Origin of the sequence: Comamonas terrigena NBRC 13299 (genome assembly GCF_006740045.1) — a bacterium.
In the GTDB taxonomy this organism is placed as follows: Bacteria; Pseudomonadota; Gammaproteobacteria; order Burkholderiales; family Burkholderiaceae_C; genus Comamonas; species Comamonas terrigena.
The window spans coordinates 3408771-3465583 of sequence record NZ_AP019749.1; the positions used below are offsets into that span (position 1 = coordinate 3408771).

Consider the following 56813-nt stretch of genomic DNA (forward strand, 5'->3'; position numbering starts at 1 on the left):
CCGGAATTACCTGCGGTGCACCGCTGCAGGTACCGTTATCGACAAGTACCGCTACAGCGTGCGTGGGCAGGAGGCAGGCGTTGCGTGGGGAACGCGGCGCCCGCTGCCAGGCCAAGATGCCTGTGCAGAAACCGGAGCCCCCATGGGATTCGCGCGCGTTGCTATGTTTTTTTTGTCTATTTTGTTCGCTGTGCGAATACGCCGACTGGCATCCTAGCGGCGGGCGCCGCCGTGCAGCGGTTTCACCTGCTTTTTGTACGGTCATCCACACCCCAAACAGGCTTTGCTGGCCGCCCAGCAGGTTGGGGGGACAGCTAGGCACGCACACCTCGGGCAGGTTGGCCTGACGAACCGGGTTGCACCGTCCAGCCCCGGCGAATGGCCCAGTCATCGGTTGCCCAATCGCCTGAGAACTGCTCGGTCAATTCATCGAAGCACTACCCGCGGTTTTCGTGCGCGAAACACCAGGCGTGGGCATGTATCAAGGGTGCCAATGGCTTGCTCTGACTGCAGGCGCCGTCGCACCGGTATGGCCTGCCAATGCATAAGAGAGCTGATTGGCGGCAGCAATGACTGTGGGGGCCATCTCTTCCAACCTTTGCTGTGGCAAACGGGAGGCTGGACCAGACACGCACACCGAACCGAGAAGGCGCCAGTGCTTTCCAAAAACAGGAGCTGAAATGGTTGCAACTCCTTGCTCGCGCTCCCCGATGGACCAGTGAAAGCCCCGCTGGCGGATTTCTTCATACAGCGCGCCAGGCTCCCCCGAGAACGCCAGGATCACGCGCCCTGGCGAGCCCCGGTCCAGAGGCAGGCCTTCACCCATGCGCGCGTGGTGCCGCAGCGCCTGAGGTCCTTCGACACGCACGAGGCAGGTTCTCACGCTTCCTTCTCTGACATAGAACGCAGCGCTCTCTCCGCTGGCGGATGTCAATGCACGCAACGCCGGCTCCAGCACGTTCTGCACATCAAAGCCCGCTTGGTACCGTGCACCGAGCCAGCCCGCCGCAGGGCCAAGACGCCAATCCCCATCCTCGCGTTGGACCAGATAGCCAGACAGGGCCAGCGTGCGCGCGATGCGCAGCACCGTGGTTTTGTGCAACTGGCAGCGGCGACTCAGTTCGGCCAACGGCAGATGCGACTCTCCCAAAGCAAAGGCATCCAGCACCTGCATCGCTCGCACGACGGCCGTCACGCTGCCGGTGGATGGTTCCGCGACGATTTGGCTTGCCGAGACATCGCTCGACGGTGAGCTTGCGTGGCTGGCGGATGGGTTGCTCATGGTGCAATCTGTTTCGTTGTACGAAACTCCATTGTACCCGTTGAAACTTTTTTTTAGAGTCAGGCACCCCTCGGCGCATGACCAAGTGGGAGCACAAATAAACGATACGGAGACAACGTATGACCATCACGACACGAGCCATTTCCATGTCTGCGCGCCTTTGCACGTGGATGTTCGGCGCTTCCGTACTGGCTGTTGCCGCGGTGAGCGCACACGCCCAGGCCGGCTACCCCACCAAGCCCATTCGCCTGATCGTGCCGTTTCCTCCCGGCGGAGGCACGGACATGATTGCCCGTTCCGTGGCCCAAAAAGTCACGGAAAAGACCAGCTGGAATATCGTTGTCGATAACCGGCCCGGAGCAGGCGGGAATCTGGGGGTGGATGCCGCGGCAAAGTCCTCGCCAGACGGATACACCCTGGTCATGGGACAGACCAGCAACCTGGCGATCAATCCGGCGTTGTATAAAAAGCTGCCCTACGATCCGCTGAAGGATCTGGCCCCTGTGGCACTGGTGTCGTCTTCACCCATCCTGATGGTCAGCGGCAAATCCTTCACGTCGATGGCCGAAGTGCTGAAGGCCGCCAAAGCAAAGCCCGACATGATTACCGTGGGCTATGCGGGCAACGGCACCGTGGCCCATCTGGCAGTGACACAGATCGAACAGGCCAGCGGGGTCAAGCTGCGCCACATCCCCTACAAGGGCATTGCACAGGCGATCACCGATTTGTCTGGCGGACAGATTGATCTTTTTGTGGGCTCCATTCCATCGCTGATCGGCCAGGTGCGCAACGAAAAACTGCACCCTCTGCTGGTCACGTCCAAGCAGCGTTCCGGCCAATTGCCCGCGACACCGACCATGGCGGAAGCCAGCGGCAAGAACTTTGAAGCGATCACCTGGTTCGGCATCCTGGCGCCAGCGGGAACACCGGATGCCATTGTGCAGAAGCTGAACACCGCTATCAATTCGGCACTGGCTGAAGCAGATGTCGCGGAGAAATTGCGCTCAGAGGGCGGTGATGTCCTTGGAGGGAGCAGCAAAGACTTCCGCCTGCTGCTGCAGTCGGAAGTTCCTCGTTGGGCCAAGGTGGTCAAGGACTCTGGAGCCAGCCTGAACTGACGCTGCATTGCGTTCTCCCCTCCAGTGGATACCACCATGCATCGCGACAGCCTTGCTGCGCCCGTGCGCTTCTCAACGGGCATCGCGCGCCCCAGAACGCCGCTCCCGGCGGGGGCCTGTGACTGCCATGTACATGTCTACGACAGCAGCTTTCCGGCAGCCGCGGGGGCCAGGCTGCTGCCGCCCGATGCCTCGGTACATGACTACCGCGCTTTGCAAAAGCGCATTGGCACCACGCGCACCGTGCTGGTCACACCGTCCACCTACGGCACCGACAACCGCTGCATGCTGGAAGCACTGGCCTCCCTGGGTTCCGATGCCCGGGGCGTGGCCGTGATCGACGGCAGCGAGAGCGATGCCGAACTACAGCGCCTGCACGCCGTCGGTGTGCGCGGCGTGCGGTTGAACCTGTCACTCGGCGTGTCAGGTTCGGTGGACTTGTTGCGACCGCTGGCGCACCGCATCGCCCCGCTGGGCTGGCACCTGCAGTTGCTGATGGCGCCGGACATGCTGGCCATGCAGGGGGAAGTGTTGCGCCATCTACCGGTACCCGTGGTGTTTGACCATTTCGGGCGCATCGCACCCGCGCTGGCGGGCCGGCACCCCGCCCATGCCCTGCTGCTCGATTTGCTGCAGGCCGACCGGGCGTGGATCAAGTTGTCCGGAGGCTACATCGTGAGCGAACACCACGCCATGGACGACCCCGCGCTGGATGCGCTGGCCGCAGGCTACCTGTGCGCCGCACCACAGCGCGTGCTATGGGGCAGCGACTGGCCCCACGCCACCGCCTCGTCCGGCATGCAGCCCATGCCGGACGACGCTCGGCAGATCGACCGCCTGGCCGACTGGGCGCACCAGAACGGGGGACCCTCCGCGCTGCAGCGCGTGCTGGTGGACAACCCGGCGGCGCTGTACGGCTTCGCACCCCTTGCCTCTTCATAACAACCATACGGAGACAACCATGAACGCATCGACAGCCATCTCTTCTTCACCGGGTCGCACACGCCGCGCACTGATCGCCGCCGCAGGCGCTGCGCTGCTGGGACCGCTGTGTGTGGCGCCCCTGCAGGCGCAAGGCGACTGGCCCGCCGGCAAGGTCATCACCTGGGTGGTGCCGTACCCGCCGGGCGGCAGCACCGACGTGCTGGGTCGCAACGTGGCGCAGCGCATTGGCGCGTCACTGGGAACGAACGTCATCGTGGACAACAAGGCCGGCGCCACCGGCACCATCGGTGCGGCCTTCGTCGCCAAGGTGCAGCCGGACGGCTACACGCTGCTGGGCACCTCCATCGGCCCGCAGGCGATCGCACCGCACCTGATGAAGCTGTCCTATGACCATATCGCCGCGTTCGAGCCGGTGGCCATCATCGGCACCATTCCACACATGCTGGTGGTCGGCGCACACCAACCGTTCAAGACCGTGTCCGACCTCGTGGCCGCAGCCAAGGCGCAGCCTGGCAAGCTGGCCTTCGCCTCGGGCGGTAACGGCACCATCCTGCAGATGCAGGGTGAGCTGCTTCAGCAGCAAACGGGCGCGCGCTTCATCCATGTCCCCTACAAGGGCGACACGCCGGCGCTGCAGGACACGCTGGCCGAGCAGGTGCAGTTCATGTTCGCCCCCGTTGCCGCAGCGCTGCCGCACGTGCAGTCGGGCAAGTTGCGCGCGCTGGCCGTCACCTCGGCCCAACGCCTGAAGGCGCTGCCGGAGGTGCCCACCATGGGCGAAGTTGGAATGCGCGACTTTGTGGTGGAGCAGTGGCAGGCCGTGTTCGCGCCAGCCAGGACGCCTGCAGCCGTCGTACAGCGGCTGAACAAGGACATCAACCAGGCGCTGAAAGACCCCGCACTCATTGCACTGGCAGACCGCCTCGGTGTGACGCTGGTGGGCGGCACTTCCAAACAGCTCGGCGACCTGCAGAAGGCCGACTCGGCCAAGTGGGCCAAGGTCATCAAGGACGGAAACATCAAGGCCGAGTGAGGCCCATGTTGTTGCCATTGACCGTACTGCATCTTTCCCCCAACCCTATTGGAACCACACCATGAGCCAACTTCCCGAAATGATCCGTGACATCGAGCGCGTCAGCGCCGATGTGGTCGCCAAGGCCGGCACCTTCCAGGCCGCCATCCTGGCCGACGTGGCCGGCCGCCGCGGTACCATGCACGCCCGCATTGCCCCCGTGCACCAGGACATGAAACTGGCCGGCCCCGCATTCACCGTCGAAGTGCGTCCCGGCGACAACCTCATGATCCACGCCGCCATCGCGCTGGCCAAGCCCGGCGATGTGCTGGTGATCGACGGCAAGGGAGACCAGACCGCGGCACTGATGGGCACACTGATGCTCAGCGCCTGCAAGAAGATCGGCCTGGCCGGTGTGATCGTGGACGGTGCCATCCGCGACAAGCTGGAGATCCTGGACCTGGGCTTTCCCGTATTCAGCGCCGGCTTCAACCCTGCCGGCCCCACCAAGTTTGTGCCTGGTCGCATCAACCATCCCATCTCCGCCGGTGGAACCATGGTGAACCCGGGTGACCTGGTGGTGGGCGATGCCGATGGTGTGGTCGTGATCGAACGCGCCAAGGCACCTGCCATGCTGGCCCTGGCCGACAAGAAAGTGGCCGACGAGGCCGCGCGCATCGAGGCCATCGCTCGCGGTGACACAGCCTCCAAATGGCTGCCTGCCGCGCTGCACGCCGCCGGCGTGCTCAAGGAAGGAGAATCGCTGTGAGCGCCCCCACCATCATCATCACAGGCGCCGACCTGGCGCAGCAGGCGCTGGACCTGCTCAGCGGCTACGAAATCGTCTACGCCGGCAAGACCCCTACCGAAGAAGACATGGTGGCGCTGAGTCGGCAGCACGACCCGGTGGCCATCATCGTGCGTTACGGCAAGGTGGGTGCGTCTGTGATGGACGCGGCGCCTTCGCTGAAGGTCATCTCCAAGCATGGCAGCGGCACAGACACCATCGACAAGGAGGCTGCCAAGGCACGCGGCATCGAAGTGGTGGCGGCCGTGGGTGCCAATGCCGCCGCGGTGGCCGAGCAGGCACTGGCGCTGCTGCTGGCATGCGCCAAGTCCGTGGTGGCACTGGACGCGCGCATGCACGCCGGGCACTGGGACAAGGCCACGCACAAGAGCCTGGAGTTGGGTGGTCGCACCGTGGGCCTCGTGGGCCTGGGCGCCATCGGCCTGCGCTTTGCCAAGATGGCCGATGCCCTGGGCATGCGCGTGATCGGCTTCGATCCTTTCGCCAAGAACCTGCCTGACTACGTGCAGAGCGTAGACCTGGAAACCATCTGGCGAGAGGCCGATGCCATCTCGCTGCACTGCCCTCTGACCGACGAAAACCGCGGCATGCTGAACGCCACCACATTGGCCCAGTGCAAGCGCGGCGTGATCGTGGTGAACACGGCACGCGGAGGCCTTGTCAATGAGGCAGACCTTTTGACCGCCGTGCGTTCCGGCCAGGTGATGGCCGCCGGTCTCGACAGCTTTGCGGTGGAGCCGATGACCACAGGTCACCCGTTCCAGGGCGAGAAGAACTTCGTTCTCAGTCCGCATATCGGTGGCGTCACCAGCGATGCCTACGTGAACATGGGCGTGGGCGCTGCCAAGAACTTGCTGGCCGTGCTGGCCCAGACAACCGTGGCCTGAGGCCCGCTGCGAAGCTTGGAGCCTGCTCTAAGCTTCCTCCCATAAAAGAGACCCCGCTCGACGGGGTCCACTACAGGAGACAAGACATGTACACACGCTCAGGCCAGCGGGGCTCCGCTGCGCCCTGCCAGGTCGCCCGGGCCGCTCCACCGATAACAAAATCGCATGCGATGCGGGCTTGTCGATCGCTGGCAGTGGCACTTCTCATCGCCTCTGCAACCTGCCACGCACAGACAGCCGCCTACCCGTCCAAGCCCGTCAAGTTGGTGGTGGGCTTTGCCGCAGGCGGCCCCACCGACGTGGTGGCGCGGGCATTCGCCGACCATGCAAGCCGCGCGCTGGGACAGGCCTTCATCATTGACAACAAGCCAGGCGCCAACACGATCCTGGCTGCACAAGCCGTGGCCAGCGCACCGGCCGACGGCTACACGCTGCTGTTCGGCGCCACCAACCACACGATGATCCCGGGGCTATACAGCGGCCGGGTGAAGTTCGACGCAGTGAAGTCCTTCAAGCCGCTGTGCACGGTGGCCACCAGCCCGACGGTGCTCGTGGTGGGGCCGAGCCTGCCAGTGGCATCGCTGGCCGATTACATGGCCCACGTGCGCAAGGCGCCGGGCCGCACCACGGCCGGCACGGCGGGCATGGGTAGTTCGGGCCATTTCGCCACAGAGATGTTCGCGCGTGCCAACAGCCTGCAGCTCAACCACGTGCCCTACAAGGGTGCAGCGCCCGTGGTCACCGACCTGATGGGCGGCCAGCTCGACAGCTCGTTCGCCACCCTGGGCTCGGTGCTGGCGCAGATCCAGAGCGGCAAGCTCAAGGCACTGGCCGTGGCTTCACCCAAGCGCTCGCCGCTGCTGCCGCAAGTGGCCACGTTCGCCGAGGCCGGTGGAGGCAACTATTCGGCCGACGCCTGGTACGGCGTGCTGGCCCCGGCCGGTTTGCCGGACCCCATCGCGCAGCAGCTGGAAAAGGTCGCGCGCGAATTCTCCGGCAGTGCTGCCGCAGCCGAAAAGCTGCGCGGCCTGGGACTGGACGCCAACGCCACCTGCGGTACAGCCTTTTCCAGGCAGGTGGAGCGCGAAGTCGCTACCTACACGCAGATCGCACGCGACCTGAACCTCAAGGCCGAATGACGCTTTCGCAAGGAGACACATCCATGAAACGCATGTATTTTCCCCTGTGCGCGGCCCTGGCGCTGGCAAGCAGTGCCGCCAGCGCACAGCCGCCATCGCCCTATCCGAACAAGGCCGTCAAGATTGTGGTGCCCTATCCCCCGGGCGGGGCCGTGGACCAGGTCACACGCCGGATCGCGCAAAAGCTCACCGAGCAGACCGGCCAGAGCTTCTTCGTCGAGAACAAGGCCGGTGCCACTGGCACGATCGGAGCCCAGCAGGTGGCACGTTCAGCAGGCGATGGCTACACGCTGATGGCCAACGACACCACCTACTCCATCCTGCCGCAGGTCTTCAAGAAACTGCCCTGGGACTACACGCAGGACCTGGTGCCGGTAGCAGGCTTCAACTTCGCACCCACCGCTGTGGTGGTGGCGGCGGGATCGCCTTTCAGGACGCTGGGCGATCTGGTGGCCTATTCGCAGGCCAACCCCGGCAAGCTGAACTATGGCACCGGTGGTGCCGGAACCATGCCGCACTTTGCGACGGAGGCCTTGCAAGGCAGCAGCGGCTTGAAAGCCACCCACGTGCCATTCAAAGGCGCAGGAGAGGCCACCCTGGCGCTGCTGGGCGGCACCATCGACTTCCAGATTGCCTCGACCCCGGGGGTGATGGGACAGGTGCGTGGCGGCAAGGTGCGCCTGCTGGCTGTGAGCGGCGACCAGCGCCTGCAGGCGCTGCCCGAGGTTCCGACCTTTGCACAAGCCGGAGTTCCCGGCTACAAGGTGGTCAATTTCACGGGTTTGTGGGCTCCCAAGGGCACACCGGATGCGGTACTGGAGCGGCTGCGCACGGAAATCGCCAGGGCCATGGCCAGCCCTGACGTGCAGGCTTTTGCCAACGACCTGGGCGCAGTGCCGCGGGTGGTCAGCGGCCCGGCATTCGCCGACAAACTGAAGACCGATGCCCTGCTGTGGGAGGCCGTGGCCGCCAAGGTCGGCATCGACAAGCAATGACGGTATGGCCGCGCTGCGCCCTGCACCCAGAGCAGCAGATTTTTCTTCTAATCAGCCTGCAATCACCATGAAATCCCTCAAGCAATACCTGTTGGCGGCCTGTGCCTGTGCCGCCGTGGCTGCACATGCAGCCTTTCCCGAGCGCACCATCACCATGGTCGTGCCATATGCCCCCGGCGGTGCGGCAGATGCCGTGGCGCGCGTGGTGGCCACGCGTCTGGGCGCCAAGCTGGGAGTCAGCGTGATCGTGGACAACAAGGCTGGAGCCAGCGGCACCATCGGCGCAGGCTTCGTCGCCAAGGCACCCGCGGATGGCTACACGATGCTGTACGACGCCACACCGCAATCCATCAACCCGCACCTGTTCCCCAAGATGCCGTACGCAGCGAACGCGCTGCAGCCGCTGTCGCTGGTGCTGCTGGCGCCCAATGCGCTGGTCGTGAAGGCCGATTCGCCGCTCAAGAGCGTGAGCGACCTGATTGCCAGGGCCAAGGCCGAGCCAGGCAAGCTGAATTTCGCCTCCGGTGGCAGCGGCACCGTGCAGCGCCTTGCGGCAGAACTGTTCCGCCAGAAACTGAATCTGGACATGGTGCACGTGCCCTACAAGAGCGGTGGCCCGGCAATTGCCGATGTCATGGGCGGGCAGGTGGATTTCATGTTCGGTACCGTCGCTGCCACCTACCCCTTGATTTCGGGTGGCAAGCTGCGTGCCTTGGCTGTATCGGCTCCCGAGCGCTCCAAGCGCCTGCCCGATGTGCCGACCGTGGCCGAGACGGTAATCCCCGGTTATGAGGCGTATGAATGGAACGGGGTGTTCCTGCCGGCCGGCACGCCCGAGCCTGTGGCGGCCAAGCTGCAGCAGACCCTGGCCGAAGTGCTGAAGGAGGATGCCGTGAAGCAGCGCCTTTCCGACCTGGGTGCCCAGGCTATTGGATCGACACCCGCCGATTTCGCTGTGTTCCTGAAGCAGGAGGATGCGAAATGGGGCGAGGTGGTGCGCAAGGGCCACATCAAGCTGGACTGAAGCGATGGAGCTGCCGCCGCTATCCACACCCGTGCCGCATTCCGCAGGCGTGAACCGCCCTTCATGCACATTGCCTGCGCTTGCGTGCGACAGCCATATGCACATTTTTGACGCGCGTTTCGCTCCATCGCCGCATTGGCATCGCACACCGCCCTCGGCTCCCGTGGCAGCTTACAGGATGCTGCAGCAGCGCCTGGGGACATCGCGCACGGTGGTCGTGACGCCATCGACCTATGGCACCGACAACACCTGTACCCTCGATGCGTTGGCGCAATTGGGCGACAGCGCACGCGGTGTGGCTGTGGTGGATGCCACGGTGAATGCCTCTGAACTGACCCATCTTGCATCCCGCGGTGTGTGCGGGCTGCGGGTGAACTTTGTCTCGCCCCAGTCCTGGGGACGCACCACAGCCGAGATGCTGACCACCCTGGCCGATAAGGTGGTTCGCCACAGGGATTGCGCAGGCTGGCACCTGCAGGTGTTTGCCCACCCTGAGCAAATAGTGGCCTTGGCACCCTGGCTGCACAAGCTGCCGGTGCCGCTGGTCATCGACCACCTGGGGCACATAGATCCATCCGAAGGTCCGGCAGCCGAGGCCTATGGGGTGCTGCGCCGGTTGCTCGATGGTGGCCGGACCTGGGTCAAGCTCTCAGGGGCCTACATGCGCTCGTCGGTGCACGGCCCCAGTTATGCCGACACCCTGCCCCTGGGTCATGCCTTGGTCAGAGATGCTCCGCAGAGGCTGGTATGGGGCAGCGACTGGCCGCACACCACCGAGGCTCCGGGTAGCGTGAATGACGCCGACCTGGTCGATCTGCTCCAAGCCTGGTGCGGCTCCGCATCGGCCATGCACCGCGTCCTGTCGGACAACCCGGGCCAGCTCTATGGGTTCGATCACTGTTGAAAATCCCATTGGATGTCCCTGCCCAGCCAACTGGTCGGATCCGGCGGGCCGGGATTTGATGTTTCACAAATAGGAAAGCTGTTCTTATGTTTCTGCTGCAGCCCCCTGAAGTCCGCGAACTGGAAACGTTCAGCGTCATGCCGGACGTTTTCCGCCGCCCCGCGCCCAGCGTTTGGGCCGATGCCAACCGGGGAGGCACCATCACCGACTCGTTCCTGGAAGGCCCGGTGTTTGACGGAGCCGGCAATCTGTACGTGACCGACATTCCCTGGGGCCGCATCTTCCGCATTGACCCGCAGGGCATGTGGAGCTTGGTGGCCGAGTACGACGGCGAACCGAATGGCATGAAATTTTTGGATGCCAACACCTTGCTGATCACGGATTACAAGAACGGGCTGGTGCGCCTGGATGTGGCCAGCGGCGCTGTCACCCCGTTCCTGGAGCGTCGCAACAGCGAGAGCTTCAAAGGTGTGAACGATCTGATCTTTGACGCCGAAGGCAATCTGTACTTCACGGACCAGGGGCAGAGCGGCCTGCATGACCCCAGCGGACGCTTGTACCGCCTGCGGCCCAACGGCCAGCTTGATCTGCTGCTGCACAACGTGCCCAGCCCCAACGGAGTGGCCTTGTCGCCCGATGGACGCGTTCTGTACCTGGCGGTCACACGGGGCAACTGCGTGTGGCGGGTGCCGCTGTTGCCCGATGGCAGTGTGGCCAAGGTCAGCCAGTTCTTTACGTCGTATGGGCCGAGCGGCCCTGACGGTTTGGCTGTCGATGCTCAAGGCCATGTGCTGGTGGCGAACCCCGGACTGGGCCATGTGTGGGTGCTCAACCACCGGGCTGAACCGGTGCAGGTGCTGCGTGGTGTGCCAGGCAGCTCCACCACCAACCTGGCTTTTGGCGGCGTGCAGCGCAAGCAGCTGTTTGTCACAGATTCCACCCACGGCCGCATTTTGACTACGACGTTGGATACCCCTGGGCAACCCATACACCCGCGCAAGAACTAACAGTCGACAGGATGTGAATCCAACATCCTTGCATCGCAGATGCTCCGAAGCTGAAGCTAAAACGTGACGATCCCGGTCCGCGCTGCTTTCGAGGATCTCCACCACTGCGGCGCACAACCCCGCCAGGGATCCCAGCTCAGGTGAAACGGTAGGCCGGAACCTTGATGCAGACAGGGGCTTGTTCAGTTGCGGTCCCGTCAGGCCTGGAGCTGGTGTGGCCAGTACCGCTTTACCGACGACAAAATCGCATGCGATGCGGGCTTGCCCATCGCTGGCAGTTGCACTTTTCATAGCCTCTGCGACGCCCATCAAGCTGGTAGTGTGCTTTGCCGCAGGCAGCCCCACCGACGTGGTGACTCAGGCATTCGCCGACCATGCAAGCCGCGCGCTGGGACAGGTCTTCATCATCGACAACATGCCTGGCGCCAACACGATCCCGGCTGCACAGGCCGTGGCCAGCGCACCGCTGTGGCGACGGCCGCAGCGTGCGAGGCAGGAGGTATGCATGGTGTGTGGGGCGCATGTGGGGGGTGAGCCGCGCCAGCCGCTGGGCCGCAGTGCCTGTACAGGGGCCGATGTCCCCATGGGATTCGCGCGCTGTTGTCTATTTTTTTGTCTGTTTTGTTCGTTGTGCGAATACACCGGCTGCAGCCTAGCGGCGGGCGCCGCCGCACAGCGGTTTCACCTTTTTCTTGTACGGTCATCCGTACTCAAAACAGGCTTTGCTGGCCACCCAGCAGGCTGGGGTGGTACTGGCTGCAGTCCAGCTGCACGCGCTCGCGGTTCAGGCCCAGCTTGCGGCAAGCCAGGGAAAAGCGCTGGGCCAGCATGTCGGCCCAGGCGCCGGTGCCTTTCATGCGCTGGCCGAACTGGCTCTGGTAGACCTTGCCTTCGGCACGGCCCTCCTCGCTGATGCCATGCAGATCGCGCACCCGCTCCAGCACGCGCTGGGCGCGGTCCGGGTAGTGCAGGCGCAGCCATTCCTCGAACAGCGGCGCCAGCTCCCACGGCAGGCGCAGCACGGCATAGAAGGCCTGGCGTGCGCCGGCGGCCTGCGCGGCGGCCAGCACCTGTTCCAGGTCGTCGTTCAGGAACGGGATCTGCGGCGCCAGGCTTACCCCCACGGGCACGCCGGCTTCCGCCAGGGCGCGCACCGTGCGCAGGCGCCGGTGCGGTGCGGCGGCGCGGGGCTCCAGCCTGCGCGCCAGATCGGGCTGCAGCGTGGTCAGGGTGACATAGACCGCCACCAGGTTCTGCCGGGCCAGCGGCACCAGCAGGTCCAGGTCGCGTTCGATGCCGCTGCCCTTGGTGACGATGGAAAACGGGTGGCGCGCGGCGGCCAGCACTTCGATGGTGCGGCGGGTCAGGCCCACATCGCGCTCAATGGGCTGGTAGCAGTCGGTGACCGAACCCAGCATCACCGGTGCGGCCACATGGCGGGGGCGGGACAGCTCGGCCCCCAGCACCTCGGGCAGATTGGCTTTGGCGACAAGCCGGGTTTCAAAGTCCAGCCCTGGCGAGTAGCCCAGGTAGCTGTGCGTGGGCCGGGCGTAGCAGTAGATACAACCGTGCTCGCAGCCCCGGTAGGGATTCAGGCCCAGGTGAAACGGCAGGTCGGGAGAGTCATGCCGGCTGAGGGCGGATTTGCACTGCTCCCATTCCAGCTGCGTGCGCAAGGCAGTTGCCGCTTCGCCGTCGTCCCCTTCTGCGCCGGCCGCATTGACCGCCGGATCCGCCCAGCCATCGTCAAACGCTTCCCGGGCATCGCGTGCAAAGCGGTGGGCGATCCAGCTGGCCGCACCCCGGCCCTTGTGCAGCGGCACGGGCTGGGCGGGCAGATCGGAATGCTGGTCGCGATAGGAAGACATGAGATAACTGTATATAAATACAGTTATTCAAGCAATACAGGTGCCGGAACCTTGATGCAAGCAGGGGCTTGTTCAGTGGCGGTTTCGTCAGGCCCGGAGACGGTGTGGCCGGTGCCGCAGCGCTTCCCAGCAAATACCGGCGCCCACAGCTAGCTCCTTTTTTGAAAGCTGCACGCCGCCGAAGCAATTCGCACTGGCAGCGTGCGAGATGGCTTGGCAGGAGCGCGGCAAAGCGCCACAATACGGACAGCGCACCAAATTGGTGCTTTTCATTGCCTTGGCCCGGACAACCCCGTTGCCCGGGCTTTTGTCCGTGTGGGCTTTTGTTTTTTTGAGCCTGGCGGACCGACTTTCACCCCATCCCGCAAGGAGCACCGCCATGGAGCGCAAGCCCACCATCACTCTGTCGACCTTGGACCTGGAGCGCATCGAAGCCCTGCTGGAGAAAATGCCGGGCGAGTTTCCGGGCCGCGCCGTGCTGGAAGCCGAACTCGACCGTGCCGATGTGCTGGAGCCGGCCCAGATGCCCGCCACCGTGGTGACCATGAATTCCACCGTGCGCTTCACCCTGCTGGAAAGCGGCAAGAGCAACACCCTGACCCTGGTCTACCCCAAGGACATGGATGGCAGCGCGGACAAGGTGTCGGTGTTCGCCCCGGTGGGCATTGCCCTGCTGGGCCTGAGCGTGGGCGACGAATTCCAGATGCCCAGCCCCACGGGCCAGAAGGTGACGGTGCGGGTGGACGGCATCGACTTCCAGCCCGAGAACGCGGGCGAACTGCACCGCTGAGCCCGCCCGCGCCGGGCCGGTGACCCCGATGCAAGCCACCGTTCGGCGCGGCCGCCCTCCGGCCCAGCCTGCATTGCGGACAATTTCAGGAAGTGCTGAAATTCTTAAATTCACAGGCACAATTCCTTTATGAGTCAGCTTCAACCCCTTCCTTCCCTGAACCGGCAGTTCGTCTCCCACTTTGGCGAGATGGGCAGCCGCTGGGGCATCAACCGCACGGTGGGTCAGATCTACGCGCTGCTGTTTCTGTCGCCGCGCGCGCTGAATGCGGAAGAGATTGCGGAGACGCTGGAGTTTTCGCGCTCCAACGTCAGCATGGGCTTGAAGGAACTGCAGTCGTGGCGCCTGGTGAACCTGCGCCACCAGCCCGGTGACCGCCGCGAATATTTTGAGGCGCCGCAGGATGTGTGGGACATCTTCCGCCGCCTGGCCGAGGAGCGCCGCCGCCGCGAGATCGAGCCCACGCAGTCCATGCTGCGTTCGGCCCTGCTGGAAGAGGCCCAGTCCGACGACGAACGCCATGCGCAAAAGCGCATGCAGGAGATGTACGAGCTGATCGAAAAGCTGATGACCTGGTTTGACGATGTGCAGCGCCTGCAACCCGAAACCGCCATGCAGCTGATGGGCATGGGCGCCGCCGTGACGCGGGTGCTGGAGATCAAGGACAAGCTCACCGGCCGTGCCAAGCCCAAGGACCCCAAGGGCGGCAAGGACCCGCAGGATTGAGTACCTGCAGGGGTACGGCGCTGCCCTGGTGCTTGCGCTGTCAGCCCCTGCGCCGACCACAAAAAAATGGCCTGCAACTGCAGGCCATTTTTGCGTGCGCAGCCCTCGAAGTGCGAAGGGCTGCACCCGTGCATTCCGCAGGGCGCGGGCCTTTTGCTCAGCGCCGGGTGATCTGCGCCCGCAGTGCCCGCAGCTGGGCCTTGATGCGCTGGGTGTGTTCCACGCCCATGCGCAGCAGGATCTTCTGCCCTGCCGACAGGGACTGCAGATCCGCATCGGCAAACTCGTAGCGCAGCCACGGCTGCTGGGGCGCCAGCTGGCCTTGCACCTGTACCAGTTTCAGCGCCAGCGGCCCGGGAGGTTCGGGGGTCTGCAGCAGGTGGTCGATCACCGCCACCAGCCGGTCATTGAAGCGCTGGCCGGGATAGCCCAGCTCTTCATAGGCCTGCTGCAGCACCGGGTAGACACGGCGGTACAGGACACCGGCCTGCTCCACATCCAGGCCCACGACAAAGCGCACCACGGCTTCGTAGCGCGCGGCGTTGGCTGGCGCGATCTCCATGCGTCCGTCGTCGGTCTGCGTGACGGCCATGCGCCCGCCCACCGGGTGCAACGGCCACAAGCGCGAGGCCGCCTGGCTGCGCGCCAGGTTGTCCACCGTGGCCGCAATGCGGCGTGCCAGAGCGTCGGTGGCGACAAAGCGCAGCGTGCGTTCACGCCCCAGCCATTCCGTGACAGCCTGGGCCAGGCCGTCGCCATCGCCACCGGCCAGCGGCGGGCGGCCCTGGGCGTCGGCCGCTGGTTCCAGCGGATGGGAGGTGTCAGCGGCCGGCTCCGCCGCAGGCGCTGCCGGTGCGGGTTCCGTGATGGTGGGCGCCGGGGCCGCAGGGGCGGGCGCTGCGACAGGCGGTGTCTCCAGGGCTGCCGGCGCCCTGCCCCAGTAGTGCCAACCGGCATAGCCCGCTCCCAGCAACACCACGGCCACCAGCGCCCATCGGCCGGTGGTGCCCAGGCCCTCTTTGCGGTGGTGTTGGCGGGAAATCGGTTCGCTGCGCGCTTCCATCACGGCTCCTCCTTGCTGTGCGATAGAGATGGGAATCTTGACCGGACTACCCTAGCAGCAATCGGTGGCTGTGCACCGCATGCACACGCTTTGTTGCATGACCAGATGTCAACGGCGGTACAAAACGGGCCTGCATCCTCTGCTATGCGCCGCCCCCAAAAACACAAGGCCTGGTGCCATCACAGCACCAGGCCTTGCCTGGGCACCCGAACGGGCGACCGAATCCGGAGCGGCTGACTGCACCTTCGGTCACCGCGGCTCTGCAAAGTCTCTGCGACTCCGCCGCCATGCAGCGACGAAAGGCACTGTGCCTGCGGCCTTTACTCGGGCAGCTTGCTGGTGCGCTCCAGGATGCGGCGGCGGGTGGCCTCGTCATCCATCAGCTCGTACCACATGGCATTGAGCACAGCAAAAGCGGCGGCCAGTGGCAGGCCCAGAATCCACGCGAAATACCACATATCGAATTCCTTTCTACCGGTTAGTAAGAGTGGCCTTTGCCGGTGGCAATCGCAGCGATATCAACCTTGCCGCGCAGCACCGCGTACACCCAGCTGGTGTAGGCCAGGATCAAGGGCAGGAAGATCAGCACGCACACCAGCATGATGAACAGCACCACATGGCTGGAGGAGGAATCCCACACCGTCAGGCTGAAGCGCGGATCGACGGTGGACGGCAGGATCATGGGGAACATGGCAGCGCCCACGGTCAGGATGATGCCGGCAATCGCCAGGCCGCTGCCCAGCAGGCTCAGCCATTCGCGGCGGCTGCGCAGGCCCAGGGCCACGATCAGCGGCATGACCAGACCGATACCGGGCACGACCCACAGCGCGGGGTAGGACTGGAAGTTGTGCATCCAGGCGCCAGCGACTGCGGCAGCGGTCTTGTTCATCGGATTGGAGGGGCCGATGTGGCTGATCTCGCTGGTGATGACATAGCCGTTGATGCTGCCCAGCCACACGCCGGCGGCGGCAAACAGCAAGGTGGTCAGCAGCGCAAACAGCACGCCGTACCTGGCTGCGCGCCGGGCGACTTCGCCCTCGGTCTTGAACACCAGCCAGGACGCACCGTGCATCAGCAGCATGGACAGCGACACCAGGCCGCACAGCAGCGCGAACGGTGTCAGCAGGCCGAAGAAGCTGCCGTCGTAGTAGATGCGCATATCGTCACCCAGGCGGAAAGGCACGCCCAGGATCACATTGCCCACGGCCAGGCCGAACAGCAGCGCTGGCACCAGGCCGGTGATGCACAGTACCCAGTCCCAGCCGTTGCGCCAGGCAGCGCTCTCGCGCTTGCTGCGGAACTTGAAGGCCACGGGGCGCAGGATCAGCGGCACCAGCACGGCGAACATGGCCAGGTAAAAGCCGGAGAAGGAGACCGCGTACAGCTGCGGCCAGGCGGCAAAGATAGCACCGCCGCCCAGAATCAGCCACACTTGGTTGCCTTCCCACACGGGGCCGACCGCGTTGATGGCGGTGCGGCGTTCCACATCGGTTTTGGCCGTGGCGCGCAGCAGCCCCATGCTGCCCAGATCGAACCCGTCGGTCACGGCAAAGCCCACCAGCAGCACGCCCAGCAGCAGCCACCAGATGACGCGCAGCACGTCATACGAAATCAGTTCATGCAAGATCATTTTTGTGTACTCCTTGCTTGCATTCAGCGGGCGCGGGCCAGCTTTTGGATCATGGGTTCGTAGAAGCTCAGGTGCGGCTCGCTCTCATGCTCCGGCCCCTTCTGGATGGCGCGCACCATGAGTTTGAGTTCGATCACCAGCAGCACGGTGTAGATCAGCACAAAGCCTGCAATCGTCAGCAGCAGCGTGCCGGCGCCCAGGTGGGAGACGGCCATGGCCGTGGGCAGCACGCCTTCGATGATCCAGGGCTGGCGGCCCAGCTCGGCCACGACCCAGCCGCATTCGGCCGCAATCCACGGCAGCGGGATGGACAGCACGGCCACCTTGAGCAGCCAGGGGTAGGCATCCAGCCTGTGGCGCACGGACAGCCAGAAGAAAGTGCCGGTCAGCACGATGAAGAACATGCCCAGGGCCACCATGACGCGGAAGCTCCAGAACAACGGGCCCACCGGGGGAATGGTGTCGGTCGCCGCCTTCTGGATCTGTTCGGCGGTGGCTTGGCGCGGGTCGTCTACATAGCGCTTGAGTAGCAGCGCGTAGCCCAGGTAGACACCTTTTTCCTCAAAGCGCGTGCGCGCCTCGGCAGGGACTTCGGCGTCCGACCTGGCGCTGCGGATGGTCTGCAGCGCGTCATAGGCGTCGATGCCGCTGCGGATATAGCCTTCGGCGTTGCTCACCAACTGGTTGATGCCGGGGATCTCGGTGTTGAGCGAGCGCGTGCCGATCAGGCCCATCACCCAGGGGATGTGCACGGCGAAATGGGTTTCGCGCGCTTCGCGGTCCGGGAAGCCGATGGCGGTGAAGGCCGCCGGTGCGGGCTCGGTCTCCCACATGGCTTCGATCGAGGCCAGCTTCATCTTCTGGTGTTCGGACGACAGGTAGCCGGACTCGTCGCCCAGCACCACCACCGACAGCGAGGCGGCCAGACCGAACGAGGCGGCCACCGTCATCGAGCGCTTGGCCAGGTGCAGGTGGCGGCCCTTGAGCACGTACCAGGCCGACACGCCCAGCACGAATAGCGAGGCCATCACATAGCCGGCCGAGACCGTGTGCACGAACTTGGCCTGTGCCACCGGGTTGGTCAGCACCGCAAAGAAGTCGGTCACTTCCATGCGCATGGTCTGCGGGTTGAAGGCGGCGCCCACGGGGTTCTGCATCCAGCCGTTGGCCACCAGGATCCACAGCGCCGAGAAGTTGGTGCCGATGGCCATCAGGCAGGTCACGATCAGGTGCTTGACTTTGCTCAGCCGGTCCCAGCCGAAGAAGAACAGGCCCACGAAGGTGGCTTCCAGGAAGAAGGCCATCAGCCCTTCAATGGCCAGCGGAGCACCGAAGATGTCGCCCACGTAGTGGCTGTAGTAGCTCCAGTTCATGCCGAACTGGAACTCCATCACCACGCCCGTGGCTACGCCCATGGCGAAGTTGATGCCGAACAGCACGCCCCAGAACTTGGTCATGTCGCGCCAGATTGTGCGGCCGGTCATCACAAACACCGTCTCCATGATGGCGATGAGAATCGACAGGCCCAGGGTCAGCGGCACGAACAGAAAGTGGTAGAGCGCCGTTATCGCGAACTGCAGCCGCGATAAGTCGACGATGTCGAGGTCCATGGGGAATTCCTTTCTCTCTTAAAAACCCTTGGCCATTGCATGCGCTGCCGGGGTGGCGGCGTCATCGCGCAGCCGTGCCAGCAGCTTGTCAAAATCCGCTGTGCCGCGCCGGGCGTCGCCCAGCAAGCGACCACCTTCCACCCAGAGCAGACGATCGGCGCTTTCCGCCTCTCTGCGCAAGTGGGTAGCCACAATCACGGTGTGCCCTTTCATCTGCCGCTGCAGGCAGGCCAGCACATCCCGCGCGGTGGCGGCATCCAGTCCTTCGGAGGGCTCGTCCAGCAGCCAGCACGGCGCCGGGTGCAGCAGCAGCCGCGCCAGCGCCAGGCGGCGCGCCTGCCCGCCGGACAGGCCCAGACCGCCCTCGCCCAGCCGGCTCTCCAGCCCCTGGGGCATGGCGCGCACATCGCTGGCCAGGCCCGCGTCTTCCAGCGCCTGCCACAGCCGTTCGTCGCTGGCACCGGGGCAGGCCAGCAGCAGGTTGTCCCGCAGGCTGTCCTGGAACAACTCGGTGCGCTGGGTCAGCCAGGTGCCGGGCTGCGCGGCCACATGGCCTTGCGTGGCGGGCAGCTCGCCCGCGATCACGGACAGCAGCGTGCTTTTGCCAGCGCCGCTGGCCCCCACCACCGCCACCTGGGTGCCGGCCGGGATCTGCAGGCTCACCGCTTCCAAGGCCCAGCGGGGACTGCCCTGGTGCCTGGCGCTGACCTGCTCCAGCACGGCCGCCACACCGGGCGGCGGCAGATGGACGGCAGTATCGGCCACCGGTGCCTGCACCACCTGGGGTGCCAGCCGTTGGATGGACAGCCAGGTGCGTCCTGCCTCGACGGCACCCCGGCGCAGCGCCGCAAACGGCTCCATCGCGGCCAGGGCCACCAGCAAGGCCAGTGCGGCCCCCGGGGCGCCGATCACGCCCTGCTCGGCCAGCCAGCCCACGGCCAGCAGCACGCCCACCAAAGTCAATGTGCTGACCACTCCATAGGCGGCGGTGGCATGCGCCTCCAGCCGGTTGAGCTGGCGGTCCGCCTGGGCCACGCAGGCCTCGGTCGCCGCCAGGCGCGCGCACTGTGCCGGCAGGCGCCCCGCCATCAGCAGATCGGTCTGCCCGGCCACCAGGTCCACAGCCTGGGAGCGCAGCCGTTCCAGCGCCGCCGCGCGGCGCAATGCGGGCCGGCGGGCGCGCCGCGCCAGCACCACGGCAATGGCGGTGCCGACCAGCAGCAGCCACAGCCCCAGCAGCAGGCCCAGCTGCCAGTGCATGGCGCCCAGCACCACGGCCGCCAGCAGCGCCGCACCACAGGCGGACACCAGGGGCACGGCCAGGCGCAGGTACAGGCTGTCCAGCGCATCCACATCGCCGGTCAGGCGCTGCAGCCAGCGTGCCGGACGCAGGCGCAGCTGCGAGGCAGCACCAGCGGGTGCCCAGCTGCGGAACAGGCGCTCGCGCAGCGCGGCAAGCACGGCCAGCGTGGCATCGTGGGTGACCAGGCGCTCGCCATAGCGGGCGGCGGTGCGCCCCAGGGCCAGCAGCCGGATGCCGGCGCTGGGCATGAATACATCAAACACCAGGGCCGTGGCCGGCACCAGCCCGGCCAGCCCCGTGGCGGCAATGAACCAGCCGGACAGGCCCAGCAGGGCCATGCCCATCAGCACCGTCAGGCAGGCCAGTGCCATGCCGCCCAGCCACAGGCGGCGCGGTGCCATGGCAGCCAGCGCTGCCAGCATGGCGCCCAGCGATGGACGTGTGCGCTTCATGCCGCGCCCTCCTGCACCTGAGCGGATGCTGGCGCTGGGCCTTGTTCCGGGGTTTGGGCTTGGGTTGGGATTGGGGTTTGCGTTTGCAGCTGCACCACCCGGTCCATGCGGGCAGCCAGCAGCGGATCGTGGGTGGCCACCACCAGGGTGCGGCCCTGGGCCAGCTGCAGCAGCGCCTGCGTGACCTGCGCGGCCGTGGCGGGGTCGAGGTGTGCCGTGGGTTCGTCCACCAGCAGCACGCCAGCATGGGGGGCGGCCACGGCCAGGCGTGCCAGAGCCAGGCGCACGGCTTCGCCGCCTGACAGGCCTTGCCCGCCTTCGCCCAGGCTGCTGCTGGGCCGTGCCTGCAGCACCGTGCCCAGGCCGGCCTGCTGCAAGGCCGGGGCAATGTCTGCCCCTGCCACATCGGGGCGGTCCAGGCTGATATTGCGCGCCACCGAACCGGCGAACACATGTGGGTGCTGGCCCATCCAGGCCATGCGACGGCGCAGCGCCGGGGCCGAGGCATCGGCCATGGGCACGCCATCGACCAGCACCTGCCCTTGGTCTGTGGGCAACAGGCCGGCGATCTGGGCCAGCAGCAGCGATTTGCCGCTGCCGCTGGCACCCCACAGGGCCACATGCTCACCCGGCTGGATGTCCACATCCACCGGCACCAGCGGCGTGGCGGCCGCCGACCCGGGCAGTTGCAGCGCCTGCAGGGTCACGCGGGCGGGGGCAGCTTGCGCAGTGGAAGCGACCTCCGCCAGCGCACCCGGCAGAGGCTGGGCACCACAGGCCATGTGCTGCAAGGTCTGCAGCGCGGCGGTGCCGGCGGCGCGGTCGTGCCAGACGGCGGAGAGTTCGCGCAGCGGGTCAAAGAAGGCCGGGGCCAACAGCAGCACAAACAGGGCTTCGCCCAGGCTCAGCCGGCCCTGCCAGGTGCCGAACTCCAGATAGCCCAGCAGGTGAAAGCCCACATACACGGCCACCATGGCCACGCCCAGCGCGGCAAACAGCTCCAGCACAGCAGAGGACAGAAAGGCGATGCGCAGCACGCGCATGGTGCGCTGGCGCAGCGATTCGGCATGGGCCCGCAGGCGCTGCGCTGTGGAATCCACCGCACCCAGGGCGCGCAAGGTGGTCAGGCCCCGCAGGCGATCCAGCAAAAAGGCATTCATCTGGCCCAGCTGCACCATGTGCGCCTCGCTGGCGGCCTGTGCACGCCAGCCCACGATGGCCATGAACAAGGGGATCAGCGGCGCGGCCACCAGCAGGATCAGGGCCGCCACCCAGGACTGCCAGGCCACGGCCAGCAGCAGCACCAGCGGCACCACGGTCGTGCGCCACATGGCCGTCTGGTAGCGCGACAGCCAGGGCACGATGGCTTCGGCCTGTTCGGCCACCGCACTGGCGGCCTGCCCAGACGGCGCGCGCTGCGTGTCCAGCGGCGAGCTGCTGGCCAGCTGCTGCACCACCTGGGCGCGCAGCGCCTGCAGCTGGGTGCGGGCAGCATCAAAGCTCAGCCGCATGCCACGGCCCTCGCAGACCGCCTTGGCCACCCCCAGCACCAGCAGGCCCAGTGCCAGACGCCCGACTTCGGCGGCCCGCCCTTCGGCAATCCACTGCACGGCGACCGCCAGCAATGCCGCCTGAGGCAGCCACAGCAGCGACGCCAGCACCGACCACGCAGTGCCGTGGTCGGCACGCAGGCGTGAAGCCTGGGGTGTGCCTGCCGGTGCGCCTGCCGTTTGATCGAAGTCAGTCGATTTCATGTGTTTCTGAATTTTCAGTATTTACTGAAATTTATGCAGATGCTAGGGTTTCTGCAAAACAACTTCCACGCTGGCTCAGGTAGTCGAGTGAAACACTGCGGCGTTGATTTCCATCAATTCACCCGGACGGCAACAGGGTTAAAGCCGGTTTCATGTGGCTGTCACCCTGCGCTGCGCAGGCAAAGAAAAAGCGCCCCGAGGGGCGCTTGTGTGCAGGTGCCGCAGGCACCGGCGGAGGGCGGGAGATGGCACACCGCCACCCCACCGGGGTCCAGGGTCACGATGGCGGTCTGCACCGCATCGGTGGCGGAGCCACCAGCAGGGGTGCAGGTCCGCCGAATGCCGATCAGTACTGCAGCGGCGTGACGTCGATGGTTTCACGCGGGAAGTTGTTCTGCCACACCAGCGGCTTTTTCTTCTTCTCGGTGGCCAGCGGGAACTCGGCTTCCCAGACCTGGGTCAGCGGAGCGGCTTCGAAGCCCTTGGCCAGGGTCTGCACGTTTTCACGGTACTGGGCCAGGTCCCACTTGGCACCGCCTGCGCGCTGCAGGAAGGCCACGACCTTTTCCGGCGGATTGGGCGCCAGGCACTTGAACGGCACGTTGACGGCCAACATCTCGGCATGCACGCCTTCGGTGACCTTCTGGGGCTGGCCCATGGTGCAGGTGATGCGCTTTTGCGAATCGCGCACGTTGGCGAACAGCTGCACGGCAGCCGGCTCCAGCGCCTTCTTGTCGGCGTCGCTCAGCTTCACGTTTTCCAGGAAGGTGGCCGCCATTTCCTTGGCGTAGTCGCGGTCGACTTCCAGCATTTCCTTCACATTGATGAAATCGCCTTGACCAGGAAAGGTCCGCGCCGGGCGCAGGTAGGCGTTGAGGGCTTCCATGGACTTGGCATCGATGTGCACGATGGACTTCAGGAACATGTCGGTCACGGCCTGGGGCGTGGGTTCAGCGGCCTGTACGGAAGTGGCCAACGCCAGCGATGCCAGCGCCACGGCGCCGAGGGATTTCAATTGCATAGAGAAAAAAACAAGAAACCGCGCTCCACGGAGCGCGCAAAAAAAGACAAACCCCTGCGGTACACCACCCTCTTGGCAGAGGGCAATGGCACACAGGGGCTTGGCGGCTGCGCACGGCAGACCTGGGCCTACCGGGGCAGATCAATTGTAACAATCACCGGCAATGCGTCCAGTCTCGCACCGGACTGGTGCACTGGAACACGGGCTCAGGCAGCGGCCAGTTGCAGGCGCTGGCGGGCGGCGGCGTATTCGCGCTTGAGGCGGGCCACCAGTTCGGCCGTGGGCACCACCTGCTCGATGGCGCCGATGCCCTGGCCGCAGCCCCAGATGTCTTTCCAGGCCTTGGTACGGCCCGAGCCGAAGTTCATGGCGCTGGGGTCGGACACCGGCAGGTTGTCGGGGTCCAGGCCGGCCGCGCGGATGGACGGGGCCAGGTAGTTGCCGTGCACGCCGGTGAACAGGTTGCTGTAGACCACGTCGTCCGAATTGCCGGCCACGATGGCCTGCTTGTACTCGTCGGCGGCGCGGGCTTCCTCGGTCGCGATGAAGGCCGAGCCCATGTAGGCAAAGTCTGCACCCATGGCCTGGGCGGCCAGCACGGCGTCGCCCGTGGCGATGGAGCCGGACAGCGCCACCGGGCCGTCGAACCACTGGCGGATTTCCTGGATCAGGGCAAACGGGCTTTTCACCCCGGCGTGGCCGCCGGCACCGGCTGCCACGGCGATCAGGCCGTCAGCGCCCTTTTCGATGGCCTTGCGGGCGAACTTGTTGTTGATGATGTCGTGCAGCACCACACCACCCCAGCCGTGCACGGCCTGGTTCACGTCCTCACGCGCGCCCAGGCTGGTGATGATGATGGGCACCTTGTACTTGGCGCAGACCTGCATGTCGTGTTCCAGGCGGTCATTGCTCTTGTGCACGATCTGGTTGATGGCGAACGGGGCCGAAGGCTGTTCGGGATGGGCCTTGTCCCAGGCGGCCAGGGTTTCGGTGATTTCCGCCAGCCAGTCTTCCAGCTGTTCCGCAGGGCGCGCGTTGAGGGCCGGCATGGAGCCGACGATGCCGGCCTTGCACTGCTCGATCACCAGCTTGGGGTTGCTGATGATGAACAGCGGCGATCCGATGACGGGCAGCGCCAGTTTTTGCAGCGCCGCAGGAATCTTGGACATGACGATGTCTCCTCTAAAAGTTCTAATATGACAAAAAAAGGCTGGAGTGCCTGCCACACAAGCGACTCCAGCTCACTTTTTTGATAGCCTGACTTAGAAAGCTTCGTGCGGCAGCGCCATCACGGCATCGGCGCCGTGCAGCACGGACTCGGCCTGGCCGGGCACCTTGGTCAGGATGTGGTCGCCATAGAAGCGCGCCGTGGCCACCTTGGCCTGCATGAACTGCACATCCTCGCCCTGGGCGGCCTTGTCCTGGGCCACCAGCAGCGCACGGCCCATCTGCCAGCCGGCCACCAGGTTGCCGGTCAGCATCAGGTAGGGGACGCTGCCGGCGAACACGGCGTTGGGGCTGGCCTTGGTCTGGCCGGCCACGAAATCCACCACCTGCACATAGGCTTCGCGTGCGGTCTGCAGGCGCTGGGCCAGGGCCAGGGCGTCGGCCGTGCCGCTGGCGCGCAGCGCGGCTTCGGTCTTGGCGATCTGGTCGGCAATGGCCTTGGCCGAGGTGCCGCCATCGCGTGCGGTCTTGCGGCCCACCAGGTCATTGGCCTGGATGGCGGTCGTGCCTTCGTAGATGGTCAGGATCTTGGCGTCGCGGTAGTACTGCGCGGCGCCGGTTTCTTCGATGAAGCCCATGCCGCCATGCACCTGCACGCCCAGGCTGGTCACTTCCAGGCTCATCTCCGTGCTGTAGCCCTTGACCAGCGGCACCATGAATTCATAGAAGGTGGCGTTGGCCTGGCGCACTTCGGCGTCCGGGTGGTGGTGGGCGGCATCGTAGGCCGCCGCCGCTGCCGAGGCCATGGCGCGGCAGCCTTCGGTGTAGGCGCGCATGGTCATCAGCATGCGACGCACATCGGGATGGTGGATGATGGTGGCGCTGGCCTTGACCGAGCCATCCACGGGACGGCTTTGCACGCGGTCCTTGGCGTAGGCCACGGCGTGCTGGTAGGAGCGCTCGGCCACGGCAATGCCCTGCATGCCGACGGCGTAGCGCGCCGCGTTCATCATGATGAACATGTATTCCAGACCGCGGTTTTCCTCGCCCACCAGGTAGCCGATGGCGCCACCGTGGTCGCCGAACTGCAGCACGGCCGTGGGCGAAGCCTTGATGCCCATCTTGTGCTCGATGGACACGCAGTGCGCGTCGTTGCGCGCGCCCAGCGAACCGTCGGCATTGACCAGGAACTTGGGCACCACGAACAGGCTGATGCCCTTCACGCCTTCGGGTGCACCGGCCACGCGGGCCAGCACCAGGTGGACGATGTTCTCGGCCATGTCGTGCTCACCGTAGGTGATGAAGATCTTGGTGCCGAACACCTTGTACGTGCCATCGGGCTGGGGCTCGGCCTTGGTGCGCACCAGGGCCAGGTCCGAGCCGGCCTGGGGCTCGGTCAGGTTCATGGTACCGGTCCACTGGCCGGAGATCAGCTTTTCCAGGTAGGTGGTCTTGAGCGCATCGCTGCCGGCCGTGAGCAGCGCTTCGATGGCGCCATCGGTCAGCAGCGGGCACAGCGCAAAGCTCAGGTTGGCGCTGTTGAGCATTTCGATGCAGGCCGCACCAATGGTCTTTGGCAGGCCCTGGCCGCCGAAGTCCGTGGGGTGCTGCAGGCCCTGCCAGCCGCCTTCGGCGTACTGCTTGAAGGCATCGGCAAAACCGGGGGTGGTGGTGACCTTGCCGTCTTTCCACGCAGAGGGGTTCACATCGCCCGGCACGTTCAGCGGTGCCACCACGCCTTCGCACAGCTTGGCGCACTCTTCCAGCACGGCCTGCGCGGTCTCCAGACCGGCATCTTCAAAGCCGGGGATCTGCGCCACGTGCGCGATGCCAGCCAGATGTTCCATGGCAAACAGCATGTCTTTGACGGGGGCTGTGTAACTCATCTTGTCACCTTCTCTTTGGGTTTGATTGAGGGATGGGTTCGGCGCGTGCGCGCTGGCTGCGCTGTGCAGCCGCTGTGGCGCCTGGGTCCATGGGCATGGCACCACGCGGCGGTGGCATGCCCATGCATCCTGTGCTGATGGCAGACGGAAAAAGAGGGGCACGCAGCCCCTCTTTCCTGTGGTGGTGGCTCAGAGCGCCTTCACCAGTTCCGGCACGGCCTGGAACAGGTCGGCTTCCAGCCCGTAGTCGGCCACCGAGAAGATCGGTGCTTCCGGGTCCTTGTTGATCGCCACGATCACCTTGGAGTCCTTCATGCCTGCCAAGTGCTGGATCGCACCCGAGATGCCGGCGGCGATGTACAGCTGCGGTGCCACGATCTTGCCGGTCTGGCCCACCTGCAGGTCGTTGGGGGCGTAGCCCGCGTCCACTGCCGCGCGCGAAGCGCCGATGGCCGCGCCCAGCTTGTCCGCCAGCGGGGTCATCACTTCGTTGAACTTCTCGGCCGAGCCCAGGGCGCGACCACCGGAGACGATGATCTTGGCGGCCGTCAGTTCGGGGCGGTCGTTCTTGGTCACTTCACGGCCCACGAAGCTGCTCTTGCCCGAGTCTGCCACGGCGGCCACGGTTTCCACGGCCGCAGCGCCGCCGGTGGCAGCCGCTGCATCAAAGCCGGTGCCGCGCACGGTGATCACCTTCACGGCGTCGGCCGACTGCACGGTGGCCACGGCGTTGCCGGCGTAGATGGGACGCTCGAACGTATCGGCGCTGTCCACCTTGGTGATGTCGCTGATCTGGCCCACGTCCAGCTTGGCGGCCACGCGGGGGGCCACGTTCTTGCCCGAGGCTGTGGCCGGGAACAGGATGTGGCTGTAGTTGCCGGCGATCGCCAGCACCTGGGCGGCCAGGTTTTCGGCCAGGCCGTCCTTGAGGCTGGCGCCGTCGGCGTGGATCACCTTGGACACGCCGGCGATCTGGGCCGCGGCAGCAGCCGCAGCACCGGCGTTGTCACCGGCCACCAGCACGTGCACATCGCCCCCGCAGGCCTTGGCGGCCGTCACGGTGTTCAGCGTTGCGCCCTTGATCGAAGCGTTGTCGTGTTCTGCAATAACGAGTGCGGTCATTTCTATGATCTCCTTGTGCTGCCTGTCTTAGATGACCTTGGCTTCGTTCTTGAGCTTGTCCACCAGAGCGGCCACGTCCGGCACCTTCACGCCGGCACCGCGCTTGGCAGGCTCGGCCACCTTCAGCGTCTTGATGCGGGGCGCCACGTCCACGCCCAGCTCTTCGGGCTTGAGAACATCCAGCTGCTTTTTCTTGGCCTTCATGATGTTGGGCAGCGTCACGTAGCGCGGCTCGTTCAGGCGCAGGTCGGTGGTGATGATGGCCGGGGTGGTCAGGGCCACGGTTTCCAGGCCGCCGTCCACTTCACGCGTGACGTTGACCTTGTCGCCCACGACTTCGACCTTGGAGGCGAAGGTCGCCTGGGGCAGGTCGGCCAGGGCCGCCAGCATCTGGCCGGTCTGGTTGTTGTCGCCGTCAATGGCCTGCTTGCCCAGGATCACCAGGCCGGGTTGTTCCTTGTCCACCAGGGCTTTGAGCAGCTTGGCGATCGCCAGCGGCTGCAGCTCGGCATCGGTCTCCACCAGGATGCCGCGGTCGGCACCGATGGCCATGGCCGTGCGCAGCGTCTCCTGGCACTGGGCCACGCCGCACGAGACCGCGATCACTTCCGTGACCACGCCTTTTTCCTTCAGGCGCACGGCTTCTTCCACCGCAATCTCGTCAAACGGGTTCATGCTCATCTTGACGTTGGCGATGTCCACGCCCGTGCCGTCCGACTTCACGCGGACCTTCACGTTGTAGTCCACCACCCGCTTGACTGGGACCAATACCTTCATGCTGCGGCTCCTTGATTTCTTGGAAGATTGACGTTTACGTAAACCGACTCATTTTATGCGGCGCTGCAGCAGCAGCGGGGGAATTCCTGACAATTCACACGGTCCTTGCCGGCACAAAAAAGAACGATCGTTCTATTTTATGCACACAACGGCGACAGTGTGCGTGGAAATCGGCCCAACCTCGGGTTACCACCTACCCGGAGGCCATCCGCACCGGGGCAGCGCGGGCGCATGCCCTCGCCGGCACTCTGCCCTGCAGCTCCCTGCCGACCACCAGCACATGGCAAGGCATTCCGGGCGCAGCCGCAACGCTGCCCGCGACGGCAGAGCGGACGTCCGTCTCAGCCCTGCCAGTGTGGCTTGCGCTTTTGCGCGAAGGCCTGTGCGCCTTCCTGGGCATCGGCATCCATCATGTTGGCCGCCATGGTCTGGCCTGCCAGCTGGTAGGCCGCTTCCAGCCCCAGTTCCCGCTGCTGGTAGACCAGGGCCTTGCCCATGCGCACGGCCGCCGCGGGCTTGGCCAGAATGGACTGCACCAGCGCCTCCACGGCGGCATCCAGCGCGTCGGGTTCGGCCACCCGGTTCACCAGCCCGCGGGCGAAAGCGGTGTCCGCATCGATGAAGTCCCCGGTCAGCAGCATTTCCATGGCCTGCTTGATGGGCAGGTTGCGCACCAGCGGCACGCTGGGGGTGGCACAGAACAGCCCGTAGTTGATTCCGCTGGTGGCAAAGCTGGCCGCGCTGCTGGCTACCGCCAGATCGCACTGCGCAACCAGTTGGCAACCGGCCGCCGTGGCCATGCCTTGCACCCGCGCGATCACCGGCACCGGCAGGCGGGCGATGCTCACCATCATCTTGCTGCACTGGGCAAACAGCTGCTGGTAATAGGCCAGTTGGGGGTTGGCCGCCATGTCCTTCAGGTTGTGGCCGGCGCAGAAGGCCTTGCCCTGCGCGGCCAGCACCACCACGCGGGCCGAGGCATCGGCGGCCACGGCATCCAGGGCCTGCTGCAGCGCCACCAGCATCTCGGCACCCAGTGCGTTGAAACGCTGGGGATCGTTCAAGGTGATGCGCACCACGCCCTGCGGGCTGCGCTGCACTTCCACCAGTTGGTCCACATTCTGCAAATCCATCATGGCCGACGCTCCTGTTGCTATGCCCAGACGAAATCAGATATCGGCCAGCACGCGGACGTGGGCTTCCACGCTGCGAGCCAGGGCGCTCATCACATAGCCGCCTTCCAGACAGGACACCATGCGGCCCTTGGAGAAACGCCGCGCCACGTCTTTGATGCGCTCGGTGATCCAGGCGAAGTCCTGCTCGTTCAGCCCCAGCTGGCCCATATCGTCTTCACGGTGGGCATCGAAGCCGGCACTGATGAAGATCATTTCGGGCTTGAAGGCTTCCAGGCGGGGAATCCACATCATCTCCACCAGCTCGCGGATATCCATGCCCTTGGTATAGGCCGGCACCGGCAGGTTCAGCATGTTGGACGCCGGTTCCTTGTCACCACTGAACGGGTAAAACGGATGCTGGAAGAAGCTGACCATCAGCACCCGGTCGTCGCCGGCCAGGATGTTTTCCGTACCGTTGCCGTGGTGCACATCGAAGTCCACGATGGCCACGCGCTTGAGGTGGCGGCGCTGCAGGGCGTGCAGGGCCGCAATCGCCACGTTGTTGAAGAAGCAAAAGCCCATGGACTTGGCGCGCTCGGCGTGGTGGCCGGGCGGGCGGGTGGCGCAGAAGGCATTTTCCAGGCTGCCGTCGATCACCGCATCGGTGGCAGCTACGGCCGCCCCGGCGGCGCGCAGCGCCGCATCCCAGGTGTGGACATTGATGGAGGTGTCGGTGTCCAGCGGCGAATACGCGGGGCCGCCGGCCTGCACCTCTTCCTTGAGCCGGTCCGTCAGGCCGCGCAGGGCCGCCACATGCATGCGGTCATGGGCCAGCTCCACATCGGCCAGCGAGGCCAGCGGCGCTTCCACGCGCTCCAGACCGTCGAACACCCCGGTGATCAGCAGGCGGTCCTCGATGGCGTCCAGTCGTTCCGGGCATTCCGGATGCCCAGGACCCATCTCATGCTTCCAGCAATCCTTGTGGGAAAAATAGCCTGTTCTGCCCATTTTCCTTGTCCCCGTTTTTGTTTTTTTCAGCCATGGCCCCCAATGGATGCAGCACGCACAGGCGCTGCGCAAGGGCCTTGTGGACCAGCTTAACACGGTCATTGCGGGCCGCCCGCAGCGAGTACACGACTGCGTTGCTGGCCTGTTGGCGGGCGGTCAGCTTGGCAGCGAAGGGCTGTGCGCCACGGCCTGCTGCCGCGGACGGAGGCGGTGTGCACGGCGGCTTTGCGCACCGCGCAACGGCCCGGTGCGGCCCTTCACAAAAAAAATACCCACTGCCCGGCACATGGACTTGCGTGGGAGCACTGCGGACCATCGCACAATGGGGGTTCGGTGCCGCGGCGCTGCCGGCCTGGCGGGAATGCATGGAACATGCCCGCAATGCCTGCGCCACCCCGGCACAGCCAGCCCGCAAGCGCTGCGGTGGGAGTTCCGCTTCCTGCCCTGGCTGCCGGGCCGTCCCCCCTCACCGAGATTTCATGACCCGTCTGCTTCCCGTTGCTCTTGTCTGCATCGCTGCGTGCGCCCTCCCCAGCTACGCGCAAAGCCCCAAAAACTCCAAAGCCCGCGCTGCGGCCGCTGTGGACAACAGCTACGGCCAGCGTGCCGAAGCGCTGCGCTGGGCCGATACCCTGGCCCAGCAGCAAGGCATCGATGCCGCCTGGCTGCGCCAGCAACTGGGCCAGGCACAGAAGCTGGAGCAGGTCCGCCGTCTGATGACGCCCAGCACCGGCCCGAAGAAGACCACGGCCCGCAGCTGGGCGGTGTACCGCAGCCGCTTCATCGACCCGGTGCGCGTGCAGGCCGGCAAGCGCTTCTGGCAGGAGAACGCCGCCGCGCTGGAGCGCGCCGAGCAAACCTATGGCGTGCCCCCGGAAATCATTGTCGGCATCATCGGCGTGGAGACCATCTACGGCCGCAACATGGGCAACTTCCGCGTGCTCGACGCGCTGGCCACGCTGGCTTTCGACTACCCCGCCAACCACCCGCGCCTGGCCGAGCGCGTGGCCTATTTCCAGGGCGAGCTGGCGCAGTTCCTGACCACCGCCTGGAGTGCCCGCCAGGACCCCACCCAGGCGCTGGGCAGCTTTGCCGGTGCCATGGGTCTGGGCCAGTTCATGCCCAGCAGCCTGGCCCGGTTTGGCGTGGACTTTGATGGTGACGGCAAGGTCGACCTCTACAACAGCACCGTGGACGCCATTGGCTCCGTGGCCAACTACTTCCGCGGCCACGGCTGGCAGCCCGGCATGGCGGTGCAGTACGGCGTGGCCTTCAACCCCAACGGCACCGACATGGCCACGCTGCTGGCACCGGACATCAAGCCCAGCTTCACCGCAGACCAGATGCTGCAGCTGGGTGCCATTCCGCTGGATGGCGGCATGCGCCACCAGGGACCGCTGGCGCTGGTGGAACTGCTCAACGGCGAAGATGCGCCCACCTATGTGATCGGCACACAGAACTTCTACGCCATCACCCGCTACAACATGTCCAGCTACTACGCCATGGCCGTGTACGACCTGGGCCAGGAAGTGGCAGCCGCCGTGCAGGAAGCCAGCCTGGAGCCGGCACCGCAGGCGCCCCGTTCCGCGGCGAGCGCCCCGTAAGCGCCGCGCAGTGCCCCATGCCAAAGGCCCGCAGATGCGGGCCTTTTTTGTCATTGCGCAGCGGTACGGGACAGCACGGCAGCATGCCGCAGCCGTCCCCGGAACTCAGAAACGCTTCATCTGGCAGGTGCTGGGCAGTTCGGCCTGCAAGGCCGTGATCTCGCGCACCACGCGAAAGCCATAGCCCGAGCCTTCCACATCGAACTTCACCCCCGGTGTGCCCTGGCGTTCCATCACGCCCACGGCCAGCGGCTGCTGGAACTGGTGGTCGGCGGCACGCATGTAGCCGGTGCGGCCGGCCAGCTGCACCTGCACCTGTTCCATGGCGCGGGCCACGGCGGCGGCTTCGGTGCTGCCAGCTTTCTGCATGGACTGGGCCAGGGCCTCGACCATCATCTGCATGCGCAGGTGGGCGTAGTCGTCTTCGGGCTTGGGAAAGCGCTGGCGGAAGCTCTGGTAGAACTGTTCGCTGGCGGCGCCCGGCGTGTTGGGCAGCCAGTCGGCCACGGCCACCACCTTGCCCACACCGGCATCGCCCAGTGCAGCGGGCGCGCCCAGCGCGTTGCCGTAGAAGGTGTAGAACATGCCGTCAAAGCCCACTTCGCGCGCGGCCTTGACCAGCAGCGTCAGATCGTTGCCCCAGTTGCCGGTGATCACCGCCTGGGCACCGCTGTGCTTGATCTTCACCGCATAGGGGGCAAAGTCCTTGATGCGGCCCACGGGGTGCAGCTCGTCGCCCACCACGGTCACTTCCGGGCGGCGCGCGGCCAGCTGGCGCCGGGCTTCGCCCAGCACGGCCTGGCCAAAACTGTAGTCCTGGCCGATCAGGTAGACGTTCTTGAGCGCCTTGTCGGCCTGCACCAGCTGCATCAGCGCGGCCATGCGCATGTCGGCATGGGCGTCAAAGCGGAAATGCCAGAAGCTGCAGCGCTCGTTGGTGAAGGCCGGGTCCACGGCCGAATAGTTCAGAAACAACACCCGCTTCTTGGGTTCGCGCTGGTTGTGCTTGTTGATGGCGTCCAGCAGCGCCGAAGCCGTGGCCGAGGAATTGCCCTGCAGGATGATGCGCGCACCACCGTCGATGGCGGCGCGCAGTGCGGACAGCGCCTCTTCGTTCTGGCCCTTGCTGTCAAAGCGCTGCACCACCAGCGGATGGGCTGCCGCATCGCCCTGCAGGCGCACGCCACCGCGCGCGTTCACACGTTCGGTCGCCATCAGGATGTTGCGGAACACCGCTTCGCCCGTGTTGGCAAACGGGCCGGACAGGCTTTCCACCAGCGCCAGCTGGATGGGGGCGCCGGTGGGCGCTGCAGCGGCCGTACCGGACTTGGCGGGGCTGGCCGCCAACGCTGCCGAAACCACGCCCCCCAGGCCCCATACCGTGGCACCCGCCACCCCGGCCAGCACCATTTTGCGCAGTGAAGATGCCACCTGATGCCTGCGCGATAGCGCTGGTTGGCGGTTTTTCAAGCCCTGCGAGCCAAATTTATTCATACCAAATCATCCCTTGAAAACCCCGGCACAGCCTGCAATTGCTGAGCATGCGGCAACCAACCGGAGCGCCGCGCAGTGTATAGGAGCCCAACAACCATGTTCTTCGCATCGCCTGTCATCCGCCGTTCTGCCTTCAACGCTTCCCACCAGGCCGATCTGGCCCTGCAGCGCTTCCTGCAAGCCTCGCAGCATGCCGCTGCCAAGACCGCCGGCTATACCGCCACCTCCACCGAGGACGCCACCACGCTGTCCGTCGATGTGCCGGGCCTGGCCCGCGAGCAGCTGCAACTGCGCATCGAAGACCACCAGGTGCACCTCAGCAGCGTGGAAGGCGCACCCCGCCAGGTGCAGCGCAGCTGGGAACTGCCCCATGCCATCGATGCCGCTGCCAGCAGCGCCAAACTGGAAAACGGTGTGCTGACCCTGGTGCTGGCACAGCGCAAGCCGGTGGACACCTCGGTGCAGCTGAGCATCCAGTAAGCCCCGTCTTCCGGGCAGTGCAGCGCGCGCTGCCCACCTTTTGTTGACTGGCCTGTCACCTTTCTTCTCCTCTTGATTAGCACCGGCACGCCAGACAGCATGAAGCCCGCAACGTTGCACGACGTTGACGGGCTTCTTTTTTGCCTGCGGGTTTCGAGCGTCGCGGTGCAATGCACGGTGCCATTGCCCGCAGCGTCCCTTGTTCTGCCCCATCGGTGGTGGTGAACGCTGCCGGCGCCTGGTGCCGAGGAGCGCTCACGCTCAAAGGGTAAAAAGGTAAAAGGGGGCACAGGGCTGCGGCCTCTCCAGGACAGGCGCTCCATCCACAGCCTCCCCAGCACCAGACACCGGAACCCCTGCACCGGCGGTAGCCCCGTGCATGGCACGCCTACCCCACACAGCATCGGTCACTGCTACCGGAGTGGGCTCCGCCAGTGCAGGCACCTGAACGCCCATGAAAAAACGCCATCCGGGGGGATGGCGTTCGGGGTGTGGCCACCGCCACGGTGCAGACTGGCGACCGGCTCACTCGTGGCGCAGTGCCTCGATCGGGTCCAGCTGCGCCGCACGGCGGGCAGGGAAGTAGCCGAACACCACGCCGATGGCGGCGGAGAAGATGAAGGACAGCGCATTCACCCCGGCGTTGAAGATATAGGGCACGCCCATCACCTGCGCCAACACATAGGACGCGGCGGTGGCAATCAGAATGCCGGCCAGCCCGCCCAGTGCCGCCAGCACCACCGCCTCGATCAGGAACTGCAGCAGCACTTCACGCTCCAGCGCGCCGATGGCCAGGCGCAGACCGATTTCCCGGGTGCGCTCGGTCACGCTCACCAGCATGATGTTCATGATGCCGATACCGCCCACCAGCAGGCTCACCGCTGCCACCGCACCCAGCAGCGTGGTCATGACCTTGGTGGTGCCGGCCATGGTGTCGGCCAGTTGCTTGGTGTCCAGCACGTTGAAGTTGTCTTCATCGCTGGGGGCCAGCTTGCGCAGCTCGCGCAGCAACTGGTTCATGCTGGATTTGACACGCTCGGGGTCGCTGCCGTCTTCCATGGATACCAGGATGGTGTTCAGGCGCTTGCTGCCGGTCACCCGGCGCTGCAGCGTGTTCAGCGGGATCAGCACGGTGTCGTCCTGGTCGTTGCCGAAGGCACCCTGCCCCTTGGAGTCCAGCAGGCCGATCACGCTGCAGGAAAAGCCCTTGATGCGCAGCTGCTGACCGATCACATCGGCGCTGTTGCCATACAGCTCGCGGTGCAAGGTGGCGCCGATGATGCACACGGCAGCACCGGCGCGCAGTTCTTCGTCGGTGAATTCGCGGCCCTGAGCCAGCTTCCAGTTGCCGGTGATCAGCCAGTCATTGGTGCTGCCGATCACGCTGGTGGACCAGTTGCGCCCGCCAGCCACCACCGTGGCACTGGAGCGCGCCTCGGGGGCCACGGCCTGGATGCCGCCGATCTGCTGGGCGATGGCCGTGGCATCCGTGTCCTTGAACGACGGCGCCACGGTGGCGCCCGGCCCCATGCGCTGGCCGGAGCGCACCTGCAGCAGATTGGTGCCCAGGCCGGAGATCTGGTTCTGCACGGCCACGGTGGCGCCATTGCCCAGGGTGACCATGGTGATCACGGCGCTGACGCCGATCACAATGCCCAGCACCGTCAGGAATGAGCGCAGCAGGTTGCGACGGATGGAGCGCAGCGCCAGCCAGATGGTGTTCCACAGCATCAGGCACCGCCTTTCTCGGCCGCGGCCAGGGCCTGGCTGTCCAGTGCGGCGCGGCGCAGCACCAGCGGTTCGTTGGGGGTATCGGTGTCCATCATCCCATCCTTGAAGCGCACGATGCGGCGGCTGTAGGCCGCCATTTCGGGCTCGTGCGTCACCATCAGCACGGTGATGCCTTTCTCGCTATTGAGCTTCCACAGCAGCTCCATGATTTCCTCGCTGCGCTGGGTGTCCAGGTTGCCGGTGGGCTCGTCGGCCAGCAGCACGGCCGGGTCGGAGACGATGGCCCGGGCGATGGCCACGCGCTGCTGCTGGCCGCCCGACAGTTCGGCCGGCGTGTGGTGTTCCCAGCCCTTGAGCCCCACCGCATCCAGCGCGCGGGCGGCGGCGGCGTGGCGCTGGGCCGTGGGCTCGCCCCGGTACAGCAGGGGCAGCTCCACGTTTTCCTGCGCCGTGGTGCGCGGCAGCAGGTGAAAGCCCTGGAACACAAAGCCGAAGTAACGGCGGCGCAGGCGTGCCCGTTCGTCACGCGACAGGCCTTCCACGTGCACGCCCTTGAACAGGTAGGAGCCGGTGGTGGGACGGTCCAGGCAGCCCAGGGTGTTCATGGCCGTGGACTTGCCCGAACCGCTGGGGCCCATGATGGCGACAAAGTCGCCCTGGGCAATGTCCAGGTCCACGCCCTTGAGGGCCTGGAAGGCCAGGCCGCCTTCGCCATAGGTCTTGGTCACGCCACGCAGGCGGATCAGCGGCAGGCCGCCTTCCCCTGCGGCACTGGGAGAGAGCGCACTCGACAGCTCACTCATTTGGCGGCCCCGCTGCGCTGGTCGGTGATCAGCAGATCGCCTTCCTTGAGGGCTTCGCTCTCCACCTCGGTCATGCGGCCATCGCTCAGGCCAGTCTTGACCTGGCGGGCTTCGGGCTGGCCGCCCTGCAGCACCCACACATAGCGGGTCTGGCCGGGGGCCTGGGCCTGTTCACGGCCGCCCTGGCGGGAGCCGCCCTGGCGCGGGGGACGCGGCATCAGCTGGCCGACGATGCCGCCACTGTTGCCACCGCTGGCGCCGGGCGCACTGCCTGCAGGCTTGCCGCCTTCGCGCGCAGCACCGGCACCTGCTGCCGCCTGGCCGGGGTTCTGCATGCCGGTGGGCGTGAAGCGCAAGGCCGAGTTGGGCACCAGCAGCACATCCTGGCGTTCATTGGCGCGGATGGTGGCAGAAGCCGTCATGCCGGGGCGCAGGCTCAGGTCCTCGTTGTTCACCTCCAGACGGGCCACATAGGTGACCACGTTGTCGGTCTTGGTGGAGCCGTAGTCCACGCGGGTCACCTTGGCCGGGTAGCGGCGCGAGGGGTAGGCGCTGACGGTGAAGCTGGCACGCTGGTCGGCCTGCACGGTGCCGACGTCGGCTTCGTCCACCGCCACTTCCAGGCGCAGCTTGTTCAGGTCTTCGGCCACGGTGAACAGGGTCACGGCCTGCAGCGAGGCGGCCACGGCCTGACCGGGTTCCACCGTGCGGGTCAGCACCACGCCGTCGATCGAGGCCTTGATGGAGGCCTTGGAGAGGTTGGTCTCATCGGTGGACAGCGCGTTGCGGGCGTCTTCCACCGAAGCCTTGGCGGCGGCCACATCGGCCTTGGCGCGGTCGAGCGTGGCGCGGCCGGAATCCAGTTCGGTGGCCGACGGCACCTGGCCGCCCGACAGGCGGTGCACCTCTTCCAGGCGCGCCAGATTGGCCTGGGCCTCCTTGAGCGTGGCTTCGGCCTGGCTCTGCTTGGCCTGGGCCGAGGCCATGGTGGCGCGCGAGCGGCCCACCTGGGCCATGAGCTTGTCGGTGTCCAGCTCGACCATCACCTGGCCTTTTTTCACTTTGTCGTTCACGTCCACATAGACCTTGCGCACCGTGCCCGACAGCTCGGAGCCCACGTTCACCGTGCGCGTCGGCTGCAAGGTGCCGTTGGCCGAGACGGTCAGCGACAGCGTGCCCTTCTTCAGCGCCTCGGTCACATACACAGGCTTGGCCTTGGCCTTCTGGTCGGCCTGCCACCAGGCAAAGCCGCCCACCGCCACGGCCACCGCCACGGCGCCGATCCACACCGTGGGGCTTTGCCACCATTTGCGGGCCAGGCCGTCGCCCAGCAGGTCCTGCACTTCTTGGCTGCTGGAAGTCGTTTTGTTCTTTTTCATGTTCGGTAGATCCTGTTGATTCTTCTGCGGTCAGCGTGGCTCAGGGCTGGCTGTTGCGGGCCACGGGCGTGGCGGCGGCGTCAGTCGCCACGGTCGGCGTCCAGCCGCCGCCCAGGGCCTTGTAGAGGCGGATGTGGTCGGTGCTGATGCTGGCCGCCACGGTGGAGACGCTGTCCTGCGAGCTCAGCAGGGTGCGCTGCGTGTCCAGCACGGTCTGGAAGTCGATCAACCCGCTCTGGTAGCGCTGGTTGGCCAGCAGCGAGGCATTGCGCGCCGCGGCTTCGGCCGCACGCAGGCGCACCAGGCGCTCCTTGTCGCCCTGCAGCTGTACCAGCGCGTCTTCCACTTCCTGCAGCGCCGTCAGCACGGCAGACTGGTAGCTGGCCTGGGCCTGGTCCACCACCGCGCTCTGGGCACGGATCTGGGCCCGGTTGGCACCGCCGTCGAACAGCGTGGCCGACAGACCGGCTGCCATGCTGGCCGCCACCGAGGCGCCATTGGTCAGCGCGCCCAGGGTCAGGGCGCTCAGGCCCAGCGAGCCGCTCAGGCGCAGGCTGGGGTAGTTGGCCACTTCCTGGGCCGACAAGGTGGACAGCGCGGCTTCCAGCCGGTGCTGGGCCGCGCGCACATCGGGACGCTGGCGCAGCGTGTCGGCCGGCAGCGTGAGGGCCAGCTCGTCCGGCGCACGGGGCACGGGCTGCAGCGCCTGCAGCTGCTCCTCCAGCGCGGCCGGCGGCTGGCCGGTGAGGATGGACAGCGCATGGCGCGACTGTGCCAGGCTGGTCTGCAGCGCCGGAATCTGCGCGGCGGTCTGGTTGGTGGACTGGCGGGCCTGCTCGGATTCCAGCGACGTGGCCAGCCCGGCCTGCACCCGCCATTCGGTGATCTGCTGGGTCTGCTGTTGCAGCGCCAGGTTCTGCTGGGCGATGCGCAGACGGTCCTGCTGGCCGCGCAGTTCCACATAGGTCTGGGCCACTTCGGCCGCCAGCGACACCTGGGTGCTTTCCAATGTGGCCTGGGCCGCGCGGGCCGTGGCTTCGCTGGCGTCGACCCGGTTGCCCTGCGCCCCCCACCAGTCCGGCTCCCAGCTGGCGTCCAGCCCGGCGGAATAGCTGTTGCGCGCGTCGTTATTGCCCTGGCGGCTGCGCCCCACCCCGGCACTGGCGCCGGCGCTGGGCAGCAGGCCGGCGGCCTGCACATCGCGCGTGGCCCGGGCCTGGCGTACGGCCGCCTGGGCGCTCAGCAGGCTGGGGTTGGCCTGCAGGGCCTGGTCGATCAAGGCCGTCAGCTGCGCATCGCCAAAGCGCTGCCACCAGCGCGAGAGGTCTTCCGGCGCCTGCTGCTGGGGTGCCGACTGGGCGGCATGCCATGCCGTGGGCACGGCCGGCATGGCGCCTGCCGGGGTGAAGGAGGTGGTGTGGCTGCAGCCGGCCAGCAGCAGGGCGCCGGCCAAGGCCACCGCCAACGGCAGCGCGGCCGGGCGACGCGCCGAAGAAGCAATGACAGGGAAGGAGGAAGAAAAATGCATGAAGGCCCTGGTGGATCGTGCCGTGAACTGTGACCGATTGTGCGCAAGCTCTGTAGGGCTGCGACAAACTCTGTGTGAAGCCCTGGTAAAGAGCAGACGGGTCACCTGCAGGCCACGCGATTGTGCCGAGAGGCGCGGGTTCTCCCCCTCTGAATCCCTGTGCTCCGGGGCGATTTGCGGCCGCAATGGGCCATCCCGTTGAGCGGCCATAGGCCGCGCCAGTGGCCACCCGCAGCAGGCCGGCACCACACCACGGGAAATGCGCCTACAGAGCCGCGCCGGAGGGGGCCTTCTCAAACCCCGCATGGCTGCCTACGATGCACGGGCGTCTTCTCTGTCCCACCCAGGCCCTCACCGGGGTCGCTTCGGGACCCCTTCGAGCCCCTTCCCCAACCCTTGCAGGAAAGCACTATGGCCAAGATTCTGGTTCTGTATCACTCCATGTACGGTCACATCGAAACCATGGCGAACGCCGTGGCCGACGGCGCACGCAGCGTGGCCGGCGCCCAGGTCACCGTCAAACGCGTGCCCGAGACCATGCCTGCCGACGTGTTCAAGAATGCCGGCGGCAAAGCCGACCAGGCCGCACCCGTGGCCACCCCGCAGGAGCTGGCGGAGTACGACGCCATCATCGTGGGCACCCCCACCCGCTTCGGCAACATGACCGCCCAGATGCGCAATTTCTGGGACCAGACCGGCGGTCTGTGGGCCAAGGGGGCCCTGATCGGCAAGGTGGCCAGCGTGTTCGCGTCCACCGGCACCGGCGGTGGTCAGGAAATGACCGTGACCACCACCTGGGCCACGCTGGCCCACCACGGCATGCTGATCGTGCCCATCGGCTATGCCCTGCCGCAGCAGACCGATCTGTCTGCGGTCAAGGGCGGCAATTCGCCCTACGGTGCCACCACCATTGCCGGCCCCGACGGCTCGCGCCAGCCGCACCCGGATGAGCTGGCCATTGCCCGCAACCAGGGCGCCACCGTCGCCAAGCTGGCGGCCAAGCTGGCGGGCTAAGCCCGGTCACGGCCGCCACGGCAGCCACAAAAAAGCAGCCTCCAGGGCTGCTTTTTTATCGGCGGCACGGCCCCCAGGTCTGGCCTTACTTCAGCGAATCCAGCGGCCAGCGCGGCTTCACATCGAAGGCATAGGTTTTTTCCGCCTGTTCGCGTCCGGCCTGCAGGCGCATGGCCGCGGCCATGGCGATCATGGCGCCGTTGTCGGTGCACAGGTGCAGCTCGGGGTAGTGCACGCGGATCTGGCGCTTGGCGCAGGCGGCGTTCAACTGGGCGCGCAGCAGCTTGTTGGCGCCCACGCCACCGGCCACCACCACGCGGCGCATGCCGGTGTCCTTCAGCGCCGTCAGCGTCTTGCGCACCAGCACGTCGACGATGGCCGCCTGGGTGCTGGCGGCCAGATCGGCCTTGCGCGCTTCCAGATCGTCCCCCAGCTTCTTGGCCTGGGTCAGCACCGCCGTCTTCAGGCCGGCAAAGGAAAAGTCCAGATCGCCCGAATGCAGCAGCGGGCGCGGCAGCTTGAAGGCTTCTGGGTCGCCACCTTCGGCCAGGCGGGACAGCTCGGGCCCGCCGGGATAGGGCAAGCCCATCAGCTTGGCCGATTTATCGAAGGCTTCGCCGGCTGCATCGTCGATGGTTTCGCCCAGGATGGCGTAGTCGCCCACCCCGTCCACCCGCATCAGCTGGGTGTGGCCGCCGGAGACCAGCAGGGCGATGAAGGGAAATTCGGGCGGATCCTCGCTCAGAAAGGGCGACAGCAGATGCCCTTCCAGGTGGTGCACCCCCAGCACCGGTCTGTCCAGCGCCGCGCCCAGGGCGCAGGCCACACCGGCACCGACCAGCAGCGCGCCCGCCAGGCCCGGGCCACGGGTGAAGGCCACCACGTCCACGTCCTGCAGCGTGGTGCCGCTTTCCTTCAGCACATGTTCGGTCAGCGGCAGCACGCGGCGGATATGGTCGCGGCTGGCCAGCTCCGGCACCACCCCGCCATAGGCGCGGTGCATGTCGATTTGGCTGTGCAGTGCGTGCGACAGCAACTGGGGCACGGCGCCGCCATCGGGCAGGCGCACCAGGGCCACGCCCGTTTCGTCACAGGAGGATTCGATACCGAGGATCAGCGAACTCATGGCCGCCAGTGTAGAACCTGCGGCGCAGCGGCGCTGGTAGGCGGGCATTGGCCCGGCCTGCCGTTTGCCATCCTGCCTAGCGCTGCCGGTGCTCAGCTGGTGGTGTGCGCGGAGCCGGTGATGTAGTGCTCCAGCTGCTGGATGGTGAACTGCTGCTCGGAGATGATTTCCTTGACCAGGTCCCCGATCGAGACCATGCCCAGCACCTGGTGCTCGGTGTTGACCACCGGCAGATGGCGGATGCGCCGGGACGTCATCAGCGCCATGCATTCGGCCGTGGTCTGGCGCGGCAGCACACAGTGCACCTGGGACGTCATCACCTCCTGCACCTGGGTGGTGCTGGAGCTGCGCCCCTGCAGCACCACCTTGCGGGCGTAATCCCGCTCGGTCACGATGCCGGCGATGCGCCCGCCGTCCAGCACCAGCAGCGCGCCGATGCCTTTGTCGGACATGAGCTGCAGCGCCGCCAGCATGGTGTCGGTGGGGGCCACGCTGTGCACGGGGCTGTTGTTCTTGGCTCGCAGGATGTCAGCCACAGTCGTCATACCGCATCTCCTTGGGACAAAAAGCGCCAACGGAACTGCCATTGGCATGCATACTAACCAGACTCGCAGCGCCAGTGTGGCGGCATCGCGGCAATGCAGCAATCAGGCGATGCCCGTATCCCTGTAGCGGGTAAGCAGCCCTCGCGCCGCCCTCCTACCCCGGCCTGCGCCGAGCGCCCACAAAAAAGGCAGCTTGCGCTGCCTTTTTTCATCCGACCCTCGGTCCGTGCCGATCCTATACAGAAACGGCCAGCGCTGTCCCGGCGGCGCTCAGCGGCGTCCGCCCAGCAACGCGCCACCGATCTTGAACAGATCGCCCATGCTCACCTGACCGTCACCGTCCTGGTCCAGCAGGCTGCCCAGCAAGCCGCCGCCCAGACCGCCCTGGGCCTGCGCCCGCTCACGCTCCTGCCCCAGGGCCTGCCCCAGTCCGCCGGCATCTAGGCCACCGGACTGCACCCGGCTGGCCAGAAACGCCATCACGATGGGGGCCAGCATCTGCAGCAGATTGCCGGCATTGCCGCCCAGACCGGTGGCCTGGCCCAGACCCGCTTCCGCGCGCTGCTGGTTGCCGCCAAAGATGTGGCCCAGGATGTCGGCCCCGCCGCCCAGTCCGGCGCCACCACCACCGTTACCACCTTGCGCGCCACCCAGCACCGAGCCGACCAGGTCGCCCAGACCGCCCAGACCCTGGGGCGCGGCTGCGCTGTGGTCCCGCTGCAGGGCCCCCAGCAGGTCGGCGGCGCCCTGGGGCTGGGCAGCGTTCTGACCCAGAGCGCCCAGCAGCAGCGGCAAGGCCGCGCCCACGGCCGACTGCGTCTGTTCGGTGTCGGTACCCAGTTGCTGCGCCATCTGCTGCATGGGGGCACCTTGCAGCTGAGACATCAGCTCATCGACCAGAGAGGGGGAAGCGTTCATGGCAGTGACTCCTGAGGAAATTCAGCACCCCATCGTACAGACCGTACACGCGGCGTCCACCGAAAGCCATGGCTGCCATCGTGAACAATCATCACTGCCGTACCCGGTGCACCGCCCAGTGTGCCTCCTGGGGCCAACGGCGGTTCCCTCCCACTGTGACGGCAGGCTTTCCGATGGCCTGCAACGCAGACCCGCGCCTGCACCGGCCGAAAAAAATGTGCACAGCGACCGCCCCAGCGGCCCCATGCGCGAACACCGCATCCATTCAGCACGAAAATAGCCGCAGCAGCGGTGCAGCCAGTCTGGGCTCCCGTCCAGTCTTTCGACCGCTGGCACCATTTGCATATGAAAAATAAATATTAAAAACAAACCATAACAACGAAAGACAATATATACCCCATGTCGATCCAGCACTACCTCAAAGAAATCGGCCGCGGCAAAGACGGCGCGCGGGCGCTGCGGCGTGACCAGGCCGCCGACCTGATGGGCCAGTTGCTGGACGGCCAGGTGGATGATCTGGCCACCGGCGCCTTCTGCGTGGCCATGCGCATCAAGGGCGAAACGCCCGAAGAGATGGCCGGTTTTCTGGATGCGATCCACCAGCGCCTGCCCGCGCTGGCTGCGCCCCAGCAGCCCTGGATCGTGCTGCCCAGCTACAACGGCGCGCGCAAGCTGCCCGTGCTCACCCCGCTGCTGGCCCTGCTGCTGGCACGCGAAGGCCTGCCGGTGCTGCTGCACGGCAGCACTACCGAATCCAGCCGCACCACCAGCGCCCAGGTGCTGCTGGCGCTGGGCCATGCCCCTGCCACCGCATTGACCGACATCGCCCCCGGCCAGCTGCTGCACTGCGCCACGAGCGCGCTGCACACCGGTTTGCAAAGGCTGCTGAATGCCCGCGCCGCCATCGGCCTGCGCAACCCGTCGCACAGCCTGGTCAAGCTGCTGAACCCGCTGGGCCGCAGCGGCCACGACACGCTGGTGGTGGGCAGCTACACCCACCCCGAATACGCCACCTCCATGGCCGCCACCCAGGCCCTGGTGGGCGCCACCGCCCTGCTGCTGCGCGGCACCGAGGGCGAGCCCGTGGCCGACCCGCGCCGCCACCCGGCCATGACGGCCGTGCTGCGCGGCCAGCTGCAGCCGCTGCAGGAAAATCAGCGCGGCACGCTGACCGACCTGCCTGCGCTTCCGCCCAGCCATGATGTAGAGTCCACGGCCCGCTATATCGAGAACGTGCTCGCAGAGCGCCAGCCCGTTCCCGCCCCCATTGCCCAACAAGTGCAGTATCTGACTGCACTGCACCGCCAATTGCGCAGCACCGCTGCGCAAGGAGCCACACCATGACCACCGCCACCACGCCCCTCACCACCGGCCGCTGCACCCTGGTGGGCGCCGGCCCGGGCGACCCGGAGCTGCTGACCATCAAGGCGCTCAAAGCCATCCAGAACGCCACGCTGCTGCTGGTGGACGACCTGGTCTCCCCCGAGATCGTGGCCCATGCCGCCCCCACCGCCCGCGTGGTGTACGTGGGCAAGCGCGGCGGCTGCAAGAGCACGCCCCAGGCCTTCATCGAAAAGCTGATGCTGCAGGCCGTGCAGGAAGGTGAAGACGTGGTGCGCCTCAAGGGGGGTGACCCCTTCATCTTTGGCCGCGGGGGCGAGGAAGTGGAGCACCTGCGCGCCGAAGGCATTGAGGTGCAGGTCATCAACGGCATCACCGCCGGTCTGGCCGGGCTGACCAGCCTGGGCGCGCCGCTGACCCACCGCGACCATGCCCATGGCGTCGTCTTCATCACCGGCCACGCCAAGCCCGGTGACGCCGGCACCGACTGGCGCGCACTGGCCGCTACGGCCCATGCGGCCAAGCTGACGCTGGTGATCTACATGGGCGTGCGCTCCGCCGAATCGATTGCCCACGATCTGCAGGAAGGCGGCCTGCCCGGCCACCTGCCCGTGGCCATCATCCAGCACGCCAGCCTGGCGCAGCAGCGCCACGCCATCACCACGCTGGGTCAGCTGCCCGCCACCTTGCACGACGAGCAGCTGGGCAGCCCCAGCGTGCTGGTGATTGGCGATGTGGTGCGCGGCGTGTCGCAATGGGCGCTGCAGAACTCGGCCGGCGCGCACGCCGCTGCGGCGCTGCAGGCGGTGGCGGGCTAGGCCGCTTCCAGCACAGCGCTGCACCCACAGCCCCACAAAAAAAGAGCGCCTTGGAGGCGCTCTTTTTTTGCGGTGCGTGGCCCGGCGGCGTGGCTCGCAGGGCCTGAAGGGGGCCTGCGCCCTTACAGCGCGAAGTGGGCCGATGCCGTCAGCTCCACCTCGACCGAGGCGTTCTTGGGCAGCTGTGCCACGCCAATCGCCGAGCGCGCGGGCAGGCCGATGTCGCCCAGCACTTCCACCAGCAGCTCGGAAGCGCCGTCGGCCACCTCGCTGTGCTGGGTGAAGTCGCTGGTGCAGTGCACATACACCGTCATGCGACAGATGCGCTGCACAGGCTCCAGGCTCCCCAGCGTGCGCTGCACCAGCATCAGGCTGCGCAGGGCCGAGACCCGGGCCGCGCGCCGTGCCTGTTCCAGCGTGGCGGTCCCGGGGGCCGGTGCGGCGGAGGCCGGTGCCACCGGCCCCAGCGATGCCATGGCCCCGTTGAGGCGCGGCAGCTGGCCGCTGACATAGAGCATGCGCTCGTCCCGCACCACCGGGCGGTAGCTGCCGCCGGGGGCAATCTCCACATCCATGGGGCAATCCAGTGCCTGGGCGGCTTGTGCCAGCCGCTGATCCCGTGTCGTCATCTCGCTCTCCCTGCCCTTCGGGCATGGGGCACGGCCCCTGTGGCGCAGCCCCGGTTACAGATGCTGCCAGTGTAGGCCCTCGGCCACCGTACCCAGCGCCATCCGCACCGTGGTGCACGCAGCAGTGCCCGGGTTAGTGCACGGCAAAGCGCAGCAGGTGTTCGAAGCTCAGCTCCGTGGTGCGTGCATCGCCCTGCACAGGCTGGCGGTAGATGGCCTGGATAGTGTTGGTGCCCGCCACCACCGGCACGCGGGCCAGGCCCTGGGCGTCGGTGGTCGCGGGGCTGCCGTTCTCGCCCTGGCTCAGGCGCACACCGGCCAGCGGCTTGCCGTCCAGCGTGACCTGCAGCAGCACCTGCTCGCCCGCGTGCGGCACCTGGCCCTGCTGGGGCGTCACTTCGAATTTCTGGCCCAGTTCCTTGCGCGCCACCGCGCCCCAGACTAGCAGCGTCTTGTGGTACTTGCGCGCCCAGACCCCGCGTGTGGCCCCCGGGTTCTGGTCCATGGGCAGGTTGCGCATGGCCTTGTCGCCAGGCTGGCCACTGAAGAAGCCATTGTCCAGCTCCACGGCCAGCAGCGCGGCCTGGGCATCGGGGTGGACTTTCAGGCCCTGGGCCACGGTCCGGACCTGGGCGGGCACGCTGCGGCCGCGCCGGTCATAGGCGGTCACGCTCTGCAGCTTGGCGTGGTCAAACGCTTCCAGCTGTCCGGCATGGCCACCAAACTGCAGCAGGTAGCTGCCGTCGGAGTCCGGCTCCAGCCAGACGTTGTGGGCCAGTGCGGCACCGGACAGGCACAGGGCGGCCAGGGCCGCAGGCCAGCGCAGGCGGCGGGGGAAGGAGGGTGTCATGGGGAATTCCTGCTTGGGAAAACGATAAAAAAAGAAACTGGGACTCACAGCCGCTTCACAGCGCGAACTTCAGGCCCACGGTCACGGTGCGCGGTGCGCCGGGGGCCACCAGGCGTTCGCCACCGATCACGCTGGTGCTGCTGGCGTAGCGCTGGTCGGTCACGTTGCGCACCCACAGGCTCAGTTGGGCATCGCCCCAGCCCAGGCTGCGCGGCAGCGCGTACTGCGCCCCCATATCGCCCACCTGATAGGCGCGGCTCCACTGGGTGTTGGCGGCATCCACCGCGCCCCGGCCCACATGGCGCCAGATGGCGCGCAGCGTCCAGCCTGCAGTGGGCCGGTAGCTGGCCTGCACGGTGCTGGTGTAGGCGGGCACGGCGGTGACCTGTTTGCCCACCAGCGCGGCGTTGGCGTTTTCCGTCACGCGCGAGTGCATGCGGCCGTAACTCCATTGCAGCTCCAGCTTGGACAATGGCGTCCAGTGCGCCTGCAGTTCCGCACCGCTGCGGCGCGTGCTGCCAAAGTTCTCGTACACGCCAGGCGCCACATTGCGGATTTCGTTGCTGGAGGTGGTGCGGTAGACGGCCAGATCCAGCCACAGGCTGCGGTGGGGTGCCCATTGCACACCCAGCTCGGTCTGGCGGAAGACATTGGGATCCAGCCCGGCGGTGCCCAGTGCGTACTTGGCAAAGTCGCTGGCCAGTGCAAAGCCTTCCGACCAGCTGGCGCGCAAGGTGGTCTGCGGTGCAATCTGCGACGTCACCCCCAGCTTGGGACTGGCATGGCGGGTGGTGGCCATGCGCTCGCAGGTGTCGCTGCCGGTTTCCGCGCCCAGGCGCCGGCAATCGCCGGTGAAGCGGTCCCAGCGCACGCCCATGCTGGGCTGCAGCCAGGGAGCCAGTTTCCAGTGCGCCTGGGCGTAGGCGGCCATGGTGTCCAGCGCCGTGCGCCGGTCGCTGACGGCCGCTGCCATGCGCTGGCGGTTCTGCGTGCCTTCCCTGTAGCCGTAGTCGGTGTCTTCCTGCTGGCGCTCGGTGCCCAGCAGCCATTCCAGCGGCGCGCCCGCCAGGGCTGCGCTGCCGCTGAGCTGCAGGCCCATGCCCAGCACGTCGCGGTCATAGCGCTCTTCGCGCTGCATCCAGGTGCCGCTGCGCGGGCGGGTGAACCAGCGCACGAAATCCTGCCGGGTGCCGTAGGCAAAGGCCAGCAGTTGGGTGCTGTCGCTCAGCGCATAGTTCACATCCAGGCGCAGCGTGGCAAAAGTCTTTTCCGATCCGTCGCCCTGCACGCGCGGGTCCTTGCCCTGCGGGTCGCGCTGCCATTGGGCCTGCGTCAGGTAGCTGGGCGAGTCGCCGCGTGCCTCGTGCCAGCGGGCCGACAGCGCAAAGTCGAGCCGGCTGTCCACCCGGTGGTGCCAGCGGCCACTGAGCGTATGGCGCCGGGCATCGGCATCGGGCCGGGCTCCGTCCGTGGTGTAGGACTGTGCGGCCAGGAACATCTGGTCGTCCGCCCCGAGCTGGCGGCCCAGCGCCCCTTGCAGGTCGTAGGTGCCGTGCGAGCCGGCCTGCAGCTGCGCCTCGGTGTAGGTGCCGGAGCGGCGCGTTTGCAGTGCAACCAGCCCTGCGCGGTTGAAATTGCCCTGCAGCACCGACACCGGGCCCTTGTGCACGGTGACTTCTTCCACCTCCAGCGGCACGACCACATTCAGGTCGAAATACCCGTCGGCATGGGACATGGCTTCGTTGAGGGTGATGCCGTCCAGCGTGGCGGCAATGTCGCCGCCGTGGCCGCCGCCCCCAAAGCCGCGCAGCACCACGGCATTGGCCACGCCACTGAGCTGGTAGTCGTTCACATGCATGCCGGGCACCTGGCGCCACAGGTCTTCGACCTCTTGCGCGCCGGTGGCGGCCAGGTCTTCCTGGGTCAGATGCTGGGTGCTGAAGGCGGCCTGGCTGGCGGCCAGGGCTTGGCCCTTGACGGTCAGGGCGGCCAGCCGGGCCTCTTGGGCCGCAGCGGGGAGGCAGGCGCACAGTGCGGCCAGCGCCGCGGCGGTCAGCAACGGAGAACGGGGAGTCTGTCGCAAAAGAGAGGACATCGGGACGGGCAAACGTGGTGGTGGTACATGCCTTTCGGGAAAGGCTGTCCTGCATCTGCCATGCAGTTATGAAGATTTATGCAAACTTCATACCAACCGCCACACCGCTCCGCCGGGGTGCGCATCCGGCAGGCCTGCCCGTACCGTCAGGCCCGCTGCAGGCCGTCGCTAACGGGAATGGTCATGGGAGTGCTCATGGGGATGGTCATATGCATGACCATGGGAGCCGCCGTGGGAAGCTTCATGGGAATGGCCCTGGGCGTCCTGGCCCATCACCACATTCAGCTGGCCATGGTGCACGCCGCGCTCGGCCATGATGGCGTTGGCCAGCGCCCGCACCTCGCCCGCCGGGCCGCGCAGCAGCACAGTTTCCAGGCACTGCAAGGGGTCGACATGCACATGGGTGGTGGAGATGGTCAGCTGGTGGCGCGCATGCTGCAGGCGCGCCAGGCGCTCGGTCAGATCGCGCGCGTGGTGGTCATACACATAGGACAGCACGGCCATGCAGTCACCCTGGTGGTCGGCCTGTTCGCGCTGCTGGCCCAGGCGGATGTAGAGCATGTCGCGGATGGCTTCCGAGCGGTTGGCATAACCGGCCCGGTGCATGTAGCGCTCGAACTCGTCGGCCAGTTCGTCGTCCAGGGAGATGGTGAATCTTTGCATGCGGAAAATTAGCAAGTACGGTGCCCGTCGCCGAGGATAAGGCCGAAATTCCCCGCGCAGTCACCACCGACCCGGTGCGTCGCTGCACTAACTTGGTGCCTGGCACGGGCACGCACCAAAAGCGCCTTCCCCAAACAACAAGGGCTGGCACATCCACCACTGCGCCAGCCCTTGCCATGCGCCCCGGCCTTGTGGGCCCGGATGCATGTCCTGTCTATGGATGCGCGTGCGCGCCTTAAGTTCCGATCACGCCACCATCATTTTTGGTGATGACCACAGTGGCCGAGCGCGGGATGCTGTTGCCGCCGCCGGGCCAGTGGCTGTCACCCTCTTCGCCCGGGTGCTGGATGTTGATGAACATGGTCTTGCTGTCGGGCGTAAAGCTGATGCCCGTGACCTCGCACTCCTTGGGGCCGACAAAGAAGCGGCGGATCTCCTTGCTCACCGGGTCGGCGCACAGCATCTGGTTGTTGCCCTGGCCGGCGTAGTCGCCACGGTTGCTGTACTTGCCATCGGTCTGGATCCACAGGCGGCCGTCGTTGTCGAAGGCCAGGCCGTCTGGGCTGTTGAAGCTGTTGTCCGCCGTGACATTGGCCGATCCGGCGCGCAAATCCTTGCGGTCGGTGTGCACCATGGGGTTGCCGGCCAGCACGAAGATGTCCCAGGCAAACGTGGTGGCAGCGGCATCACCGCCGGTTTCGCGCCAGCGCACGATCTGGCCGTAGATGTTCTTCTCGCGCGGATTGGCTTCGTCCGCGGCCTTGCGGCCGCTGTTGTTGGTCAAGGTCACGTAGACCTCGCCGGTATGCGGGTGCACGGCCACCCATTCGGGCCGGTCCATCTTGGTGGCGCCCACCACGTCCGCGGCCAGGCGGGTGTAGACCAGCACAGCGGCCTGGTTGGCAAAGCGGCTGTCCGCCTGGAGCTTGGGGTCTGCGGCCTTGTCCAGCAGCAGCCATTCGCCGGTGCCGGCAAAGTCGCCCGGCGTGGCACCGGCGCCGAAGCGCGCCACATAAAGCTTTCCGCTGTCCAGCAGGCGGCTGTTGTCGCCGCCCTTCACATACTTGCCGTCTGAGACAAATTTATAGATGTAGTCATCGGCCTGGTCGTCGCCCATGTAGACCACGGCGCGGCCGTCCTTGCTCAGGGCGAAGGCGGCGTTCTCGTGCTTGATGCGGCCCAGCGCCGTGCGCTTCTTGGGCATGCTGGTGGGGTTGAAGGGATCGATCTCCACGATCCAGCCGAAGCGGTGGCTTTCCTGGGGGTGCTTCACATAGTCGAAGCGCGGCTCGTGGCCTTCCCACTGGAACAGGCTGGCCTGGGCCGAGAGGCCGTAGCGCTTTTGCGCCACCGTGCGCTGGTCGGCACCGCTGGTGGTGCCGAAGTAGTTGTTGAAGTTCTCTTCGCAGGTCAGGTAGGTGCCCCAGGGGGTGAAACCGTTGCCGCAGTTGTTGAACGTGCCCTGCACGCGGCGGCCGCTGGGGTCGCCCTGGGTCTGCAGCAGCGCATCGCCTGCGGCGGGGCCGGTCAGTTCCATCGCAGTGTGGGCGGTGATGCGGCGGTGGTAGAGGCTGTCCTTGACCAGGTCCCAGCGGCCCTGGGCATTGCGCTGGATGTGCACCACCGAGACGCCATGCGCATTCATGGCCTTGTGCACATGGTCGCGGCCCCACTTGCGGGCCACGGCTTCGCCCTGGGCGCCGAACAGCCAGACATAGTGCTTCTTCTTGTCGTCCACGGTGCAGTACTCGTGGTTGAGTACCAGCAGGCCTTCGTCGTTCTTGCCGTCGATGGCAAAGAAATGCATGCCGTCGTGGTTGTCGCCCAGCTGCAGCGCCTGGGCCGCGGCATCTTCGCTGCCGTCGCCCTTGAAGGCGGGCGCACCGTCCAGCAGCGGCGTGCCCCAGGGTGCCAGCACCGTGGCGGTGTAACCGGGGGCGATGTGCACAGCGTCGTCCGTGCTGATGGGGATGGCGGTGAAGCCCATCAGCGGGGAACCGCTGCGGCTGCCGCCCGTGGCGCAGCCCGCCAGGCCGGCCACGCCGCCGCCCAGGCCCAGGAACAGGGCCGCCGACAGACCGGTGCCGCTGCGCAAAAAGCCCCGGCGCGAAACGGCCTGTTCCACCACGCTCTGGAAATGCGGGTTGTCAGACAGGTTGGTGGGCAGGTCTTCGCTGTCGATCGCAATAGACGGCGTGGTGCGGGCAAATGGCATGTTTTCCTCGGGCATCGTGTGGGATGCCGGCATTGTGGAAAGCCGCCATGACAGTCGCGTGACAAGCCGGCCCGGTGTGACCGCGGCGGTCACACCACTGCCACCGGAGCGTCACATGCGCTGCAGCCCGTCAGCTGGGCTTGCGCGTCTGGGCAAAGCGCTGGGCCACTTCCTTGCGCATGTCCTTGCGGATCAGCGCGGCCTGCCAGCGGCGCGTCTGCTCCTCAGTTTCCAGCTGCAGTGCGGGCACGGGGGCGGGCTTTTTGTCGTCGTCCACCGACACCATGGTGAAGAAGCAGCTGTTCACGTGGCGCACCACCTGGCTGCGGATGTCTTCGGCCACCACCTTGATGCCGATTTCCATCGACGAGGTGCCGGTGTAGTTGACACTGGCCAGAAAGGTCACCAGCTCGCCCACATGGATGGGCTGCAGAAACATCACCTGGTCCACGCTCAGCGTCACGCAATAGCGGCCCGCGTAACGGCTGGCACAGGCATAGGCCACCTGGTCCAGCAGCTTGAGGATGGCGCCCCCATGCACATTACCGGAGAAGTTGGCCATATCGGGGGACATCAGCACCGTCATGCTGAGTTGGTGTGCGGGCAGGTTCATGGACGGCGATTGTAGAAAGCGCCACCCGTTTTGGCAGGGCATGGCGTGCTCAACCCACCGCCTGCACAGGGCTTGGCTACACTGCCGCCTTTGCAGCGGCGCCTGTGCTTGGCGCCGCACCTGCCCCCCAGCAGCCGCCACCGGCGGCCCTGACCTGCCTGCTTTCACCGCGCCATGCCTTCCGACACCACCTCCGCCCTGCACTTTGACGCCGTGATCCTGGGGGCCGGTGCGGCCGGGCTGTTCTGCGCCGCCCAGGCCGGCCAGCGCGGGCTGAAGGTGCTGCTGATCGATCATGCCGAGAAGGTGGCAGAGAAGATCCGCATCTCCGGGGGCGGACGCTGCAATTTCACCAACCGCGATCTGGATGTGCGCGCGCCGCACAAGCACTATGTGGGCCAGAACCCGCAGTTCTGCCGCTCGGCCCTGTCGCGCTACACCCCGCAGGACTTCATCGCCCTGATGGAGCGGCACGGCATTCCCTACGAGGAAAAGCACAAGGGCCAGCTGTTTGCCACCACCAGCGCCGAAGATATCATCCGCATGCTGCTGGCCGAGTGCGCCGACGGCGGCGTGACCCGCTGGCAGCCCTGCCGCGTCGAGAAAGTGGTGCATGCGCCCGCAGATGCGGGGGCGGACACCGAGGGCACGGGCAGCTACCAGATCCACACGGACCGCGGCCTGGTGCGCGCGCCCAGGCTGGTGCTGGCCACCGGCGGCCTGTCCATCCCCAAGATCGGCGCCACCGATTTCGGCTACCGCCTGGCCCAGCAGTTTCAGCTGCCGCTCATCGAGCGCCGTGCCGGCCTGGTGCCGCTGACCTTTGACGGCGCGGCCTGGCAGCCCTATGCCCAGCTGGCCGGTCTGGCCCTGCCCGTGGAAATCAGCACCGGCAGCAAGAAAGACCGCATGGCCTTTCTGGAAGACCTGCTGTTCACCCACCGCGGCCTGTCCGGCCCGGCAGTGCTGCAGATCAGCAGCTACTGGAAGGACGGTGCACCGCTGCACATCAACCTGCTGCCCGGCGTGGACGTGGCGCAGCTGCTGGCCAGTGCCAAGCTGCAGTCGCGCAAGCTGGTGGTGAACGAGCTGGCCCAGCACATGCCCACGCGCCTAGCCGAGGCCTGGGTGGCCCAGCACCCCGAGCTGCAGCGCCCCATCAACGAGGCCAGCGACAAGGCCCTGGCCAAGCTGGCCGACCAGATCACCCGCTGGGAAATCACGCCCACCGGCAGCGAGGGCTACAAAAAGGCCGAAGTGACGCTGGGCGGCATCGACACCAAGGCGCTGTCGCAGCAGACCATGGAGTGCAAGGCCCAGCCCGACCTGTACGCCATTGGTGAGGTGGTGGACATCACCGGCTGGCTGGGCGGCTACAACTTCCAGTGGGCCTGGGCCAGCGCAGCCGCCTGTGCCGAGGCCATGGCGCTGTCGGCCGGCATGGCAGCGGACTGACGCCACCCGCCACCCCGCTGGCGGCTGCAGCCGCAGCGCCCCCGCTTATTTCGCACCCTATTCCGCCAGCGCCGCCCCGCCGGCCACGGTCCCGCCCGCCGTGCCGGGCCGCCACAGCGGATCGGACCCGAGGTAGGCATGCGCCCAGCGCTCGAGCTCGGGCACCGGCAAGGGCCGGCTGAAATAAAAGCCCTGCAATTCCTCGCAGGCCAGTGCGCTGAGCATCTGGGCCGTGGCACGGTTTTCCACGCCTTCGGCCACCACCTTCAGGCCCAGCGAGTGCCCCAGGCTGATGATGGCGCGCGTGATGGCCAGATCGGCCGGATCGTCCAGCATGTCGTGGACAAAGGATTTGTCGATCTTCAGCCGGTCGATGTCAAAGCGCTTGAGGTAGGCCAGGCTGGAGTAGCCGGTGCCGAAGTCATCGATGGACAGCTGCACGCCCAGCAGCTTGAGCGCCACCACCTGGTCGGCGACGCTGGGGGCGCTTTCCATCAGCTGGGATTCGGTGATCTCCAGCTCCAGGTGCTGCTCCGGCATGCCCGTGCGCTCCAGCACCGCGCGGATGTCGGCCGCCAGCGAGGGATCGGCCAGCTGCACGGCCGACAGATTGACCGACAGCCCCACGCCCATCAGCGCACCGCCCGCCACCGTGCTGTCCTGCCAGCGCATCCATTGCGCACAGGCCTGCTCCAGCACCCAGGCACCCAGGCTGCGGATCAGCCCGGTTTCTTCGGCGATGGGAATGAATTCGCTGGGCGGCACGGATCCCAGCAGCGCGCTGTTCCAGCGCAGCAGCGCCTCCACCCCCAGCAGCTGGGCGCTGCGCGCCCCCACCCGGGGCTGGTAGTGCACGCTCAGCTCGCCCCGCTCGATGGCGCGGCGCAGCTGCTGCTCCATGGTCTGGCGCGCCTGGCCCCGCAGGTCGGTTTCCATCGAATAGAAGCAGGCCATGTCACGGCCAGTGGTCTTGGCCTCGTACATGGCGGCATCGGCGCGGCGCATCAGCTCCTCGATGTCGGCGCCGTCCTCGGGGTAGACCGCAATGCCCACGCTGCAGGACACATTCAACTCGTGCCCTTCCACGGAATGGCTCTGGCGGATCAGGCGGATCAGGCGCTGCTCCACCATGTTCTGCACATCGGCGCGCCCGGTCACGCCGCGCATCACCACCACGAACTCGTCCCCGCCCAGCCGGCTGACCGTGTCGCAGCTGCGCACCGACTGCTGCAGCCGCCCGGCCACCGAGCGCAGCAGGCCGTCCCCGATGTGGTGGCCCAGGGTGTCGTTGATGGTCTTGAAACGGTCCAGGTCGATGAACAGCACGGCCACCTTCTCGCCCGTCAGCTGTGCCTGGGCCAGCGCCGCCTGCAACCGCAGCACGCACAGCGAGCGGTTGGGCAGCTCGGTCAGCACATCGTGGTGGGCCAGGAACTGGATGCGCTCTTCATTGAGCTTGCGGTCGGTGATGTCGATCGCAATGCCGATGTGGTTGAGCACCGCCTCGCCCTTGACCGGCCGCACTGCCGAGACCATGAGCCAGGCGGGATAGGTTTCGCCGTTTCTGCGCCGAAAGCGCACCTCGCCCTGCCAGGATTCCTTCTCCACCATGGTGCGCGAAATCTGTGCCGACAGCGGCTCGCCTTCCCGTTCTTCCAGCAGCAGGTCCAGGCTCTCGCCGATGACTTCGTAGAAGTCGTACTGGGTGCTGCGGCAGAACGCCTTGTTCACGCTGATGATGTGTTGCTCGGCGTTCATGATGATGATGCCCTCCGAAGAGGCTTCGAACACCTTGGCCCACAGCTCCAGGCGCTGCTCCATCACCTTGAGCACATTGATGGGCGTGAACGCCGTCAGCACCGCATCCTGCCCCTGGAACTGCAGGCGCCGTGCCGACAGCACCGCCCACGAGGGTTCGGCGCCGCCTTTCCAGCGCACCTCGAATTCGTCCACCACACCCTGGTCCGCCAGCCGCTGGAAGAAGCGTGCCCGTACGCCGGCCTCCAGGCCCACGGCCCAGGGGTCCAGCCGCCGGCCGTTGAGCCAGGGCTGCGCCGGGGCATTGGCGTGCAGCACCTGGTGCTCCGGAATCGAGGTCACGACCATCGGGATCGGGAAAGCCTCCACCAGTTCGCGCTGCGCCTGGGCGGCGCGGGCGCTGGCCGCCAGCTCCTGCTGCAGCAGGCGTTCGTGGTCCAGCTGGGCCAGCATGCCGTTGAAGGCGGTGACCAGGCGGCCGATCTCGTCGCGGCTGTTCCAGTGCGCACGCAGGGTGTGGTCACCGCTGGTGCGCACCTTGTCGGCCACACCGGCCAGTTGCTGCAGCGGCCGGGCAATCTGGCGCGCCACCAGCGTCACCAGGCTCAGGATGCAGCCCAGCAGCACCAGGGCCGTACCCAGGTGCAGCCACATGCGCGCAAACAGGCTGTCCACCCGCTGGTGGAGCAGGCGTTCCAGCTCGGTGATGCCGACATTCCAGGCGCCGGTCAGCGCCCCCAGCACCGCAGCCTCATGGGTGCTGAGCTGGGCCAGCGTGCCCGTGGCATCGCCGTTGGCCATGTCCTGGATCTGCCGCTGGAAGTCGTCCAGCGTGGCTTTGAGCTGCTGGCGCGGCCCGGTCAGGGCTTCGCGCATCTGCGGGGAACCGGCCAGAAAAGCCTGGTTGAAGTCCGACTCTATGCCTTGCGCCACCGCATCCAGCCGCCCGGCCAGGGTCAGCAGGTCCGACGACCACTGCGGGTTGCGCGCCAGCGGGCTGGCGGCCAGAAAGCCCATGGTGTCGTAGACGGTCTGCAGCAGCACCGGGTAGCGCAGTGCCACCAGCGACATCACGTAGTAGCTGTCCAGGTCGGGGTCGAGGATCAGGTTGGACTGGTTGCTGACCGTGGTGAGCAGCTCGCGCCCGTCGCGCAGCAGCTGGTTGCGCAGGCGCGAGAGCGCCGCCCCTTCCTGGGGCGACAGCGGGGCCAGGGCCTGCAAGGTGTCGGCAAACTCCTGGCTGGCCTGGGTGGTCTGCAACTGCGCGTCATGCGCCTGGCGCACCTGGGCCAGCCGCTCCAGGGCCTGCGCGACGGGCAGGGGTTGCTGGTCGGCCGGCAG

49 protein-coding genes and 1 pseudogene (1 of these 50 only partly in view) are annotated in these 56813 nt (G+C 66.5%); 19 read left to right on the forward strand and 31 right to left on the reverse strand.

The genetic code is table 11. The features are described from left to right. Window positions 1–481 precede the first annotated feature (481 nt). Window positions 482–1282 carry an IclR family transcriptional regulator gene (locus CT3_RS15590; RefSeq protein ID WP_083520311.1) on the reverse strand — a complete coding sequence of 267 codons (801 nt, stop codon included), beginning with the start codon at window positions 1280–1282 and terminating at the stop codon, window positions 482–484. A gap of 119 nt (window positions 1283–1401) precedes the next feature. On the opposite strand from CT3_RS15590, the gene CT3_RS15595 reads away from it, so the two are divergent. From CT3_RS15595 to CT3_RS15645, 11 genes and pseudogenes are all read left to right on the forward strand, one after another. Further along, window positions 1402–2400, forward strand: a complete 999-nt coding sequence (locus CT3_RS15595) for a Bug family tripartite tricarboxylate transporter substrate binding protein (protein ID WP_066534123.1) — start codon at window positions 1402–1404, stop codon at window positions 2398–2400. A 36-nt stretch (window positions 2401–2436) separates the two neighbouring features. Then, a complete protein-coding gene (locus CT3_RS15600; protein ID WP_066534181.1) occupies window positions 2437–3342 on the forward strand; it encodes an amidohydrolase family protein in 906 nt (301 codons plus the stop codon). Between the two features lie 19 nt (window positions 3343–3361). Continuing rightward, window positions 3362–4378, forward strand: coding sequence for a Bug family tripartite tricarboxylate transporter substrate binding protein (locus CT3_RS15605; protein ID WP_066534128.1), 1017 nt, complete (start codon window positions 3362–3364; stop codon window positions 4376–4378). Window positions 4379–4439: 61 nt separating this feature from the next. Next, window positions 4440–5126 (forward strand): RraA family protein, encoded by a 687-nt coding sequence (locus tag CT3_RS15610; RefSeq protein WP_066534135.1) that lies wholly within the window; start codon window positions 4440–4442, stop codon window positions 5124–5126. Next, window positions 5123–6052, forward strand: coding sequence for an NAD(P)-dependent oxidoreductase (locus CT3_RS15615; protein ID WP_066534136.1), 930 nt, complete (start codon window positions 5123–5125; stop codon window positions 6050–6052). Before CT3_RS15610 ends, CT3_RS15615 begins: the two co-directional genes overlap by 4 nt. A gap of 170 nt (window positions 6053–6222) precedes the next feature. Continuing rightward, on the forward strand, window positions 6223–7191 hold the full coding sequence (locus CT3_RS15620; RefSeq protein ID WP_083520312.1) for a Bug family tripartite tricarboxylate transporter substrate binding protein: 969 nt from the start codon (window positions 6223–6225) through the stop codon (window positions 7189–7191). Window positions 7192–7214: 23 nt separating this feature from the next. Next, window positions 7215–8186, forward strand: coding sequence for a Bug family tripartite tricarboxylate transporter substrate binding protein (locus CT3_RS15625; protein ID WP_066534138.1), 972 nt, complete (start codon window positions 7215–7217; stop codon window positions 8184–8186). Between the two features lie 67 nt (window positions 8187–8253). After that, window positions 8254–9210, forward strand: a complete 957-nt coding sequence (locus CT3_RS15630; RefSeq protein WP_066534140.1) for a tripartite tricarboxylate transporter substrate binding protein — start codon at window positions 8254–8256, stop codon at window positions 9208–9210. Window positions 9211–9214: 4 nt separating this feature from the next. Beyond that, window positions 9215–10114: an amidohydrolase family protein gene (locus CT3_RS15635; RefSeq protein WP_066534141.1), complete on the forward strand. Its 900-nt coding sequence runs from the start codon at window positions 9215–9217 to the stop codon at window positions 10112–10114. Window positions 10115–10200: 86 nt separating this feature from the next. Continuing rightward, window positions 10201–11121, forward strand: coding sequence for an SMP-30/gluconolactonase/LRE family protein (locus CT3_RS15640; protein WP_066534142.1), 921 nt, complete (start codon window positions 10201–10203; stop codon window positions 11119–11121). Between the two features lie 253 nt (window positions 11122–11374). Next, window positions 11375–11587 (forward strand): annotated as a pseudogene (locus CT3_RS15645) (tripartite tricarboxylate transporter substrate binding protein); the annotation flags it as partial. Between the two features lie 244 nt (window positions 11588–11831). Here CT3_RS15645 and CT3_RS15650 read toward each other — a convergent pair. Continuing rightward, a complete protein-coding gene (locus tag CT3_RS15650) occupies window positions 11832–12989 on the reverse strand; it encodes a PA0069 family radical SAM protein (RefSeq protein WP_066534144.1) in 1158 nt (385 codons plus the stop codon). Window positions 12990–13368: 379 nt separating this feature from the next. Here CT3_RS15650 and rnk point away from each other — a divergent pair, with 379 nt between their 5' ends. Together rnk and CT3_RS15660 are read left to right on the forward strand one after the other, a co-directional pair. Then, window positions 13369–13779, forward strand: a complete 411-nt coding sequence (rnk, locus tag CT3_RS15655) for a nucleoside diphosphate kinase regulator (protein WP_066534149.1) — start codon at window positions 13369–13371, stop codon at window positions 13777–13779. Window positions 13780–13908: 129 nt separating this feature from the next. Next, on the forward strand, window positions 13909–14505 hold the full coding sequence (locus CT3_RS15660) for a GbsR/MarR family transcriptional regulator (protein ID WP_066534154.1): 597 nt from the start codon (window positions 13909–13911) through the stop codon (window positions 14503–14505). Window positions 14506–14662: 157 nt separating this feature from the next. Here CT3_RS15660 and CT3_RS15665 read toward each other — a convergent pair whose 3' ends face one another. The 14 genes from CT3_RS15665 to CT3_RS21460 form a co-directional block, all read right to left on the reverse strand. Beyond that, window positions 14663–15568 (reverse strand): DUF3014 domain-containing protein, encoded by a 906-nt coding sequence (locus CT3_RS15665; protein ID WP_098066224.1) that lies wholly within the window; start codon window positions 15566–15568, stop codon window positions 14663–14665. 320 nt (window positions 15569–15888) lie between these two features. After that, on the reverse strand, window positions 15889–16026 hold the full coding sequence (cydX, locus tag CT3_RS15670) for a cytochrome bd-I oxidase subunit CydX (protein WP_066534155.1): 138 nt from the start codon (window positions 16024–16026) through the stop codon (window positions 15889–15891). Between the two features lie 20 nt (window positions 16027–16046). Then, window positions 16047–17198, reverse strand: a complete 1152-nt coding sequence (gene cydB / locus CT3_RS15675; RefSeq protein WP_066534156.1) for a cytochrome d ubiquinol oxidase subunit II — start codon at window positions 17196–17198, stop codon at window positions 16047–16049. Between the two features lie 23 nt (window positions 17199–17221). After that, window positions 17222–18808, reverse strand: coding sequence for a cytochrome ubiquinol oxidase subunit I (locus tag CT3_RS15680; RefSeq protein ID WP_066534157.1), 1587 nt, complete (start codon window positions 18806–18808; stop codon window positions 17222–17224). Window positions 18809–18826: 18 nt separating this feature from the next. Next, the gene (gene cydC, locus CT3_RS15685; RefSeq protein ID WP_066534159.1) at window positions 18827–20563 is read right to left on the reverse strand and encodes a thiol reductant ABC exporter subunit CydC; all 1737 of its coding nucleotides are present in this window, start codon (window positions 20561–20563) and stop codon (window positions 18827–18829) included. Then, a complete protein-coding gene (cydD, locus tag CT3_RS15690; RefSeq protein WP_083520313.1) occupies window positions 20560–22317 on the reverse strand; it encodes a thiol reductant ABC exporter subunit CydD in 1758 nt (585 codons plus the stop codon). Before cydD ends, cydC begins: the two co-directional genes overlap by 4 nt. 346 nt (window positions 22318–22663) lie before the next feature. Next, on the reverse strand, window positions 22664–23338 hold the full coding sequence (locus CT3_RS15695; RefSeq protein ID WP_098066227.1) for a hypothetical protein: 675 nt from the start codon (window positions 23336–23338) through the stop codon (window positions 22664–22666). 206 nt (window positions 23339–23544) lie between these two features. Beyond that, window positions 23545–24507 carry an NAD(P)H-dependent flavin oxidoreductase gene (locus CT3_RS15700; protein WP_066534163.1) on the reverse strand — a complete coding sequence of 321 codons (963 nt, stop codon included), beginning with the start codon at window positions 24505–24507 and terminating at the stop codon, window positions 23545–23547. Between the two features lie 93 nt (window positions 24508–24600). Further along, window positions 24601–26391 (reverse strand): acyl-CoA dehydrogenase, encoded by a 1791-nt coding sequence (locus CT3_RS15705; protein ID WP_066534164.1) that lies wholly within the window; start codon window positions 26389–26391, stop codon window positions 24601–24603. A 189-nt stretch (window positions 26392–26580) separates the two neighbouring features. Then, window positions 26581–27513, reverse strand: coding sequence for an electron transfer flavoprotein subunit alpha/FixB family protein (locus CT3_RS15710; RefSeq protein WP_098066230.1), 933 nt, complete (start codon window positions 27511–27513; stop codon window positions 26581–26583). A gap of 27 nt (window positions 27514–27540) precedes the next feature. Next, entirely contained in the window at window positions 27541–28290 is a 750-nt protein-coding gene (locus tag CT3_RS15715) for an electron transfer flavoprotein subunit beta/FixA family protein (protein WP_098066232.1), read from the reverse strand. A 341-nt stretch (window positions 28291–28631) separates the two neighbouring features. After that, entirely contained in the window at window positions 28632–29423 is a 792-nt protein-coding gene (locus CT3_RS15720; protein ID WP_066537290.1) for an enoyl-CoA hydratase, read from the reverse strand. A 36-nt stretch (window positions 29424–29459) separates the two neighbouring features. Continuing rightward, window positions 29460–30413 (reverse strand): histone deacetylase family protein, encoded by a 954-nt coding sequence (locus tag CT3_RS15725; protein WP_066536299.1) that lies wholly within the window; start codon window positions 30411–30413, stop codon window positions 29460–29462. Next, entirely contained in the window at window positions 30367–30540 is a 174-nt protein-coding gene (locus tag CT3_RS21460; protein ID WP_172591755.1) for a hypothetical protein, read from the reverse strand. The genes CT3_RS15725 and CT3_RS21460 overlap by 47 nt, the downstream gene beginning before the upstream one ends. Before the next feature lie 352 nt (window positions 30541–30892). Here CT3_RS21460 and mltB point away from each other — a divergent pair, with 352 nt between their 5' ends. After that, window positions 30893–32017 carry a lytic murein transglycosylase B gene (gene mltB, locus CT3_RS15730; protein ID WP_066536301.1) on the forward strand — a complete coding sequence of 375 codons (1125 nt, stop codon included), beginning with the start codon at window positions 30893–30895 and terminating at the stop codon, window positions 32015–32017. A gap of 105 nt (window positions 32018–32122) precedes the next feature. Here mltB and CT3_RS15735 read toward each other — a convergent pair whose 3' ends face one another. Then, complete coding sequence (locus tag CT3_RS15735) at window positions 32123–33427, reverse strand: branched-chain amino acid ABC transporter substrate-binding protein (RefSeq protein WP_225608752.1); 1305 nt, start codon at window positions 33425–33427, stop codon at window positions 32123–32125. 180 nt (window positions 33428–33607) lie between these two features. Between CT3_RS15735 and CT3_RS15740 the strand changes: the two genes are divergently transcribed. Beyond that, window positions 33608–33991, forward strand: coding sequence for an Hsp20/alpha crystallin family protein (locus tag CT3_RS15740; protein ID WP_066536305.1), 384 nt, complete (start codon window positions 33608–33610; stop codon window positions 33989–33991). 525 nt (window positions 33992–34516) lie between these two features. Here CT3_RS15740 and CT3_RS15745 read toward each other — a convergent pair. The 4 genes from CT3_RS15745 to CT3_RS15760 are packed head-to-tail and all read right to left on the reverse strand — an operon-like array spanning window position 34517 to window position 39432. Beyond that, window positions 34517–35722: an ABC transporter permease gene (locus tag CT3_RS15745; protein ID WP_066536307.1), complete on the reverse strand. Its 1206-nt coding sequence runs from the start codon at window positions 35720–35722 to the stop codon at window positions 34517–34519. After that, the gene (locus CT3_RS15750) at window positions 35722–36525 is read right to left on the reverse strand and encodes an ABC transporter ATP-binding protein (RefSeq protein WP_066536310.1); all 804 of its coding nucleotides are present in this window, start codon (window positions 36523–36525) and stop codon (window positions 35722–35724) included. The genes CT3_RS15745 and CT3_RS15750 overlap by 1 nt, the downstream gene beginning before the upstream one ends. Beyond that, window positions 36522–37904 (reverse strand): efflux RND transporter periplasmic adaptor subunit, encoded by a 1383-nt coding sequence (locus CT3_RS15755; protein WP_066536313.1) that lies wholly within the window; start codon window positions 37902–37904, stop codon window positions 36522–36524. The genes CT3_RS15750 and CT3_RS15755 overlap by 4 nt, the downstream gene beginning before the upstream one ends. A 40-nt stretch (window positions 37905–37944) precedes the next feature. Continuing rightward, on the reverse strand, window positions 37945–39432 hold the full coding sequence (locus CT3_RS15760; protein WP_066536317.1) for an efflux transporter outer membrane subunit: 1488 nt from the start codon (window positions 39430–39432) through the stop codon (window positions 37945–37947). A 411-nt stretch (window positions 39433–39843) separates the two neighbouring features. Between CT3_RS15760 and wrbA the strand changes: the two genes are divergently transcribed. Then, complete coding sequence (gene wrbA, locus CT3_RS15765) at window positions 39844–40446, forward strand: NAD(P)H:quinone oxidoreductase (RefSeq protein WP_066536320.1); 603 nt, start codon at window positions 39844–39846, stop codon at window positions 40444–40446. Between the two features lie 85 nt (window positions 40447–40531). Here wrbA and tsaD read toward each other — a convergent pair whose 3' ends face one another. The 3 genes from tsaD to CT3_RS15780 form a co-directional block, all read right to left on the reverse strand. Then, the gene (gene tsaD / locus CT3_RS15770; protein WP_066537293.1) at window positions 40532–41572 is read right to left on the reverse strand and encodes a tRNA (adenosine(37)-N6)-threonylcarbamoyltransferase complex transferase subunit TsaD; all 1041 of its coding nucleotides are present in this window, start codon (window positions 41570–41572) and stop codon (window positions 40532–40534) included. Window positions 41573–41664: 92 nt separating this feature from the next. Further along, entirely contained in the window at window positions 41665–42117 is a 453-nt protein-coding gene (locus CT3_RS15775; protein ID WP_066536329.1) for a CBS domain-containing protein, read from the reverse strand. 270 nt (window positions 42118–42387) lie between these two features. After that, the gene (locus CT3_RS15780; RefSeq protein ID WP_066536333.1) at window positions 42388–43035 is read right to left on the reverse strand and encodes a DUF937 domain-containing protein; all 648 of its coding nucleotides are present in this window, start codon (window positions 43033–43035) and stop codon (window positions 42388–42390) included. Between the two features lie 399 nt (window positions 43036–43434). On the opposite strand from CT3_RS15780, the gene ybiB reads away from it, so the two are divergent. Both ybiB and cobA read left to right on the forward strand, forming a co-directional pair. Beyond that, window positions 43435–44379 carry a DNA-binding protein YbiB gene (ybiB, locus tag CT3_RS15785; protein ID WP_066536335.1) on the forward strand — a complete coding sequence of 315 codons (945 nt, stop codon included), beginning with the start codon at window positions 43435–43437 and terminating at the stop codon, window positions 44377–44379. Further along, on the forward strand, window positions 44376–45194 hold the full coding sequence (gene cobA, locus CT3_RS15790; RefSeq protein ID WP_066536337.1) for a uroporphyrinogen-III C-methyltransferase: 819 nt from the start codon (window positions 44376–44378) through the stop codon (window positions 45192–45194). The genes ybiB and cobA overlap by 4 nt, the downstream gene beginning before the upstream one ends. Before the next feature lie 122 nt (window positions 45195–45316). On the opposite strand, the gene CT3_RS15795 is transcribed toward cobA, so the two are convergent. The 6 genes from CT3_RS15795 to CT3_RS15820 all read right to left on the reverse strand — a co-directional run bounded on the left by CT3_RS15795 (window position 45317) and on the right by CT3_RS15820 (window position 52259). Then, window positions 45317–45823 carry a RidA family protein gene (locus tag CT3_RS15795; protein ID WP_066536339.1) on the reverse strand — a complete coding sequence of 169 codons (507 nt, stop codon included), beginning with the start codon at window positions 45821–45823 and terminating at the stop codon, window positions 45317–45319. A 133-nt stretch (window positions 45824–45956) separates the two neighbouring features. Next, window positions 45957–46673 carry a DUF4198 domain-containing protein gene (locus tag CT3_RS15800; protein WP_066536342.1) on the reverse strand — a complete coding sequence of 239 codons (717 nt, stop codon included), beginning with the start codon at window positions 46671–46673 and terminating at the stop codon, window positions 45957–45959. A gap of 55 nt (window positions 46674–46728) precedes the next feature. Beyond that, window positions 46729–48768, reverse strand: coding sequence for a TonB-dependent receptor (locus CT3_RS15805; protein WP_066536344.1), 2040 nt, complete (start codon window positions 48766–48768; stop codon window positions 46729–46731). Window positions 48769–48936: 168 nt separating this feature from the next. Beyond that, window positions 48937–49431 carry a nickel-responsive transcriptional regulator NikR gene (gene nikR, locus CT3_RS15810; protein ID WP_066536345.1) on the reverse strand — a complete coding sequence of 165 codons (495 nt, stop codon included), beginning with the start codon at window positions 49429–49431 and terminating at the stop codon, window positions 48937–48939. Window positions 49432–49666: 235 nt separating this feature from the next. Then, a complete protein-coding gene (locus CT3_RS15815; protein ID WP_066537296.1) occupies window positions 49667–51646 on the reverse strand; it encodes a PhoX family protein in 1980 nt (659 codons plus the stop codon). Between the two features lie 130 nt (window positions 51647–51776). Then, on the reverse strand, window positions 51777–52259 hold the full coding sequence (locus CT3_RS15820; protein ID WP_066536347.1) for an acyl-CoA thioesterase: 483 nt from the start codon (window positions 52257–52259) through the stop codon (window positions 51777–51779). 174 nt (window positions 52260–52433) lie between these two features. Here CT3_RS15820 and CT3_RS15825 point away from each other — a divergent pair, with 174 nt between their 5' ends. After that, window positions 52434–53714, forward strand: a complete 1281-nt coding sequence (locus tag CT3_RS15825) for a BaiN/RdsA family NAD(P)/FAD-dependent oxidoreductase (protein WP_066536349.1) — start codon at window positions 52434–52436, stop codon at window positions 53712–53714. Window positions 53715–53771: 57 nt separating this feature from the next. On the opposite strand, the gene CT3_RS15830 is transcribed toward CT3_RS15825, so the two are convergent. Continuing rightward, a protein-coding gene (locus CT3_RS15830) for an EAL domain-containing protein (RefSeq protein WP_083520424.1) crosses the window boundary here: on the reverse strand, window positions 53772–56813 show its 3' portion. Its footprint extends 210 nt past the window's final position; 3042 of the gene's 3252 nt are visible here — the last part of the coding sequence; its start codon lies off the right edge, out of view — the gene reads right to left on this strand; the stop codon is at window positions 53772–53774.

Bases quoted from the DNA above. Each gene is read 5' to 3' on its own strand.
- CT3_RS15800 (WP_066536342.1), bottom strand. From the start codon at position 46,673: ATGACACCCTCCTTCCCCCGCCGCCTGCGCTGGCCTGCGGCCCTGGCC.
- CT3_RS15600 (WP_066534181.1), top strand. From the start codon at position 2,437: ATGCATCGCGACAGCCTTGCTGCGCCCGTGCGCTTCTCAACGGGCATC.
- CT3_RS15795 (WP_066536339.1), bottom strand. From the start codon at position 45,823: ATGACGACACGGGATCAGCGGCTGGCACAAGCCGCCCAGGCACTGGAT.
- cydC (WP_066534159.1), bottom strand. From the start codon at position 20,563: ATGAAGCGCACACGTCCATCGCTGGGCGCCATGCTGGCAGCGCTGGCT.
- CT3_RS15815 (WP_066537296.1), bottom strand. From the start codon at position 51,646: ATGCCATTTGCCCGCACCACGCCGTCTATTGCGATCGACAGCGAAGAC.
- CT3_RS15660 (WP_066534154.1), top strand. From the start codon at position 13,909: ATGAGTCAGCTTCAACCCCTTCCTTCCCTGAACCGGCAGTTCGTCTCC.
- tsaD (WP_066537293.1), bottom strand. From the start codon at position 41,572: ATGAGTTCGCTGATCCTCGGTATCGAATCCTCCTGTGACGAAACGGGC.
- CT3_RS15735 (WP_225608752.1), bottom strand. From the start codon at position 33,427: ATGGTGCTGGCCGGGGTGGCGGGTGCCACGGTATGGGGCCTGGGGGGC.
- CT3_RS15650 (WP_066534144.1), bottom strand. From the start codon at position 12,989: ATGTCTTCCTATCGCGACCAGCATTCCGATCTGCCCGCCCAGCCCGTG.
- CT3_RS15820 (WP_066536347.1), bottom strand. From the start codon at position 52,259: ATGAACCTGCCCGCACACCAACTCAGCATGACGGTGCTGATGTCCCCC.
- rnk (WP_066534149.1), top strand. From the start codon at position 13,369: ATGGAGCGCAAGCCCACCATCACTCTGTCGACCTTGGACCTGGAGCGC.
- CT3_RS15595 (WP_066534123.1), top strand. From the start codon at position 1,402: ATGACCATCACGACACGAGCCATTTCCATGTCTGCGCGCCTTTGCACG.
- CT3_RS15635 (WP_066534141.1), top strand. From the start codon at position 9,215: ATGGAGCTGCCGCCGCTATCCACACCCGTGCCGCATTCCGCAGGCGTG.
- CT3_RS15590 (WP_083520311.1), bottom strand. From the start codon at position 1,282: ATGAGCAACCCATCCGCCAGCCACGCAAGCTCACCGTCGAGCGATGTC.
- CT3_RS15760 (WP_066536317.1), bottom strand. From the start codon at position 39,432: ATGCATTTTTCTTCCTCCTTCCCTGTCATTGCTTCTTCGGCGCGTCGC.
- CT3_RS15710 (WP_098066230.1), bottom strand. From the start codon at position 27,513: ATGACCGCACTCGTTATTGCAGAACACGACAACGCTTCGATCAAGGGC.
- CT3_RS15620 (WP_083520312.1), top strand. From the start codon at position 6,223: ATGCGGGCTTGTCGATCGCTGGCAGTGGCACTTCTCATCGCCTCTGCA.
- ybiB (WP_066536335.1), top strand. From the start codon at position 43,435: ATGTCGATCCAGCACTACCTCAAAGAAATCGGCCGCGGCAAAGACGGC.
- CT3_RS15610 (WP_066534135.1), top strand. From the start codon at position 4,440: ATGAGCCAACTTCCCGAAATGATCCGTGACATCGAGCGCGTCAGCGCC.
- CT3_RS15745 (WP_066536307.1), bottom strand. From the start codon at position 35,722: ATGCTGTGGAACACCATCTGGCTGGCGCTGCGCTCCATCCGTCGCAAC.
- CT3_RS15630 (WP_066534140.1), top strand. From the start codon at position 8,254: ATGAAATCCCTCAAGCAATACCTGTTGGCGGCCTGTGCCTGTGCCGCC.
- wrbA (WP_066536320.1), top strand. From the start codon at position 39,844: ATGGCCAAGATTCTGGTTCTGTATCACTCCATGTACGGTCACATCGAA.
- CT3_RS15665 (WP_098066224.1), bottom strand. From the start codon at position 15,568: ATGGAAGCGCGCAGCGAACCGATTTCCCGCCAACACCACCGCAAAGAG.
- CT3_RS15625 (WP_066534138.1), top strand. From the start codon at position 7,215: ATGAAACGCATGTATTTTCCCCTGTGCGCGGCCCTGGCGCTGGCAAGC.
- CT3_RS15805 (WP_066536344.1), bottom strand. From the start codon at position 48,768: ATGTCCTCTCTTTTGCGACAGACTCCCCGTTCTCCGTTGCTGACCGCC.
- CT3_RS15775 (WP_066536329.1), bottom strand. From the start codon at position 42,117: ATGACGACTGTGGCTGACATCCTGCGAGCCAAGAACAACAGCCCCGTG.
- cydX (WP_066534155.1), bottom strand. From the start codon at position 16,026: ATGTGGTATTTCGCGTGGATTCTGGGCCTGCCACTGGCCGCCGCTTTT.
- mltB (WP_066536301.1), top strand. From the start codon at position 30,893: ATGACCCGTCTGCTTCCCGTTGCTCTTGTCTGCATCGCTGCGTGCGCC.
- CT3_RS15695 (WP_098066227.1), bottom strand. From the start codon at position 23,338: ATGCAATTGAAATCCCTCGGCGCCGTGGCGCTGGCATCGCTGGCGTTG.
- CT3_RS15715 (WP_098066232.1), bottom strand. From the start codon at position 28,290: ATGAAGGTATTGGTCCCAGTCAAGCGGGTGGTGGACTACAACGTGAAG.
- cydD (WP_083520313.1), bottom strand. From the start codon at position 22,317: ATGAAATCGACTGACTTCGATCAAACGGCAGGCGCACCGGCAGGCACA.
- cobA (WP_066536337.1), top strand. From the start codon at position 44,376: ATGACCACCGCCACCACGCCCCTCACCACCGGCCGCTGCACCCTGGTG.
- CT3_RS15825 (WP_066536349.1), top strand. From the start codon at position 52,434: ATGCCTTCCGACACCACCTCCGCCCTGCACTTTGACGCCGTGATCCTG.
- CT3_RS15680 (WP_066534157.1), bottom strand. From the start codon at position 18,808: ATGGACCTCGACATCGTCGACTTATCGCGGCTGCAGTTCGCGATAACG.
- CT3_RS15780 (WP_066536333.1), bottom strand. From the start codon at position 43,035: ATGAACGCTTCCCCCTCTCTGGTCGATGAGCTGATGTCTCAGCTGCAA.
- CT3_RS15640 (WP_066534142.1), top strand. From the start codon at position 10,201: ATGTTTCTGCTGCAGCCCCCTGAAGTCCGCGAACTGGAAACGTTCAGC.
- CT3_RS15750 (WP_066536310.1), bottom strand. From the start codon at position 36,525: ATGAGTGAGCTGTCGAGTGCGCTCTCTCCCAGTGCCGCAGGGGAAGGC.
- cydB (WP_066534156.1), bottom strand. From the start codon at position 17,198: ATGATCTTGCATGAACTGATTTCGTATGACGTGCTGCGCGTCATCTGG.
- CT3_RS15705 (WP_066534164.1), bottom strand. From the start codon at position 26,391: ATGAGTTACACAGCCCCCGTCAAAGACATGCTGTTTGCCATGGAACAT.
- CT3_RS15755 (WP_066536313.1), bottom strand. From the start codon at position 37,904: ATGAAAAAGAACAAAACGACTTCCAGCAGCCAAGAAGTGCAGGACCTG.
- CT3_RS15605 (WP_066534128.1), top strand. From the start codon at position 3,362: ATGAACGCATCGACAGCCATCTCTTCTTCACCGGGTCGCACACGCCGC.
- nikR (WP_066536345.1), bottom strand. From the start codon at position 49,431: ATGCAAAGATTCACCATCTCCCTGGACGACGAACTGGCCGACGAGTTC.
- CT3_RS15725 (WP_066536299.1), bottom strand. From the start codon at position 30,413: ATGGGCAGAACAGGCTATTTTTCCCACAAGGATTGCTGGAAGCATGAG.
- CT3_RS15720 (WP_066537290.1), bottom strand. From the start codon at position 29,423: ATGGATTTGCAGAATGTGGACCAACTGGTGGAAGTGCAGCGCAGCCCG.
- CT3_RS15740 (WP_066536305.1), top strand. From the start codon at position 33,608: ATGTTCTTCGCATCGCCTGTCATCCGCCGTTCTGCCTTCAACGCTTCC.
- CT3_RS15700 (WP_066534163.1), bottom strand. From the start codon at position 24,507: ATGTCCAAGATTCCTGCGGCGCTGCAAAAACTGGCGCTGCCCGTCATC.